General features: G+C 70.6%; 56 protein-coding genes and 1 pseudogene (2 of these 57 cut by a window edge). 34 read left to right on the plus strand and 23 right to left on the minus strand.

The window, feature by feature from the left end; all coding sequences use genetic code 11:
- The 3 genes in view from DPQ23_RS06585 to lptF are tightly spaced (each overlapping or abutting the next) and all read right to left on the minus strand, a layout consistent with a single transcriptional unit that may run on beyond the window.
- A protein-coding gene (locus DPQ23_RS06585) for an LPS-assembly protein LptD (protein WP_112873908.1) crosses the window boundary here: on the minus strand, positions 1-1,311 show its 5' portion. The gene continues 1,179 nt to the left of window position 1, outside the view; 1,311 of the gene's 2,490 nt are visible here — the first part of the coding sequence; it begins with the start codon at positions 1,309-1,311; its stop codon lies off the left edge, out of view.
- Positions 1,311-2,474: an LPS export ABC transporter permease LptG gene (lptG, locus tag DPQ23_RS06590; RefSeq protein WP_112873909.1), complete on the minus strand. Its 1,164-nt coding sequence runs from the start codon at positions 2,472-2,474 to the stop codon at positions 1,311-1,313. The genes DPQ23_RS06585 and lptG overlap by 1 nt, the downstream gene beginning before the upstream one ends.
- Positions 2,471-3,619 carry an LPS export ABC transporter permease LptF gene (gene lptF, locus DPQ23_RS06595; protein ID WP_112873910.1) on the minus strand — a complete coding sequence of 383 codons (1,149 nt, stop codon included), beginning with the start codon at positions 3,617-3,619 and terminating at the stop codon, positions 2,471-2,473. Before lptF ends, lptG begins: the two co-directional genes overlap by 4 nt.
- Before the next feature lie 215 nt (positions 3,620-3,834).
- Here lptF and DPQ23_RS06600 point away from each other — a divergent pair, with 215 nt between their 5' ends.
- Together DPQ23_RS06600 and DPQ23_RS06605 are read left to right on the plus strand one after the other, a co-directional pair.
- Positions 3,835-5,457, plus strand: a complete 1,623-nt coding sequence (locus tag DPQ23_RS06600; RefSeq protein WP_112873911.1) for a leucyl aminopeptidase — start codon at positions 3,835-3,837, stop codon at positions 5,455-5,457.
- A gap of 6 nt (positions 5,458-5,463) precedes the next feature.
- Complete coding sequence (locus DPQ23_RS06605) at positions 5,464-5,907, plus strand: DNA polymerase III subunit chi (RefSeq protein WP_112873912.1); 444 nt, start codon at positions 5,464-5,466, stop codon at positions 5,905-5,907.
- Positions 5,908-5,911: 4 nt separating this feature from the next.
- Here DPQ23_RS06605 and DPQ23_RS06610 read toward each other — a convergent pair whose 3' ends face one another.
- A complete protein-coding gene (locus DPQ23_RS06610) occupies positions 5,912-6,487 on the minus strand; it encodes a retropepsin-like aspartic protease family protein (RefSeq protein WP_112873913.1) in 576 nt (191 codons plus the stop codon).
- Between the two features lie 392 nt (positions 6,488-6,879).
- Between DPQ23_RS06610 and DPQ23_RS16120 the strand changes: the two are divergent.
- The 5 genes and pseudogenes from DPQ23_RS16120 to DPQ23_RS06635 all read left to right on the plus strand — a co-directional run.
- Positions 6,880-7,059: pseudogene (locus tag DPQ23_RS16120) on the plus strand (twin-arginine translocase TatA/TatE family subunit); the annotation flags it as partial.
- Positions 7,060-7,239: 180 nt separating this feature from the next.
- On the plus strand, positions 7,240-7,806 hold the full coding sequence (gene tatB, locus DPQ23_RS06620; RefSeq protein ID WP_112873915.1) for a Sec-independent protein translocase protein TatB: 567 nt from the start codon (positions 7,240-7,242) through the stop codon (positions 7,804-7,806).
- 3 nt (positions 7,807-7,809) lie between these two features.
- Positions 7,810-8,658 (plus strand): twin-arginine translocase subunit TatC, encoded by an 849-nt coding sequence (gene tatC / locus DPQ23_RS06625; RefSeq protein ID WP_112873916.1) that lies wholly within the window; start codon positions 7,810-7,812, stop codon positions 8,656-8,658.
- Positions 8,648-9,514, plus strand: a complete 867-nt coding sequence (locus DPQ23_RS06630) for an ATP-binding protein (protein ID WP_112873917.1) — start codon at positions 8,648-8,650, stop codon at positions 9,512-9,514. The genes tatC and DPQ23_RS06630 overlap by 11 nt, the downstream gene beginning before the upstream one ends.
- Positions 9,515-9,773: 259 nt before the next feature.
- Positions 9,774-10,808, plus strand: a complete 1,035-nt coding sequence (locus tag DPQ23_RS06635; RefSeq protein WP_162630662.1) for a FliM/FliN family flagellar motor C-terminal domain-containing protein — start codon at positions 9,774-9,776, stop codon at positions 10,806-10,808.
- 519 nt (positions 10,809-11,327) lie between these two features.
- On the opposite strand, the gene dprA is transcribed toward DPQ23_RS06635, so the two are convergent.
- Both dprA and tldD read right to left on the minus strand, forming a co-directional pair.
- Positions 11,328-12,608: a DNA-processing protein DprA gene (gene dprA, locus DPQ23_RS06640; RefSeq protein ID WP_112873919.1), complete on the minus strand. Its 1,281-nt coding sequence runs from the start codon at positions 12,606-12,608 to the stop codon at positions 11,328-11,330.
- A 92-nt stretch (positions 12,609-12,700) separates the two neighbouring features.
- Positions 12,701-14,119 (minus strand): metalloprotease TldD, encoded by a 1,419-nt coding sequence (tldD, locus tag DPQ23_RS06645; protein WP_112873920.1) that lies wholly within the window; start codon positions 14,117-14,119, stop codon positions 12,701-12,703.
- A gap of 167 nt (positions 14,120-14,286) precedes the next feature.
- Between tldD and coxB the strand changes: the two genes are divergently transcribed.
- The 11 genes from coxB to DPQ23_RS06700 all read left to right on the plus strand — a co-directional run bounded on the left by coxB (position 14,287) and on the right by DPQ23_RS06700 (position 23,798).
- Positions 14,287-15,165 (plus strand): cytochrome c oxidase subunit II, encoded by an 879-nt coding sequence (gene coxB / locus DPQ23_RS06650; protein WP_112873921.1) that lies wholly within the window; start codon positions 14,287-14,289, stop codon positions 15,163-15,165.
- 5 nt (positions 15,166-15,170) lie between these two features.
- Positions 15,171-16,109, plus strand: coding sequence for a heme o synthase (cyoE, locus tag DPQ23_RS06655; RefSeq protein WP_420818568.1), 939 nt, complete (start codon positions 15,171-15,173; stop codon positions 16,107-16,109).
- A complete protein-coding gene (locus tag DPQ23_RS06660) occupies positions 16,109-16,366 on the plus strand; it encodes a hypothetical protein (protein WP_112873922.1) in 258 nt (85 codons plus the stop codon). Before cyoE ends, DPQ23_RS06660 begins: the two co-directional genes overlap by 1 nt.
- Positions 16,363-16,953: a cytochrome c oxidase assembly protein gene (locus DPQ23_RS06665; RefSeq protein ID WP_112873923.1), complete on the plus strand. Its 591-nt coding sequence runs from the start codon at positions 16,363-16,365 to the stop codon at positions 16,951-16,953. The genes DPQ23_RS06660 and DPQ23_RS06665 overlap by 4 nt, the downstream gene beginning before the upstream one ends.
- A gap of 27 nt (positions 16,954-16,980) precedes the next feature.
- Positions 16,981-17,781, plus strand: a complete 801-nt coding sequence (locus DPQ23_RS06670; RefSeq protein WP_112873924.1) for a cytochrome c oxidase subunit 3 — start codon at positions 16,981-16,983, stop codon at positions 17,779-17,781.
- A 93-nt stretch (positions 17,782-17,874) separates the two neighbouring features.
- The gene (locus DPQ23_RS06675; RefSeq protein ID WP_112873925.1) at positions 17,875-18,546 is read left to right on the plus strand and encodes an SURF1 family protein; all 672 of its coding nucleotides are present in this window, start codon (positions 17,875-17,877) and stop codon (positions 18,544-18,546) included.
- Positions 18,547-18,555: 9 nt separating this feature from the next.
- Positions 18,556-19,944: a threonine synthase gene (thrC, locus tag DPQ23_RS06680; RefSeq protein WP_112873926.1), complete on the plus strand. Its 1,389-nt coding sequence runs from the start codon at positions 18,556-18,558 to the stop codon at positions 19,942-19,944.
- Positions 19,941-21,206 carry a M16 family metallopeptidase gene (locus DPQ23_RS06685; RefSeq protein ID WP_112873927.1) on the plus strand — a complete coding sequence of 422 codons (1,266 nt, stop codon included), beginning with the start codon at positions 19,941-19,943 and terminating at the stop codon, positions 21,204-21,206. Before thrC ends, DPQ23_RS06685 begins: the two co-directional genes overlap by 4 nt.
- Positions 21,206-21,787: a GNAT family N-acetyltransferase gene (locus DPQ23_RS06690; protein WP_112873928.1), complete on the plus strand. Its 582-nt coding sequence runs from the start codon at positions 21,206-21,208 to the stop codon at positions 21,785-21,787. The genes DPQ23_RS06685 and DPQ23_RS06690 overlap by 1 nt, the downstream gene beginning before the upstream one ends.
- Positions 21,788-21,853: 66 nt before the next feature.
- Entirely contained in the window at positions 21,854-23,248 is a 1,395-nt protein-coding gene (locus tag DPQ23_RS06695; protein ID WP_112873929.1) for an FAD-binding oxidoreductase, read from the plus strand.
- A 97-nt stretch (positions 23,249-23,345) separates the two neighbouring features.
- On the plus strand, positions 23,346-23,798 hold the full coding sequence (locus DPQ23_RS06700; protein WP_112873930.1) for a PACE efflux transporter: 453 nt from the start codon (positions 23,346-23,348) through the stop codon (positions 23,796-23,798).
- On the opposite strand, the gene DPQ23_RS06705 is transcribed toward DPQ23_RS06700, so the two are convergent.
- Together DPQ23_RS06705 and DPQ23_RS06710 are read right to left on the minus strand one after the other, a co-directional pair.
- Entirely contained in the window at positions 23,768-24,310 is a 543-nt protein-coding gene (locus DPQ23_RS06705; protein ID WP_112873931.1) for an adenine phosphoribosyltransferase, read from the minus strand. The two genes, DPQ23_RS06700 and DPQ23_RS06705, sit on opposite strands and share 31 nt — an antisense overlap.
- On the minus strand, positions 24,307-24,903 hold the full coding sequence (locus tag DPQ23_RS06710; protein ID WP_112873932.1) for a flavin reductase family protein: 597 nt from the start codon (positions 24,901-24,903) through the stop codon (positions 24,307-24,309). The genes DPQ23_RS06705 and DPQ23_RS06710 overlap by 4 nt, the downstream gene beginning before the upstream one ends.
- A gap of 187 nt (positions 24,904-25,090) precedes the next feature.
- Between DPQ23_RS06710 and DPQ23_RS06715 the strand changes: the two genes are divergently transcribed.
- Positions 25,091-25,720, plus strand: coding sequence for a GNAT family N-acetyltransferase (locus tag DPQ23_RS06715; protein WP_112873933.1), 630 nt, complete (start codon positions 25,091-25,093; stop codon positions 25,718-25,720).
- On the plus strand, positions 25,668-26,483 hold the full coding sequence (locus DPQ23_RS06720; RefSeq protein WP_112873934.1) for an EcsC family protein: 816 nt from the start codon (positions 25,668-25,670) through the stop codon (positions 26,481-26,483). Before DPQ23_RS06715 ends, DPQ23_RS06720 begins: the two co-directional genes overlap by 53 nt.
- 103 nt (positions 26,484-26,586) lie before the next feature.
- Here DPQ23_RS06720 and DPQ23_RS06725 read toward each other — a convergent pair whose 3' ends face one another.
- Entirely contained in the window at positions 26,587-28,131 is a 1,545-nt protein-coding gene (locus tag DPQ23_RS06725; RefSeq protein ID WP_112873935.1) for an ATP-dependent DNA helicase, read from the minus strand.
- 156 nt (positions 28,132-28,287) lie between these two features.
- Between DPQ23_RS06725 and DPQ23_RS06730 the strand changes: the two genes are divergently transcribed.
- The gene (locus DPQ23_RS06730; protein ID WP_112873936.1) at positions 28,288-28,596 is read left to right on the plus strand and encodes a hypothetical protein; all 309 of its coding nucleotides are present in this window, start codon (positions 28,288-28,290) and stop codon (positions 28,594-28,596) included.
- Positions 28,597-29,066: 470 nt separating this feature from the next.
- On the opposite strand, the gene DPQ23_RS06735 is transcribed toward DPQ23_RS06730, so the two are convergent.
- From DPQ23_RS06735 to ccrA, 3 genes are all read right to left on the minus strand, one after another.
- On the minus strand, positions 29,067-29,339 hold the full coding sequence (locus DPQ23_RS06735) for a hypothetical protein (RefSeq protein WP_112873937.1): 273 nt from the start codon (positions 29,337-29,339) through the stop codon (positions 29,067-29,069).
- 24 nt (positions 29,340-29,363) lie between these two features.
- Positions 29,364-29,756, minus strand: a complete 393-nt coding sequence (locus DPQ23_RS06740; protein WP_112873938.1) for a hypothetical protein — start codon at positions 29,754-29,756, stop codon at positions 29,364-29,366.
- A 126-nt stretch (positions 29,757-29,882) separates the two neighbouring features.
- Positions 29,883-31,175 carry a crotonyl-CoA carboxylase/reductase gene (gene ccrA / locus DPQ23_RS06745; RefSeq protein WP_112873939.1) on the minus strand — a complete coding sequence of 431 codons (1,293 nt, stop codon included), beginning with the start codon at positions 31,173-31,175 and terminating at the stop codon, positions 29,883-29,885.
- 238 nt (positions 31,176-31,413) lie between these two features.
- Between ccrA and DPQ23_RS06750 the strand changes: the two genes are divergently transcribed.
- Positions 31,414-33,390, plus strand: coding sequence for a protein meaA (locus DPQ23_RS06750; protein WP_112873940.1), 1,977 nt, complete (start codon positions 31,414-31,416; stop codon positions 33,388-33,390).
- Between the two features lie 68 nt (positions 33,391-33,458).
- Here the strand turns inward: DPQ23_RS06750 and DPQ23_RS06755 are convergent, their stop codons facing one another.
- The 4 genes from DPQ23_RS06755 to DPQ23_RS06770 form a co-directional block, all read right to left on the minus strand.
- Positions 33,459-33,983: a fasciclin domain-containing protein gene (locus DPQ23_RS06755; RefSeq protein ID WP_112873941.1), complete on the minus strand. Its 525-nt coding sequence runs from the start codon at positions 33,981-33,983 to the stop codon at positions 33,459-33,461.
- A gap of 259 nt (positions 33,984-34,242) precedes the next feature.
- On the minus strand, positions 34,243-35,589 hold the full coding sequence (locus DPQ23_RS06760) for an FAD-dependent oxidoreductase (protein ID WP_112873942.1): 1,347 nt from the start codon (positions 35,587-35,589) through the stop codon (positions 34,243-34,245).
- Between the two features lie 111 nt (positions 35,590-35,700).
- Entirely contained in the window at positions 35,701-36,276 is a 576-nt protein-coding gene (locus DPQ23_RS06765) for a peroxidase-related enzyme (RefSeq protein WP_112873943.1), read from the minus strand.
- Between the two features lie 70 nt (positions 36,277-36,346).
- Positions 36,347-37,042 (minus strand): hypothetical protein, encoded by a 696-nt coding sequence (locus tag DPQ23_RS06770; protein ID WP_162630663.1) that lies wholly within the window; start codon positions 37,040-37,042, stop codon positions 36,347-36,349.
- Between the two features lie 268 nt (positions 37,043-37,310).
- On the opposite strand from DPQ23_RS06770, the gene ffh reads away from it, so the two are divergent.
- The 8 genes from ffh to rpmE all read left to right on the plus strand — a co-directional run bounded on the left by ffh (position 37,311) and on the right by rpmE (position 42,083).
- Positions 37,311-38,807: a signal recognition particle protein gene (gene ffh / locus DPQ23_RS06775; protein ID WP_112873945.1), complete on the plus strand. Its 1,497-nt coding sequence runs from the start codon at positions 37,311-37,313 to the stop codon at positions 38,805-38,807.
- A gap of 88 nt (positions 38,808-38,895) precedes the next feature.
- A complete protein-coding gene (locus tag DPQ23_RS06780; RefSeq protein WP_112873946.1) occupies positions 38,896-39,192 on the plus strand; it encodes a chorismate mutase in 297 nt (98 codons plus the stop codon).
- 48 nt (positions 39,193-39,240) lie between these two features.
- Positions 39,241-39,642 carry a 30S ribosomal protein S16 gene (rpsP, locus tag DPQ23_RS06785; RefSeq protein ID WP_112873947.1) on the plus strand — a complete coding sequence of 134 codons (402 nt, stop codon included), beginning with the start codon at positions 39,241-39,243 and terminating at the stop codon, positions 39,640-39,642.
- Positions 39,643-39,752: 110 nt separating this feature from the next.
- A complete protein-coding gene (rimM, locus tag DPQ23_RS06790) occupies positions 39,753-40,250 on the plus strand; it encodes a ribosome maturation factor RimM (protein WP_112873948.1) in 498 nt (165 codons plus the stop codon).
- Positions 40,243-40,596 (plus strand): hypothetical protein, encoded by a 354-nt coding sequence (locus DPQ23_RS06795; RefSeq protein ID WP_162630664.1) that lies wholly within the window; start codon positions 40,243-40,245, stop codon positions 40,594-40,596. Before rimM ends, DPQ23_RS06795 begins: the two co-directional genes overlap by 8 nt.
- The gene (gene trmD / locus DPQ23_RS06800; protein WP_112873950.1) at positions 40,589-41,461 is read left to right on the plus strand and encodes a tRNA (guanosine(37)-N1)-methyltransferase TrmD; all 873 of its coding nucleotides are present in this window, start codon (positions 40,589-40,591) and stop codon (positions 41,459-41,461) included. The genes DPQ23_RS06795 and trmD overlap by 8 nt, the downstream gene beginning before the upstream one ends.
- The gene (gene rplS, locus DPQ23_RS06805) at positions 41,458-41,850 is read left to right on the plus strand and encodes a 50S ribosomal protein L19 (protein WP_112873951.1); all 393 of its coding nucleotides are present in this window, start codon (positions 41,458-41,460) and stop codon (positions 41,848-41,850) included. Before trmD ends, rplS begins: the two co-directional genes overlap by 4 nt.
- An 11-nt stretch (positions 41,851-41,861) precedes the next feature.
- Positions 41,862-42,083, plus strand: a complete 222-nt coding sequence (gene rpmE / locus DPQ23_RS06810) for a 50S ribosomal protein L31 (RefSeq protein WP_112873952.1) — start codon at positions 41,862-41,864, stop codon at positions 42,081-42,083.
- Between the two features lie 63 nt (positions 42,084-42,146).
- On the opposite strand, the gene DPQ23_RS06815 is transcribed toward rpmE, so the two are convergent.
- Entirely contained in the window at positions 42,147-43,028 is an 882-nt protein-coding gene (locus DPQ23_RS06815) for an MBL fold metallo-hydrolase (protein WP_112873953.1), read from the minus strand.
- 161 nt (positions 43,029-43,189) lie between these two features.
- Here DPQ23_RS06815 and DPQ23_RS06820 point away from each other — a divergent pair, with 161 nt between their 5' ends.
- From DPQ23_RS06820 to DPQ23_RS06830, 3 genes are all read left to right on the plus strand, one after another.
- Complete coding sequence (locus tag DPQ23_RS06820; protein WP_112873954.1) at positions 43,190-43,972, plus strand: division plane positioning ATPase MipZ; 783 nt, start codon at positions 43,190-43,192, stop codon at positions 43,970-43,972.
- Between the two features lie 127 nt (positions 43,973-44,099).
- Positions 44,100-45,488 (plus strand): efflux RND transporter periplasmic adaptor subunit, encoded by a 1,389-nt coding sequence (locus tag DPQ23_RS06825; protein WP_205961422.1) that lies wholly within the window; start codon positions 44,100-44,102, stop codon positions 45,486-45,488.
- Positions 45,485-48,538, plus strand: coding sequence for an efflux RND transporter permease subunit (locus tag DPQ23_RS06830; protein ID WP_112873955.1), 3,054 nt, complete (start codon positions 45,485-45,487; stop codon positions 48,536-48,538). Before DPQ23_RS06825 ends, DPQ23_RS06830 begins: the two co-directional genes overlap by 4 nt.
- 82 nt (positions 48,539-48,620) lie before the next feature.
- Here the strand turns inward: DPQ23_RS06830 and DPQ23_RS06835 are convergent, their stop codons facing one another.
- From DPQ23_RS06835 to DPQ23_RS06860, 6 genes are all read right to left on the minus strand, one after another.
- Positions 48,621-49,130: a hypothetical protein gene (locus DPQ23_RS06835; RefSeq protein WP_112873956.1), complete on the minus strand. Its 510-nt coding sequence runs from the start codon at positions 49,128-49,130 to the stop codon at positions 48,621-48,623.
- The gene (locus tag DPQ23_RS06840; protein ID WP_112873957.1) at positions 49,127-50,527 is read right to left on the minus strand and encodes a pyruvate dehydrogenase complex dihydrolipoamide acetyltransferase; all 1,401 of its coding nucleotides are present in this window, start codon (positions 50,525-50,527) and stop codon (positions 49,127-49,129) included. The genes DPQ23_RS06835 and DPQ23_RS06840 overlap by 4 nt, the downstream gene beginning before the upstream one ends.
- A 12-nt stretch (positions 50,528-50,539) precedes the next feature.
- Positions 50,540-51,946, minus strand: a complete 1,407-nt coding sequence (locus DPQ23_RS06845) for a pyruvate dehydrogenase complex E1 component subunit beta (protein ID WP_112873958.1) — start codon at positions 51,944-51,946, stop codon at positions 50,540-50,542.
- A 12-nt stretch (positions 51,947-51,958) separates the two neighbouring features.
- The gene (gene pdhA / locus DPQ23_RS06850) at positions 51,959-52,981 is read right to left on the minus strand and encodes a pyruvate dehydrogenase (acetyl-transferring) E1 component subunit alpha (protein WP_112873959.1); all 1,023 of its coding nucleotides are present in this window, start codon (positions 52,979-52,981) and stop codon (positions 51,959-51,961) included.
- Positions 52,982-53,057: 76 nt separating this feature from the next.
- Positions 53,058-53,351, minus strand: a complete 294-nt coding sequence (locus DPQ23_RS06855; protein ID WP_112873960.1) for an FtsB family cell division protein — start codon at positions 53,349-53,351, stop codon at positions 53,058-53,060.
- Positions 53,352-53,377: 26 nt separating this feature from the next.
- Positions 53,378-54,694 (minus strand): acetylornithine deacetylase/succinyl-diaminopimelate desuccinylase family protein, encoded by a 1,317-nt coding sequence (locus tag DPQ23_RS06860; RefSeq protein ID WP_112873961.1) that lies wholly within the window; start codon positions 54,692-54,694, stop codon positions 53,378-53,380.
- Between the two features lie 118 nt (positions 54,695-54,812).
- Between DPQ23_RS06860 and DPQ23_RS06865 the strand changes: the two genes are divergently transcribed.
- Positions 54,813-54,904 carry the start of a coiled-coil domain-containing protein gene (locus DPQ23_RS06865; RefSeq protein WP_112873962.1) on the plus strand. The gene runs 988 nt beyond the window's last position, so only the first 92 of its 1,080 coding nucleotides appear in the window; the start codon lies at positions 54,813-54,815; the stop codon falls past the right edge of the window.

A 54,904-nucleotide genomic window follows, 5' to 3' on the forward strand; every position in this document is an offset into this window, starting at 1 on the left:
GGCCACGCGCTCCAGCGTCACGCCGCTCCACAGCCGGTCGGCGTCGGTGATGTCATAGTCCAGCAGATAGGCGCGGTCGGACGCGGTCTGGACCTGCACGCCCAGCCGGTAATCCCGCGGCAGGGCGAACGCGGCCGCGCCGAAGACATAGCCGCGCGTCTCGCCCGGCAGGATGTCGTCGCGGCTGATCGCGCCCGTCAGTTCCATCGCGCCGGCGGTGAAGGCCTGGCGATAGCGCAGCTCCATCGTGGCGGTCCGGCTGGCCGAGACATAGGGCGTCACGGTCAGGTCCGCGCTGTCGCCCAGCGTCTGGAAATACGGCAGCTTGACCCCGAATCCCAGCCGCGAGGTGGTGCGGAACTGCGGCGTCAGGAACCCCGACATCCGGTCCACCGTGGGATCGGGCGCGCTGAACGCGGGCAGCGTGGCGATGGGCAGGCCGAAGGCGCGGAACTGCGCGCGCTCGAAGCTCAGCCGGCGGGTCTCGGCGTCATGGGTGATCCGCCGGGCCCGGATTTCCCACAGCGGCACCGGGTCGGACGCGCACACCTGGCAGGACGAGGCCACGACATGGGTCAGCGTCGTCATCCGCCCCTCGCCGGTGCGCCGGACCTCGGCCGCGGCCAGCTGCATCTCGCGCGCAAGGACCAGCCTCGCCCCCTGCAGCAGCCCGTCGCGCAACCCTTCGTCCAGCTGCGCGGCATCGGCCACCAGCACGGTCTCGTCCGGGGTGCCGGCCTTGTCGGGCTCGGACAGATGGATCGGTCCCTCGATCGCCAGCGTGCCTGCAACGCTGTCATAGACGACACGCTCGGCCACCAGCCGCGCGCCCTGGAACCAGACCACCACCCCGCCCGAGGCGGTCAGCACCCGGTCGCCGGACAGATCGACGCGGTCGGCCAGCAGGGTGGCGGCGTCCGCCTCCTCGGGGGAGGTGTCGGGCAGGACGATGCGCGCGGGCGGCGGCTCGGCCGCGGGGGGCAGGGCCGCAGGGGCGGTGCCGTCGGCCAGCGGCGCGTCGCGCGACCCGGACTCGGTGGGCGCCAGGGCGGGCGCGCCCCGCGACCAGGGCAGGGGGATGGGCAGCCACGAACGGGCCGCGGTCTGCGCCGCGGCGGGCAGCGATCCGGCCAGCAGGGCGGCGAGTGCGCCCGCGGCCAGCCGGGCGGGACGGACGCGGACAGCACGGCACTGTCCCGCGGCGGGCGCGGCCGGGCGGCGCCGGGCCGCGTCGGCCGGGGTCGGGCCGGGCGCTGCGGGGCCGGTCCCGGCAGGGGGCGCGGGCCGGAGCGGGGGAACAGGGTCGCGCATCATCCGTCCTCCAGCCTCAGCAGCGCGGCCAGCGCCAGCAGCGCCGCGGCGCTGGGCGGCGCAAAGGCCGCGGCGGCGGCGGGCACCTGCCCGGCCTCGCCCATCACCTGCGCCAGATTGCGCAGGAAGAACAGCCCCACGCCGGCGGCGAAGGCCCCCAGCACCAGCACCCCGGTGCGCCGACCGCGCGGCGGGCGCATGGTGAACACCGCCGCCAGCAACACCATCGCGGCCATCAGCGCGGGGCGGGCCAGTTCCTGCATCAGCCAGACCCGGTGCCGCAGCCCGGAAAATCCGGCGCGCTCGAGCCCGGCGATGAAATCGGGCAGCTGCCAGACCGGCACCGCCTGGGGCGCGCCGAAGCCGTCGCGGATGCGTGCGGCGGTCAGTTCGGTGGGCAGGGTCAGCTGCTCGCCTGTGCGCGCGGCGCGTTCGGGGTTGGGGGCATCCAGCGGCCATTCCTTGACGCCGCTCAGCGTCCAGCGGCCGTCGCCGAGGCGGGCCGAGCGCGCCTCGATCCGCCGGACGGGGCCAAGGTCGGCGTCGAAGATCAGGAAGGTCGCGTCAAACAGCGCCGTCGCATCGGGGCTGGCGCGGGCGGCGCGGATCACGATCTGCCCGCCCTGGGCCACCACGCGGCGCGCGTCGTCCGCCCCGACCGACCGGTCCCGTCGCGCGCCGTCTGCCGCGCCCCGCGTGCCCTGGCGCATCCAGACCGCGCCCCGGCCGACCGACACGGCCTGCCCGACGCCCGCCCCCGCGTTGGCCGAGGCCGCGTCGTACCGCTTGGAGGTGGCGGCCACGATCGGGTTCAGGACCATCACCGCCAGCACGCCCGCCAGTGCCGCCGCGACCGCCGGCGCGGCGACGATCCGCAGGCCCGACCGGCCCGCGGCCCGCATGGCGATCAGTTCGGACGTGCGCGACAGGGCGACGAACAGCGCGATCGCGGCTAGAAGGGTGATCAGCGGCAGGATGCCATAGACCGACCCCGCGATGTTCAGCGCGGCCAGAAAGGCCACGCGGCCAAGGCCCAGCCCCTCGTCCCCGAAGCGGCGGATCTGCTCGATCACATCGATCAGGAACAGGATGGCCACGAAGACCGCCGTGATCAGCAGCAGCATCCGCAGGAACCGCCGGGCGAGATAGCGCGACAGGATCATGCCGCCGTCCCCGGCAGGCGCCCCGGCGCGGGTCGGCGGGCACGGCGGGGACTGGCGGCCAGCGCCAGCGCCGCCGCGGCGCCAAGGCCCCCCGCGACCGCCGGCCCATAGAGCAGCGGCCACAGCGACGGGTCCGCCGCCGAGCGGCTGGCCGCGGCCGTGCCCAGCGCCTGCACCACCAGCAGCGCCACCACCGCCGCGATCACCTGCCGCCAGACGCCGAAGCGGGAATACCCCCCTGTCAGCAGCAGCGCAAACCCCAGCATCGCCGCGACCGGCGCGTCCAGCGGCTGGGCCAGACGCTCATGCGCCTCGGCGCGGGCGCGCGGCGCGCTGGCGCCCGTGGCCTCCAGCAGGGCAGGGTCGGGCGACAGCAGGCGCGCGGTCGAATAGTCGCGCAGGTCGCGCCCCTTGCTGCCGGCCGAGGCGAATGCGCTGCCCACGTCCCAGGTCAGGTCGGCAAAGCGCGTCACCGACAGCCGCGACGGCTGGCCCGGCTGCGATTCCAGCGTCTGGGACATGCCGCGGATCATCAGCAGCCGCGGCCCGGTGTCGGCGCGCACGACCAGCGCCTCCTCGGCGGTGTGGATGGTCTGGCGGGCGGGGTCGCGCGCGTCCTCGATGAACAGGTCGAGCAGGCGCCCGTCGGGCGCGATTTCGCGGATGAACAGCGTCACGCCGTCGCCGGGATACTGGAAGACGCCCGGGCGCAGAAAGCGCGCGGTGACGTTTTCCGCGATCTCGGCCTGCCGGTCGGCCAGCCGGGCCCGCGCCATGGGCACCATGCCGTGCACCAGCGCCGCGACCATCAGCCCGACCATCACGCCAAAGATCAGCACCGGCCGCGCCAGCCGCCATGGCGACAGCCCCGCGGCCTGCATCGCCACCAGTTCGGATTCCCCGGCCAGCCGGTTGGTGCCGTAGGCCGTGGCCGCGAACGCCGCGACCGGCAGCACCAGCGAGATCACCAGCGGCAGCGTCAGGGCGGTGAATTCCAGCACGACCAGCGCCGACTGGCCGTCCTGGATCAACTGCTCGAACAGCTGCACCGCGCGGTTGATCCAGTAGACGGACACCAGCACCAGCGCAAAGAACCCGAACAGCGTCAGGAACTGCGTCAGCATGTAACGGTCGATCCGGGCCATGGGCTACCTTTCGCGGCGTTCCCTGATTAGCCGCACCCGGCCGACCGCGAAAGCCCCGTGACGCCGGGCGGGTCTGCGGGCGCGCCCGGCCATCCTGCGCGCGGGTCATGGTCGCGCGGGGGCTGCACCCGGCGGGCGGCCGGCGCAGGTTGCGCCCACTGGCCTTGGCGGCAGCGGGCCGCTAGGGTCTGGCGCGCAGCGAGGAAAGGCTTGCCATGACCCACCCTGTCGAGATCCGTTTCGAACCCTCGGCCGACGCCGATCTGGCCGGCCGCACCGGCCGCCTTGCGCTGATCGTGGGGGCAGAAAACCGCCTGCCGCGCGGATTGCCGCGCGTCGCGCAGCAGGCGCTGGGGCGCGCGCTGGCGTCGAAATCCTGGGCCGCGATCAAGCCCGGCGCGGCGATGGAGGTGGCGTTCCCCGCGGGCCTGGCCGTGGACGCGGTGCAGCTGGTTCGCCTGCCCCTGCGCGCGACCGTGGCCGAGGCGCGCAAGGCCGGGGCCGCCATCGGCGCGCGCATGGGCAAGGGGGCGGTCACGGTCGTCGCGGGCAACCACAGGTCGGCCGCGGACATCGCCCTGGGCCTCGCGCTGCGCGGCTATGACTTCGGCGTCTACAAGTCCGCGGACAAGGACGGCGCGGGCGCCCCCGAGGCGGACGAGTCCCCGGCCATGCCGCCGCAGTCGGTGTCGGCCACCGGGGCCGCCGCGGACGCGGTGATCGCCGACGCCGCCGCCACCCCCGATGCGGCGCCCGACGAAACGCCCGGCGCGGACAGCATCGAGCCGCCGCAGCCCGACAAGGCCAGCGTCACCCTGCTCTGCGCCGACCCCGAGGCCGTGGCCCGCGCAGCCCGCGACGGCGCGGCGCGCGCCGAGGGGATCTTCTTCACCCGTGACCTGGTGAACGAACCGGCGAACGTCCTGACCACCGCCGATTTCGCCGACCGTCTGCTGGCAATGCGCGAACTGGGGCTGGAGGTCGAGGTGCTGGACGAGGACGAGCTGGCCCGCCTGGGCATGCGCGCCCTGCTGGCCGTGGGGCAGGGCTCGGAAAGCCCATCCAAGGTCGTGGTCATGCGCTGGCAGGGCGGCGGCGACGAGCCGCCGTTCGCGCTGGTGGGCAAGGGCGTCGTCTTCGACACCGGCGGGATTTCCATCAAGCCCGCCGCGGGCATGGAGGAGATGACGATGGACATGGGCGGCGCGGGCGTCGTCGCGGGCGTCATGCGGACGCTGGCGCTGCGCCGCGCACGCGCCAATGTCGTGGGGCTGGTCGGGCTGGTCGAGAACATGCCCGACGGCCGCGCGCAGCGTCCGGGCGACATCGTGCGGTCGATGAAGGGCGACACGATCGAGGTCATCAACACGGACGCCGAGGGGCGCATGGTTCTGGCGGACGTGCTGTGGTACGCCCAAGGTCGCTTCAACCCCGCGGCGGTGGTGAACCTGGCCACGCTGACCGGGGCGATCATCGTGGCGCTGGGCCACGACAAGGCGGGGCTGTTTGCCAACGACGACGCGCTGGCCGCGGACCTGCTGAAGGCCGCCGAGGCCGAGGGCGAGGGACTGTGGCGGATGCCGCTGGCGCCCGCCTATGACGATCTGATCAAGTCGCGGCTGGCGGACGTCAAGAACTCGGGCGGACGCGCGGCGGGGTCGATCACGGCCGCGCAGTTCCTGCAACGCTTTGTCCGCAAGGGCACGCCCTGGGCGCACCTGGACATCGCGGGCGTCACCCTGCCGCCGGGCGAGACGACGCTGGCGCCCAAGGGCGCGACCGGCTGGGGCGTGCTGACGCTGGACCGCCTGATCCGCAACCGGTTCGAACAGGGCTGATCGCCCTTGGGCGCGGCGATGTTCTATCACCTGACGCGCTCGCCGGCCGAGGCGCTGGTGCCGTCGCTGATCGGCAAGTCCCGCGCGGCCGGCTGGCGGGTCGAGCTGCGCGGCACCGACGCCGCCCGGATGGCGCGGCTGGACGAGCTGCTGTGGCAGGCCGAGGGGTTCCTGCCCCACGGCCTGGCCGGCGGCCCGCACGACGCCTGGCAGCCGGTGCTGCTGACGACCGGCGGCACGGGCATCGGGGCAGACTGCGTGATCACGCTGGACGGGGCCGCCGTCGATCCGGCGGAATGCGCCCCCGCCCAGCGGGTCTGCATCGTGTTCGACGGCAACGACCCCGCGGCGGTCGAGGCTGCCCGCGCGCAGTGGCGGGCCCTGTCGGCCGCAGGCGTCGGTGCAGAATACTGGTCCGAGGCGGACGGGACATGGGACCGCAAGGCCTGATCCGTCAGCGTTCCAGAACCAGCACGTCCCCCTCGAACCCCACGCGCGCAAAGCGGCGCAGGTAATCCATTCCCATCAGCGACCGGTGCAGGTCGCCGCGGATGACCACAGCGGGCACGCCGGTATCCTCGATCTCGCCGACGGCGATGCGGTCCAGTCGCACCGCGGCGGTCTCGACCACGCCGTTCGCGGTGCGCGCCTGCCCGGCAAAGGCCAGCGCGTCCAGGTCGATCCCGACCCGTTCGGCGTCACGCTCGCGCAGCGCCAGCAGGCTGGCGCCGGTGTCCACGACGAATCGCACCGGAACCCCGTTGACCTCGGCCACCAGGTGAAAATGCCCGTCCCGGCCCAGCGGCACGTCGATGCGCGTGGCGCTCACGACCTGTTGATGGGGAAGAACCTCGCGGCGCAGGTCGTCCCACAGGCCAGCGCCCGCGATCAGCGCGATGAAGATCAGCACCCAAGCCAGCACGCCCCGCAGGGTGCTGCCCGGGCTGCGGCGGAACTCGACGATCAGAAATCCGCCCAGCGCCAGCACCAGGACCACAAGATAGACCAGCCGCGCCCAGTCATGGCTCATTCGACCCGCTTCCCTGTTGCAGGCCCGGCCGGGACGCCCGGCGCGGGTCTTCGGTGATCCCGAAAGGCGGGCTTGCCCCCGTCCTCCGCCTGGTGGCAACGGATCTGCCGGACGGTGCGGTTCCCTGCTGCCAGCCTCGGCCCGGCCTTCCTGTGATCCTCCAATGCGCCGGTTGCGCCGACGTTCCATCGGCAGGCCGGCGCACCCTTGCCGCGAAGGGGGAACCCGCACCCGGTTCGCCCGCCGGCAGGGCGGCAGCGCGCCGCCGGCTGCGGCGTTCGGCGCCGCGTTTGGGTCTTTCGGACAGGGCTGTCAGGCCCTATATGCAGGGGGCGGCAACACGGCCGCAAGGGGCCGCCCGTCATGCGCGCCCCAGGGATACGGAGAGACAGATGCACGCACCTTCACCCATGGCGCTCCTGCTCATCGCCATCGTGGTTCTGGTCCTGTTCGGCCGGGGCAAGGTTTCGTCCCTGATGGGCGAGGTCGGCAAGGGGATCACCGCCTTCAAGCGCGGCGTCAAGGATGGCGCCGACGAGATCGAACGGGCCGCCGACACCCCGGCCGCTGACCGCGCGACCATCGCCGCCGTCCGCACCACCGAGGATCTGGACGCCGCCGCCGCACGCGCCCGCGCCGAGGCCGATCGCGTCCAGGCCGAGGCCGACCGCGCCCGCGCCCGCGCCGCCGAGGGGCTGCGCGACGTCACGCCCCGCGACGACGCCCGCCTGTAACGCCGGAACGGACGCGCAATGCTGGATGTCGGCTGGACCGAGCTGTTGCTGATCGGCGTCGTGGCGCTGATCGTGATCGGTCCAAAGGACCTGCCGATGATGTTCCACACGCTGGGCCGCATCATGGCCCGCGCGCGCGGAATGGCGCGCGAGTTCAGTTCGGCCATGGAAGACGCGGCCAAGGCGTCCGGCCTGGACGAGACCCGCAAGGAACTGCGCGACCTGCAGAAGTTGACCAGTCCCCGCGCGATGGGCCTCGATGCGCTGGGCCGCGCCGCCGACAAGTTCGAGAAATGGGACCCGTTGCAGCCGATGCGCGACCAGACCGGCGCCGTGCCCGACCCCGACGCCGCCCCGCCCGCGGGGGCCGCCGGGTCCACGCCCATGACGCCGCCGGCCGCCGCAATGCCCGTGGCGTCGCCCGCCGCGGCATCATCCGCTGCCGCATCGGCTGCGCCTTTTGTCCCGCCATCCCCCCCGCCTGCGACGCTGGCCCAGGCGTCCGCCGCCTCGGGCGCGCCCGTGCCGGCCGATGCGCCGGGCGCGCGCCGGCTGCACGCGGTGCGCCGCAGCGAGCGAGGCTGAGCGGTGGCCAAGACGACCGAAGACATCGACGACAGCTCGGCCCCGCTGATCGAGCATCTGGCCGAGCTGCGCAACCGCCTGATCTGGTCGGTGCTGGCCTTCGTGATCGCGGCGGTCCTGTGCTATTTCGTCTGGCAGCCGGTCTTCAACGTCCTGACGCATCCGATCTGTGGCGCCCTGGCCAAGCGCGGGCAGGAATGCGGCCTGATCATGCTGAAGGTGCAGGAAGGGTTCTTCCTGGCCATGCAGATCGCGATGTTCGGCGGCTTCATCCTGGCCTTCCCGGTGATCGCCTATCAGCTGTGGCGCTTTGTCGCGCCGGGGCTGTACCGGTCGGAACGACAGGCGTTCCTGCCGTTCCTGGTCGCATCCCCCGTGATGTTCATGCTGGGCGGCGCTTTCGCCTATTTCGTGATCCTGCCTTGGGCCTTCGACTTTTTCCTGGGCTTTCAAAGCGGCCCGCTGCAACTGCCCGACGACCCCAAGGCCCCGGTTGTGACCGAGCCGCAGATGGCGGGGATCGTGTTCCAGGGCTCGATCAGCGAATACCTGTCGCTGACGACCAAGTTCATCCTGGCCTTCGGCCTGTCGTTCCAGCTGCCCGTGGCGCTGACGCTGATGGGCAAGGCGGGGCTTGTGTCGGCGGCGGGGCTGTCGTCGATGCGGCGCTATGCGGTGGTCATCATCCTGGTGCTGGCCGCCATGGTGACGCCGCCCGACGTGATCAGCCAGGTCGTGCTGTTCATCGTGATCTACGGCCTCTACGAGGTCGCGATCCAGCTGGTCAAACGCATCGAGACCAAGCGCGAGGCCCAGTTGCGGGCCGAGGGCCTGTGGGTCGATGACGACTGACCTTGCGCCCGCCGGCACCACCGGCCACGCCCTGAACCGCATCGCCGACGCGCTGGACAGGCTGGCCCCGCCGCCCGCGCCCGCGCCCAGCTTTGCCGAGGCTGACGCCTATGCCTGGCATACCGCGCCCGACCGGCTGGAGCCGGTCCCCCGCGTCGCGCGCGTGCCGCTGGCGCAACTGCTGGGCATCGACCGGGCGCGCGACACGCTGCTGGCCAACACGCTGCAATTCGCGCGCGGGCACGCCGCCAACAACGCCCTGCTGTGGGGTGCGCGCGGGATGGGGAAATCCAGCCTGGTCAAGGCTGTCCACGCCGAGGCGGTGGCACGGGGCCTGCCGCTGGTGCTGGTGGAAATCGCCCGTGAGGATCTGGACTCGGTGGCGCGGCTGCTGGCCATGCTGGCGCAATCCGAGCGCCGCTTTGTCCTGTTCGCGGACGATCTGTCGTTTTCGCACGACGACACCCAGTACAAGTCGCTGAAGGCGGTGCTGGACGGCGGCCTGGCCGGGCGGCCGGACAACGTGGTGCTGTATGCCACGTCGAACCGCCGGCACCTGATGCCCCGCGACATGATCGACAACGAACGGGCCAGCGCCATCCATCCCGGCGAGGCGGTCGAGGAAAAGGTGTCGCTGTCGGACCGCTTCGGCCTGTGGCTGGGGTTCCACCCCTGCGCGCAGGACGAATACCTGGCGATGATCCGGGGCTATTGCGCGGCCCATGGGCTGGCGCCGGACCCCGAGATCCTGCGGGCCGAGGCGATCGAGTGGCAGGCAACGCGCGGCGCCCGGTCCGGCCGGGTCGCCTGGCAGTTCTTCACCGACCTTGCGGGTCGCCACGGCCTGTCTGTCTGAGCCGTCCGCTTGCGGCGCCGGGGGCCCGTAAACCCTTTCGCAAGCATTCGCTGCCAGTCTGCCGGGAACGGACGGGCGATTCGGGCGGACACCGATGCAGGCGGCAGGACAAGCGGCAGATGACGGCCGGGCCGGGGCTTCGGCCCTGTGGCGCGCGGTCCGACGGGCGCAGTCGGCAGCGCCCGCCGCGGCTCCGGCGGCCCCGCCGCGGTCTGCCGACCGCGCGATTGCCGCGGCGATCGGGCGGGCCGCCGATCGCGTGCACGGCTTGCCGCTGTTCTTCGACCGCATCGCCACGGGTCACGCGCTGGTCGCAGAACTGGCCGAGGTGATCCCCGACCGTGCGCTGATCCTGGTGGTGCAGGGTGCGGGCGACGCGCTGGGGGTCGTGGCGATCTGCCCCGGGCTGCTGACCTCGCTGATCGAGACGCAGGCGATGGGGCGGATCTCGGCGCGCGCGGCCCCCGACCGGCGGCCCACGCGCACCGATGCGGTGATCTGCGGCGATTTCACCGACGCCTGCCTGGCGGAGCTTGCGGACGAACTGGCCGGGCTGGCGGGGTTTCAGGACCTGGGCCGCTTTCGCGTGGCAAGCCATCTTGACGATCCCCGCCCGCTGGCACTGCTGCTGGACGACGTCCCGCTGCGCCGCATCGACGCGCATCTGCGCGCAGGACCGGCGGGCGAACGCGACGGCATGATATTTCTGGCGCTGCCCGTGCCCGCGGTCGTTCCCGCGCTGGCCGCCCCTGCCTGCGACGCGCCGCGCGGGGACCCCGGGGACGCGGCGACGACCCCGCCCTCTGGCGGCCTTGCCGAAACGGTGCGGACCGCGCCCCTGACGCTGCACGCGGTGCTGTGTCGCCGCCGGATGTCCCTGGGCGAGCTTCGCGCGCTGGCGCCCGGCGACCGCATCGCATTGCCGCAGGACGTGCTGGACATGGCGGCGCTGGAAACCACCGCCGGACAGCCGCTGCTGCGCGGACGCCTGGGCGAGCTTTCAGGCCGCCATGCCCTGCGCCTGTTCCCGGCAGGCGCGCGCCCGCACGGTGCGGCCGCGGCCCCCGACGACCACGACCCCCGCGCGGGCGGCCTGACCCCGCGTGCGCCGGCAGGACCCGCCAACGCGGCCGCGCGGCCCGCAGGCGCAACCGCCGCGACCCTGTCCGCGCAGGGGGCCTTTGCCGCCGAACCGCCGATGGAGGACCTGGCCCAGGGCGATCCGTTTCGCGACCTGTCCGCCCCCGCAGGGCGCGCCGACGGACCCGCACAGATCATCCCGGTCGCGCCCTAGGCCAAGGGGGTGCTCATGGCAGCCGTCGGAGCGGCGTGACCGATGCCCCGGGGCGCCACCCCCGTGGCGTTCCGGAAGGCTGCGGCCCAGACGCAGCGCACAGGCCGCCCGGACACGGTGCACGGACGGGCTGCGGGGGTCTGCCGCAAGGCGGAGCGCGGCCAACGGCGTTGATCCTGCGGCAGGCTGTGCATCGAAATGTTCGGGCCTACGCCTTCGGACCCGCGCGATTGTCGAACCGTTTGGAAGGGTATGTGATCTTGCAGAGGGGGCCGCGCGCGATGCCGCCTGCGGCGTTGGTCGCCGCGGCCTGACCCGGGCGGCAGGCCGGGCACCTCCGGGTCGCGTGGCAGCCTGATCCTGCGCCGCTTGCAGGCGGACGGCGTCGCGGACGGCCAAGGCCCCAAGGACGGGCGCCGTTCCGTCAACCCCGACGAGTCCCCGCGCCCATCAGGGTCGGGCCGGCTTTCGGGCCGACCCACGGGCCGTCCGTCTGTGCCTTGCGCCCGCCGGGGGGGATCAGACGGCCAGTGCGATCCGGCCGCCCGCCAGGCGCGTGATGCGGCCGTCGAGTTCCAGCGACAGGATCACCGGGGCAACGACCGCGGCGGCGACGCCCAGCGTGCGGATCAGCACGTTCTCGTCCGTGGGCGAGGGGCCGAGCAGTCCCAGCAGGCGCTGTTCCAGCGCCACCGGGCCGCCCGCATCCCGCGGGGCTGCGCGTGCAGGCGGGACGGCCGTCTTGCGATCGGCGTCGTGCGGGCGAACCGGGACGGCGGCGTGGGCCTCGGCGCCCTGGTCACCCGACCGAGCGGTGCCTGCCCCCGCCGCAAGGCGCGGCCGCGACGCCGGTCGCGCGCCCCGCGCGGCGCTGTGGACGACAGACGAGGCGACAGCGGCGCGGTCGGCCGCGGGCTCCAGCCCCAGGGCTGCCATGACGTCCTCGGCGTTGCGGACCAGCGTCGCGCCGTCCCGGATCAGCGCGTTGCAGCCCGACGCCCGGGCATCGATGGGATGGCCCGGAACCGCCAGAACCTCTCGCCCCTGGTCCAGCGCCAGCCTTGCGGTGATCAGGCTGCCCGAGCGGTGCGCGGCCTCGATCACCACGACGCCGCGGCACAGGCCGGACACGATCCGGTTGCGGGCCGGGAAATGGCGGGCCACGGGCGCGGTTCCGGGCGGCTGTTCGGTGATCAGGCATCCCCGGTCGGTGATCGCGCGGGCCAGCCCCGCGTTTTCGGCCGGATAGATCACGTCGATGCCGCCGGCCATCACGGCCACGGTGCCCTGTGCCTGCGACGCCTCGTGCGCGGCGGTGTCGATGCCGCGCGCAAGGCCCGCGACGACGGTCACGCCGGCGTCGGCCAAGGCCCCGGCCAAGCCGCGTGCCATCCGCAGCCCCAGCGCGGACGCGCTGCGTGCGCCGATCACCGCGACCAGCGGCCGGGTCATGCAGGACAGGTCGCCCGCGACCCACAGCACCGGCGGCGCATCGTCGATCCGCGCCAGGTCGGCCGGGTAATCGGGATCGTCCCAGCGCAGCAGCCGCGCGCCCGCGCGCTGCCCGGCGGCCAGTTCGGCCTGGGCTGCGCCGGGGGGGCAGGGGGCATAGTCGGCCAGTCCGGCCGCCGCCCCCAGCGCGGGCAGGGTCTGCAGCGCGGCCGAGGCCGTGCCGTGTTCCGCAATCAGCCGGTGAAAGGTCGCCGGCCCGACCCGCCGGGAACGGATGAGGCGAAGGACGGCAAGATCGTCTTCCCTCGTGGTGGGGGGGGAATGGAAAGAAAACAATCCGTCTTTCATCGCCCGGCCCTGTCTCATCCGCAGGGCCTGTGTGCACCGGCAATGGTTAAGAAGACGTTAGCGCAGGTCCCGAAAGCGCAGGGCCGCCCCGGTCAGGCGGCCGAGCCGCCCACCGTCAGGCCGCCGATCAGCAGCGTGGGCTGGCCCACGCCCACGGGCACCCACTGTCCCTGCTTGCCGCAGTTGCCGATGCCGGGGTCAAGGTGCAGGTCGTTGCCGATCGCGCCGATCCGCTGCAGCGCCGTCGCCCCGTCGCCGATCAGCGTCGCACCGCGAATCGGCTCCTCGGCCTGGCCGTTGCGGACGCGGTAAGCCTCGGTGCAGGAAAACACGAACTTGCCGTTCGTGATGTCCACCTGACCGCCGCCGAAGCCGACCGCGTGGATGCCGTCGCGCAGGCCCGACAGGATCGCCTGCGGATCGTCGGCGCCCGGCTCCATCAGCGTGTTGGTCATCCGCGGCATCGGCGCATGGGCAAAGCTTTCGCGGCGGCCGTTTCCGGTGGGGGCCACCCCCATCAGGCGCGCGTTCTGGCGGTCCTGCATGTAGCCGACCAGAATCCCGTCCTGGATCAGCACGTTGCGCGCAGGGGGCGTGCCCTCGTCATCGACGTTCAGCGAGCCGCGGCGATCGGGCAGGGTGCCGTCGTCCACCACGGTGACGCCCGGCGCGGCGATCCGCTGACCCATCAGCCCGGAAAAGGCCGAGGCCTTCTTGCGGTTGAAATCCCCCTCCAGCCCGTGGCCCACGGCCTCGTGCAGCAGGATGCCGGGCCAGCCGGGGCCCAGGACGACGTCCATCACCCCGGCCGGCGCGGGAACGGATCGCAGGTTCACCAGCGCGATGCGCAGCGCCTCGGCGACAAGGGCCTGCCAGTGGCCGGGGTCTATCAGCGCCGACAGCCCGAAGCGCCCGCCGCCGCCGGCCGTGCCCGTTTCACGCCGCGCGTTCGATTCCACGATGACCGAGACGTTCAGCCGCGCCATCGGACGGACGTCGGCGAAGACGTCGCCCTCGGGGCGCAGGATCACGACCTCCTGCAGGGACGAGGCGAGCGAGGCGCTTACCTGCACGACCCGCGGGTCCAGGGCGCGGGCATGGGCGTCGATCTCGCGCAGCGTGGCGATTCGGCGGGCCATGTCGATCCCCTCGACCGGATCGCCGTCGCCGTAAAGCTGCGGGCCGGGGCCGGCGGGCGGGGGGGCCATCACGCCGCCGCCGCAGCCCACCGCCAGCCGCGCCATCGCGGCCGCGTCGTCCAGCGCGTCCGCCGTGATCCGGGTGGAATGGGCGTATCCCGTGGCCGCGCCGCGCACGGCACGCAGGCCGAAGCCCTGCGCCGCGTCATAGCTGGCGTTGCGCAGCCGGCCGTCGTCGAAGGCCAGCACCTCGCTGCGGGCGCGTTCCAGGAACAGTTCGCCGTCGTCGGCGCCGGCCGTGGCGTCGCGCAGCACGGACAAGGCCCGGTCGGGGTCGATCAGGCGAGAAAACGGGTCGAATGGATCATGCATGCTGGGTCCCGGCCCTACGGCTTTTTTCCGGTCAAGTCGATAGCAGGCTTGTCCGGCTGGGCGAGATGTGGTTCTGGATCAGGGACCGAAAGGGGGGGCGGGAGGACCGCCTGTGGCCGCGTGCGAGTCGCACCCCCAGGCGATGACAGGATACGGGAAGGCGACGAATGGCAAACTGGGCAACGCGCGCTGCGGCAGGGCTGATCGGGACAATGGCGGCCGCCCCGGTCATGGCACAAGACATTCTGGGCGATCTGCCGGTCATCGGCCGCCCCGTGAACGGCGAGACGGGCTTTCAGCCGGCGGCCAGCCCTCTGGCGGTGGAACAGCAGTGGCTGGACAATTTCGTCCTGTACATCATCACCGCCGTGACGATCTTCGTGTGCCTGCTGCTGCTGTGGTGCATCGCGCGGTTCAACCGCCGCAGCAACCCGGTGCCCGCGCGCTTTACCCACAACACCCCGGTCGAGGTCCTGTGGACCGTCGTGCCGGTGATGATCCTGCTGGTCATCGGGGTGTTTTCGCTGCCCGCGCTGTTCCGGTCGCAGGAGATGCCCGAGAACCCCGACCTGGTCATCAAGGCCATCGGCCATCAGTGGTACTGGTCCTATGAATACCCCAACGACGGCATCGCCTTCGACGCGCTGATGCTGGCGAAGGAGGAGCTGGCGGACGCCGGCTACGAGGAGCAGGACTATCTGCTGGCGACAGACAACGCCGTCGTCGTGCCGGTGGGTGCGACGGTGCTGCTGCAGGTGACGGCGACGGACGTGATCCATTCCTGGGCGATGCCCGCGTTCGCGGTCAAGCAGGACGGCGTTCCGGGGCGGATCGCCCAGCTGTGGTTCCAGGCCACGCAGGAGGGCGTGTACTTCGGCCAGTGCAGCGAACTGTGCGGGATCAACCACGCCTACATGCCGATCACCGTCAAGGCCGTCAGCCAGGAGAAGTATGACGCCTGGCTGGCCGAGGCCAAGACGACCCTGGCCGCCGACGCGGGCGACGTCCTGCCCAAGCCGTCGGTGCGGCTGGCACTGGCCGACTGACCGGCGTGACGGACATCCGCTCATACGAACACGGCTCGGCCGCACAGTCCTGTGCCGCCGAGCCGCAGTTCGGCGACTATGTCTCGCTGCTCAAGCCCCGGGTCATGTCGCTGGTGGTGTTCACCGCCTTCGTGGGGCTGTTCGTGGCCCCGGTGCCGGTGGACCCCTTCGTCGGGTTCTGCGCGATCCTGTTCATCGCCCTGGGGGGCGGCGCGTCCGGCGCACTGAACATGTGGTACGACGCCGACATCGACGCGGTCATGCACCGCACCCGGCGCCGCCCGATCCCTGCCGGCCGCGTGGCCCCCGACGAGGCGCTGGGCGTCGGCCTGTTCCTGTCCGGGCTGGCCGTGGTCATGCTGGGGCTGGCCGCCAACTGGTTCGCCGCGGCGTTCCTGGCCTTCACCATCTTCTTCTACGCGGTCGTCTACACGATCTGGCTGAAACGCTGGACGCCGCAGAACATCGTGATCGGCGGGGCGGCGGGCGCCTTTCCCCCCATGGTCGGATGGGCCTGCGCCACCGGCGGCATCGGCATCGAATCGATGCTGATGTTCGCGCTGATCTTCTTCTGGACGCCGCCGCATTTCTGGGCGCTGGCCCTGTTCATGAAGGAAGACTACCACAGCGCGGGCGTGCCCATGCTGACGGTGACCCATGGCCGGGCGGTGACGCGGCGCCATATCTTCGCCTATACCCTGGTTCTGGCGCCCTTCGCGCTGTGGCTGGGGCTGACCTCGATCGGGGGGCCGCTGTATCTGGCGGTGGCGCTGGTGCTGAACGCGCTGTTCATCGCGGGCGGGTGGCGTATCCTGCGCCGGGACGAAACGGCGGCGCAGGCGGATGGCTACCGCGTGGAAAAGGCGTTCTTCCGCCTGTCGCTGATCTATCTGGCGGCGCATTTCGCCGCGCTGGCGATCCAGCATGTGATGGGGGGCCTGTGATGGGCATCGCGCATGAACACGACCTGCACCGTCGCCGGGGCAGCCGCAACGTCGGCCTGGCACTGGTCCTGGTGGCCTTCGTGGCGCTGGTCTTCGGCCTGTCGGTCGCCAAGATCCGCAACGGCGACCTGATGCAGGCGTTCGACCACCAGCCCCGCGTCTCGGTCCTGCCGGCCGACCCTGCTGCGCCTGCGCGCCAGCCTGCGTCGGTCCCGGTCATCTCGCCCGGTGTTCCGGCCCCACGGGTGACGCCATGACCGCCCCGGCAGCGCACAACGCGCGGCTGGTGCGCCGGCTGGTCGGCGTCGTCGTGCTGATGGGGGCGCTGGCCTGGGCGGCGGTGCCGTTCTATTCGTGGTTCTGCCGCGTCACCGGCTTTGCGGGCACGCCGCAGGTCGCCACTGCGTCACCGGACGCGGGGGACGTGCTGGACGAAACCGTCCGCATCCGCTTTGACGCCAACGTGATGCCGAACCTCGGCTGGACGTTCCGTCCCGTGCAGCGCGAGATGACGCTGCGCATCGGGGAAACCGGCCTCGCCTTTTACGAGGCGATCAACACCACCGGCGAGACGCTGACCGGCACCGCCAGCTACAACGTGTCGCCGGACGCGGCCGGCTATTTCTTCGACAAGATCGAGTGCTTCTGCTTCACCGAGCAGACCCTGGCGCCGGGCGAGCGGGTCGAGATGCCGCTGACCTTCTTCGTGGACCCCGCGATCGTGGCCGACCGCGACGCCGGCCGCATCCGCGACATCACGATCAGCTATACCTTCTTCCGGTCCGAGCCGACGAAATCGGCCGAGGCCAAGCTCGACGGGGCCGCGCCCCCTGCCGTAAACTGACACGACGACCCCGAGGAGACTGCCGACATGGCCCATGCCAAGAACCATGACTATCACATCTTGCAGCCCTCGCTGTGGCCGTTCATCTGCGCGATCAGCGTCTTTGCCATGCTGACGGGCGCCGTCCTGTGGATGAAGGCGGGGACGCCCTGGCTGTTCCTGATCGGCCTTGCGGGCGTGCTGTATGTCATGTGGGGCTGGTGGGCCGACGTGGTGCACGAGGGGCAGACGGGCGATCACACCCCGGTCGTCCAAATCGGCCTGCGCTATGGCGTGATCCTGTTCATCATGTCCGAGGTGATGTTCTTCGCCGCGTGGTTCTGGGCGTTCTTCAAGAATGCGCTGTACCCGATGGGCGAGATGTCCCCGATCAAGGACGGCGTCTGGCCGCCCGAGGGGATCGAGACGTTCGATCCCTGGCACCTGCCGCTGATCAACACCCTGATCCTGCTGCTGTCGGGCGTCGCCGTGACCTGGGCGCACCATGCGCTGGTCCACGAGAACGACCGCAAGACCGTGATCCGGGGCCTGATCGTGGCGGTGATCCTGGGGGTCTGCTTCACCATCCTGCAGGCCTATGAATACAGCCACGCCGCGTTCGGGCTGTCGGACACCGTGTACGGCGGCGTCTTCTACATGGCGACGGGGTTCCACGGGTTCCACGTCATCATCGGGACCATCTTCCTGCTGGTCTGCCTGGTGCGGTTCATGCGCGGGCAGATGACGCAGACCCAGCATGTCGGGTTCGAGGCGGCCGCCTGGTACTGGCACTTCGTGGACGTGGTGTGGCTGTTCCTGTTCGCCGCCATCTACATCTGGGGCCGCTGACCGGCCCTGGTCCGGTGCGGGCGCGCGGGGCGATGCCTGCGCGCCTTTTTGCGTGGCGGGGGCTTTCGCCGATCCATGGGGCAGGGGGCTAGGATGCGCCGCTATCTGGGGCCGCTGCTGTTCGGGATCGTCGGCTGCGCCATCCTGGTCGCCCTGGGCGTCTGGCAGTTGCAACGCGCCGAGTGGAAGGCGGGGCTGCTGGCCGACATCCAGCGCGGCATCGACGCCCCGCCCGGCCCGCTGCCCGCCGCCGTCGATCCGTCCCTGAAGTACCATCCCGTCACGGTGTCCGGCACGACCACGGGGGACGAGCTGCTGGTGCTGGGCGGAACCCGCGAATCCGGGGGCGGCTATCGCATCCTGTCCGGCTTTGTCACCGACGAGGGCCGCCGGATCATGCTCGATCGCGGCTTCGTGCCCGAGGATGCGCGCCACGCCCCCCGCCCGCCCACCGCGCTGCGGGTCGAGGGGAACCTGCACTGGCCGGACGAGACGGGCAGCGCGACCCCCGCGCCCAACCGGGCCGAGAACATCTGGTTTGCCCGCGACGTGCCCGCCATGGCCGCGGCGCTGGGCGCCGAGCCGGTGCTGGTCGTGGCCAGCCGCGTCACGGGCGACGCCCAGGGCGTGTCGCCGATCCCGGTTGGGATCGAGGGTATCCCCAACAACCATCTGGGCTATGCGGTCCAGTGGTTCGGCCTAGCCGTGGTCTGGGCAGGGATGACAGCGGCGCTGATCTGGCGTATCAGGCAACGCCGGTTCTAGGATCATTCGATGCGTTACATTTCGACCCGCGGGGCCGCCCCCGTCCTGCCCTTTGCCGAAACGATGCTGACGGGCCTTGCGCGCGACGGCGGGCTGTATGTGCCCGAGACGGTCCCGACGCTGTCGCCCGACCAGATCGCCGCGTTCGAGGGGATCAGCTACGAGGATGCGGCGTTCCGGGTGATGCAGCCCTTCGTCGCGGAAAGCTTTTCCGAAACCGAGCTGCGCGAGGCGATCCGCCGCGCCTATCAGGGGTTCGGCCATGCCGCCCGCGCGCCGCTGGTGCAGCTGGCCCCGGGGCATTTCCTGCTGGAGCTGTTCCACGGCCCGACGCTGGCCTTCAAGGACTTTGCCATGCAGCTGATCGGCCAGCTGTTCCAGATCGCGCTGGCGCGCGAGGGGCGGCGCGTCACCATCGTCGGCGCGACGAGCGGAGACACCGGATCGGCGGCGATCGAGGCGTTCCGGGGCCTGCCGAATGTGGACGTCTTCATCCTGTATCCGCACGGCCGGGTCAGCGAGGTGCAGCGGCGGCAGATGACGACGCCCGACGACGCCAACGTCCACGCGCTGGCCATTTCCGGCACCTTCGACGACGCGCAGGCACGCGTTAAGGACCTGTTCAACGACCACGCGTTCCGCGACGGCGTGGGCCTGGCGGGCGTGAACTCGATCAACTGGGCGCGCGTGCTGGCGCAGGTGGTCTATTACGTCACGGCTGCCGTCAGCCTGGGCGCGCCGCGGCGCGCCGTCAGCTTCACCGTGCCCACCGGCAACTTCGGCGACATCTTCGCGGGCTCGATCGCCCGCCAGATGGGCCTGCCGGTCGAGCGGCTGGTGATCGCCACGAACCAGAACGACATCCTGGACCGGGCGTTGCGGACCGGCACCTACACCGTCGGCCGGGTCGAGCCGTCGGTCTCGCCCAGCATGGACATCCAGGTCAGCTCGAACTTTGAACGCGCGCTGTTCCAGGCCTATGACGGCGACGGGCGTGCCGTGGCCCAGTTGATGGAGGCGCTGAAGTCGGGCGCCTTCACCATCAGCCAGGGGGCGCTGGACCGCCTGCGCGAGCAGTTCCTGTCGGGCCGCGTGTCCGAGGCCGAGACGCTGGCCGCCATCGCCCGCGTCCGCGCCCAGACCGGTCAGGTCGTCTGCCCCCACACCGCGGTGGGGATCGAGGTGGCCGACCGCACCCGCGTCGCCGGCACGCCGATGATCACGCTGGCGACGGCGCACCCGGCCAAGTTCCCCGACGCGGTCCACCAGGCCATTGGCATCCGCCCCGCGCTGCCCCCCCACATGGCGCGGCTGACTGAGTTGCCCGAGCGCGTGACGCGGGTTGAAAACGACGCCGAGGCGCTTAAGTCACTGATCTTTGAACGGAGAGCGGCTTGAGCGACGTCCAGATCACCACCCTTGCGAACGGCCTACGGGTCGCCACCCGGCTGATGCCCGGCCTGCATTCCGCGTCTGTCGGCGTCTGGGTCGAGGCCGGCGGGCGCGACGAGCGCGTCGAGCAGAACGGCATCGCCCATTTCCTGGAGCACATGGCGTTCAAGGGGACGGCGCGGCGCAGCGCATTGCAGATCGCCGAGGCGATCGAGGACGTGGGCGGCTACATCAACGCCTATACCTCGCGCGACGTGACGGCCTATTACGCGCGCGTGCTGGCGGGTGACGTGGGGCTGGCACTGGACGTGATCGGCGACATCGTGCTGAATCCGTCCTTCGACGGGCGCGAGATCGAGGTCGAACGCGGCGTCATCCTGCAAGAGATCGGGCAGGCGATGGACACGCCCGACGACGTGATCTTCGACTGGCTGCAAGAGGCCGCCTATCCCGATCAGGCGATGGGCCGCACCATCCTGGGCCCCGTGGAACGGGTGTCGGGGTTTTCCCGCGACGACCTGTCGGGCTTTGTCGCCGAGCATTACGGCCCCGGCCAGATGATCGTCGCAGCCGCCGGCGCGGTCGATCATGACGCGCTGGTGCGGCAGGCGGACACCATCTTCGGCCATCTGTCGCCGGTCATCGGCGCGCAGCGTGAGCCGGCCCGCTGGCAGGGCACCGAGCAGCGGCGGGTCAAGCGGCTGGAGCAGGCGCATTTCGCGCTGGCCTTCGAGGGGCCGGGCTATCTGGCGCCGGATTTCTATGCCGCGCAGATCTGGACGGCGGCGCTGGGCGGCGGCATGTCGTCGCGCCTGTTCCAGAAGATCCGCGAGGACCGGGGCCTGTGCTATTCGATCTTTGCCCAGTCGGGCTTTCATGACGACACGGGCATGGTCACGATCTATGCCGGCACCTCGGGCGACCAGCTGGCCGACCTGGCGCACCTGACCATCGACGAGATCCGGCGGTCCGCCGACGACCTGACCGAGGCCGAGGTGGCGCGGGCGCGCGCGCAGCTCAAGGCCGGGTTGCTGATGGGGCTGGAAAGCCCGTCCAACCAGGCCGAGCGCATCGCCCGCACGCTGGCGATCTGGGGGCGCGTGCCGGACGTGACCGAGGTGGCGGGCCGCATCGACGCCGTGACCGCGGCCGAGGTGCGCGACCATGCGGCCCGTCTGATCGGGCGCGCGCAGCCGGCGCTGGCGCTCTACGGGCCGGTCAGAAAGGCCCCCACGCGCGAGGCACTGGCCCAGAGGCTGGCCGCCTGATGTTTGCCCGGCGCCGTTCGCCCCGGTTGGAAACCGAGCGAATGGTGCTGCGCCTGCCCACGCACGGCGATTTTTCGGCCTGGACCACGCTGCGCGCGGACAGCCGCGCCTTCCTGACCCCGTGGGAGCCGGTCTGGCACGCCGACCACCTGTCGCGGCGCGCGTTCACCAACCGCGTCTACTGGGCGGGCCGCGCCAGCCGGGGCGGCACCGCCCTGCCGCTGTTCATGGTGCGGCGCGACGGCGTCCTGCTGGGGGCGATCACGCTGGACAACATCCGCCGCGGCCCGGCCCAGATGGGCACGCTGGGCTACTGGATCGGGGCGCCTTTTGCCCGGCAGGGATTCATGGGCGAGGCGATCGGCGCGGTCGTGGCCCATGCCTTCGGCCCGCTTGACCTGAGCCGGATCGAGGCGGCCTGCCTGCCCGAGAACGCCGCCAGCCGCGGCGTCCTGGAAAAGGCGGGCTTCAAGTACGAGGGGGTCGCGCAAAGCTTTCTGCAGATCAACGGGCGGTGGCGCAACCATGTGCTGTATGCCAGCCTGCGCGGCGACCGGCGCGGCCGGACCGATGCGCGCTAGGCCGCGCCGGGGGCTTCGCGCCCCCGGAACCCCCGCGGGATATTTTTGCAAGAAAGAAGGGGCACGATGCTGAACCCCGCCGACGACCGGCTGGCCGCGGCCTTGCCTGCGGGCGTGCTGCGCCCGGTCGAGGACCGCTATCTGGACGAGCCGCGCGGCCGCCATCGCGGTCAGGGCGGCCTTGTCGCCGCGCCGCGCAGCGTGGACGAGGTGGCGGCCATCGTGCGCGCCTGCGCGGCGGCCCGTGTCGCCATCGTGCCGCGTGGCGGCGGGACCGGGCTGGTCGCCGGATCGGTGATGCCGGACGGGCCTGCGCCGCTGATCCTGTCGCTGGAACGCATGGCCGCCATCCGCGCCGTCTGGCCGGACGAGGATGTGCTGGTGGCCGAGGCGGGCGCGACCCTGGCGGCGGTGCAGGACGCCGCCCGTGCGGCCGGGCGGATGTTCCCGCTGGCGCTGGCCAGCCAGGGCACCGCGCAGATCGGCGGCGTGCTGGCGGTGAACGCCGGCGGCACGGCGGTGCTGCGCTGGGGCAACGCCCGCGCCCTGTGCCTGGGGGTCGAGGCGGTCATGCCCGACGGCTCGGTGATCTACGACCTGAAGCGGCTGCGCAAGGACAACACCGGCTACGCCATCCGCGACCTGCTGATCGGGGCCGAGGGCACGCTGGGCATCATCACCGCGGCCAGCCTGCGGATGGCCCCGCCGCCCGCGGGCGTGGCGACCGCGATGCTGGCGGTGCCCGGCCCCGCCGCGGCGCTGTCGCTGCTGGGGCTGGCGCAGGCCCGCTTTGCAGGCTGCGTCACCGCGTTCGAGCTGATCGCGGGGCAGGGCCTGGCGTTCCTGGCCGAGGTGCTGCCCCACATCCGCCAGCCGTTGCCGGGGGCGGCGTGGTCCGTCCTGCTGGAACTGTCCCTGCCGCAGGGGCTGCCCCCCGACGAGGCGCTGGCGGGCCTGCTGGAGCAGGCGGTGGCCGCCGGGCTGGTCAGTGACGGGGCGCTGGCCCAGTCCGGCGCGCAGGCGGCGGCGTTCTGGTCGCTGCGCGAGCATCTGCCGGAGGCGAACCGCCGCATCGGCGCGATCTCGTCCCACGACGTCAGCCTGCCGCTGTCCGAGATCCCGCGCTTCATCGACGACGCGGGGGCGATGCTGGCGCAGATGGGGGACATGCGGGTGAACTGCTTTGGCCATCTGGGCGACGGCAACCTGCATTACAACGTCTTTCCCGCCGCCGGCCGCCCGCGCGAGGCCTATGACGCCCTGCGGCCGCAGGTGCAGCACGCCGTCCACCAGATGGTCGTGGACCGGGGCGGCTCGTTCGCCGCAGAACACGGGGTCGGCCGGCTGAAGGCGGCCGATCTGGGGCGCTGGGGCGATCCCGCGCGGCTGGCGGCGATGCGGGCGATCAAGGGGGCGCTGGACCCGCTGGGGATCATGAACCCGGGCGCGGTTCTGGGCTGAGTTGATTAGCGCCGTCGCCCGGCTTACATTGGCCGGTGAAGGACGACCTTCCCCGTCAAGGGCGGCATTCGGGACGGCCCGCAAACGAGCCTGTCCCATGCGCACGACCCTTGACCGCATCCGCCATGCCATCCTGTTCGAGCTGGTCGGCCTTGTGCTGCTGATCGGCGGGGGCGCGATCCTGACCGGCTTCGATGTCCATGCGCTGGGGGTGATCGGGGTCGTGTCGTCGCTGGTGGCGACGGCGTGGAACTATGTCTACAACCTGGCCTTCGACCGCGCGATGCTGCGGCTGCGGGGCAGCGTCATCAAGACCCACCCGATTCGCGCCCTGCACGCCCTGCTGTTCGAGGGCGGGCTGCTGGTCCTGCTGCTGCCCTTCGTCGCGTGGATGCTGGGCGTCTCGCTGTGGCAGGCCCTGCTGTTCGACCTGTCCATCGCGGCCTTCTACATCGTTTACGGCTACGCCTATAACTGGGCCTATGACCGGGTCTTTCCGGTGCCCGAGGCGCGCCGCCCCTACACGCCCTCGAACTCGCAAAGGGCGTGAACCTCGACGCCCAGCGCCTCGATCAGGGGGCGCCCGCCGAGGTCGGGCAGGTCGATGACAAAGGCCGCGCCCACGACCTCGGCGCCCAGGCGCCGGCAGAGGCCGATCGCCGCGCTGGCGGTGCCGCCGGTCGCCAGCAGGTCGTCCACGATCAGCACCCGCTCGCCCGGTCGGATGGCGTCGTCGTGGATCTCCATCACCGCCTCGCCGTATTCCAGCGCATAGGCTTGGCTGATGACGGTGCCGGGCAGCTTGCCCTTCTTGCGGATGGGCACGAATCCGGTGGACAGCTGGTGCGCCACCGCGCCCCCCAGGATGAAGCCGCGCGCCTCAAGGCCCACGACCTTGTCGATGTCCACGCCCGCATAGGGCGACAGCAGCTGATCCACCGCCATGCGGAACCCGCGCGCGTCGGCAAACAGCGTCGTCACGTCGCGGAACACGATCCCCTCGTGCGGGAAATCGACGATGCTGCGGATATAGTCCCGGACGGTCTTGTGCGGCCGCGTCATGGGCGGATCATCTCGAACGTGTCGGTCACGATGCAATAGTCGCGATAACCCATCCGTGCCAGCCAGCCGCCCTGCGACAGGTCGAACCGTCCGTCCCGCACGCAGTCGTCGCGCAGGTGGATGCCGGTGACGACGCCCAGGACGATGTGGTTGGCTTCGCCCGCCTGGCGGATGATGCGGGTCATGCGGCATTCCAGCGAGGCGGCGGCCTCGGCCACGCGCAGGCAGTCGATCGTCTCGCAGGGCACGGCAGTCACGCCGGCGGCCTCGAACTCGGACGTGCCGGCGGGCAGGGCGGCCGAGCTGGCGTTCACCGCGTCCTTCAGCGGGCCGTCCGCGATGTTGACGCAGAAGACCCGGCTTTCCGCGATCTGCGCCACGCTGTCCTTGGTGCCGGGACGGTCCGGCTTGACCCCGGTCGAGGCGAACATCACCTGCGGGGGCACATACGCCGTGGCGTTGAAGAAGGAATAGGGGGCCAGGTTGTCCCCCAGCCGCCCGCGGGTCGAGATCCAGCCGATCGGGCGGGGCGCGACGATGGCGTTCCAGGGATTGTGGGGCAGGCCGTGGCCGTTTTCGGGACGATAGAACATGGGGCCTCCGGCGGGTTCGCGGCATCCTGCCCGTGCGGGCGCCGCGCTGCAACCAGTCCGCCGCCGCAGGGCCCGGCAGGGGGGCACCAATCGGCGGGTCACGCGGTTTTGCCGTTCAATCCCCCCCGGCGCGATGCTAACCCGCGCCTGACTGCCCCCCCCCCGCTTGGCTGCGTTGCGAGGCCCGATGTACCAGCTTTGCCCCGAAACCGACGCCGACACGGCCGAGGTCGAGACCCTGCTGGACACGTGTTTCGGGCAGGGGCGCACGGCGCTGTCGTCCTATCGGCTGCGCGACGGGGTGCCGCCGGTGCCGGAACTGTGCCTGACCCTGCGCGGCGACGGCAACGCGATGGTCGCGGCGATCCGGTTCTGGCCGGTGCGCGTGGGCGACCGTTCGGCCCTGCTGCTGGGGCCTGTGGCGGTTCACCCGACCGCCCAGGGCGAGGGGCTGGGCGGGCTGCTGATGCGCGAAAGCCTGTCGCGCGCCGCGGCGATGGGCTGGTCGCGGGTCATGCTGGTGGGCGACGCGCCCTATTACGGCCGCTTCGGCTTTGCTCGGCTGGACGGGGTCGAGATGCCGCCGCCCACCAACCCCGACCGCGTGCTGGGTCTGGAACTTCGTCCCGGCGCGTGGGTTGGTCTGCGGGGCGCGGTGACGCGCGAGACCCGGCCCGAAGTGCTGGCCGGACTGGCCGAGATCGAGGACAGCCCCGACCTGCGCTCGGCCTGCACCGAGGTCGGCGTGACAAAGGACGATGCCCATGCCTGCACCGCGGATCACGCCCCGCCAAGCCATTCTGCCGCCCATCGATGACCCCGGCGTCCATGTCCAGATCGACAAGCTGGCGCGCCGCTATGTCGCGGCCGGGGGCCTTGGGATGGACGTGCTGGCCAGCATCGGCGGCAGTGCGCAGGGACTGATCGCGCGGCTGCCCGGCTTTGTCCGCAGCCGGCTGGACGACATCACGCTGGCCGGGCTGAACCGCGCCTTCGGGGCCGCCACCCGGTCGCGGCGGCTGGTGCGCGACCGCGGCGACTGGTTCAACCGGCTGGCGTCCACGGTGTCGGGGGCCGCGGGGGGCGTGGCGGGCCTGCCCGGCGCAGTGATCGAGCTGCCGCTGATGATCACCATGCTGCTGCGCGCCATCCTGGACATCGCGGCCGAACACGGGCTGGACCCCGAAAGCGAGGAGGTCAGGGCCGAGGCGCTGCGCGTCTTTGCCGCCGCGGGTCCGATGGCCGAGGATGACGGCACCGACCTGGGCCTGCTGGCCGCCAAGCTGTCGATCACCGGCCAGACCGTGCAGGGGCTGATCGCCCGCATCGCGCCGCGCCTGTCGGCGGTGCTGGGGCAAAAGCTGGCCGCGCAGGCGACGCCGCTGTTCGGGGCGGTGGCGGGGGCGTCGATCAACTATACCTTTGCCCGGTACTATCAGGAAATCGCCCGCGTGCATTTCGGGCTGCTGCGGCTGGCCAACGAGACGGGCCTGACGCGCGAGGCGCTGACCGAGGCGCTGACCGACCGGATCGAGCAGTTGCAGGACGAGCGGGCCGTCCGGCGCGCGCGGCGGGCCTAGGACCGCGCCGCGCCTGACGGGCGCATCCTGTCACGCGCGCCTGCCCCACGCGCCCGCCCCACGCGCGCGCCCCACCCACGCGCCCGGTCGTCCGGCTGCGGGCCTAGTCCTCGGTCATGGCCTCCAGCGCCAGGGGGGCGGTTTCGACCGTCAGGTCCTCGGTGCCCAGGCCGCGCTGCGGCCGCGCCAGGCGCGCGCGCGTCACCCACAGCAGCCGGTCCTGCGCGCGGGTGATGGCCACATAGGCCAGGCGCTTCCACAGCGGCAGTCCGGCCTCGACCCGGTTCGCCCAGGCGGCGGCCGAGATGTCGGGCGCAAAGACCTGCACGTCGGGCCACTGCGACCCCTGCGCCTTGTGGATCGTGACCGCCGCGCCGTGCAGGAAGGCCGCGCCCATGCGCGCGGCATAGGGGATGAACGGCTCGTCCACCTCGGGCGTCTCGATCTTGATGATGCTGGCGGCCGACAGCCGCGGCTCGTCGGCGCCGATCACGTGCAGGCGCGAAAAGCCGGGTTTCTTCCCCGGCCCCAGATAGATGACCTGCGCGCCCTTGATCAGGCCCCGCGCCTCCAGGTCGATGCGCTTCTTGCGATGCTTCAGCGGCAGTTCGATCCCGTCGCAGATCAGCGGCTCGCCGGGCAGCAGCGCATCGCCCGGCGCGCCATGTGCGGCGCGGAACGCCGTGATCAGGCGCACCCGCGTGGCGTTGCGCCAGACCAGCACGGGCGAGCGCGCCATCAGGTCGCTTTCCACCCGTTCCGCCCAGACCACGCGCGGGTCGCGCGCGGCTGCGTCGCGCACCAGCCGCTCGAACGCCGCGAAATCGACGTCCGGGTCGCCCAGCGCGTGGGCCAGGTCCAGGATCGGGCTGTCGTCGGCCTGCCGATGGACGCGGTGCAGCGTCAGTTTCTGCGGGGCGGCCAGCCGGTCGAACACCATTTCCCCCGACTGGCCCACGGGGGCGAGCTGCGCGGGATCGCCAAACAGGATCAGCACCGGGAAGATCTCGCGCAGGTCGTCGAACTGGCGTTCGTCCAGCATCGAGGATTCGTCGATCAGCCCGATGTCCAGCGGATCGTCGCGCCGTTTCCAGCCCTGAATGAAATCCGACCCCCGCAGCCCCGCCGCGGCCAGCGCGCCCGGGATCGAGCCGTGCTGGTCGTAAAACAGCTTGGCCCGGTCCATGGCGTCGTCCGCCATCCCCTCGATCACCGGGCGGGTGCCGGTGCCGGCCAGCCAGTCGGCCAGCTTTTCATACTCGGGGTCATAGACCGGCGTGTACAGGATGCGGTGGATGGTGGTCGCGGGAACGCCCCGCATCCGCAGAACGAAGGCCGCCTTGTTCGTCGGCGCAAGCACCGCCAGCGTGCGCGTGTCCTTGCGGCGGCGGGATTCGTAATCGCCGCCCACCACCTGCACCCCCGCGGCGCGCAGGGCGCGGGTCAGTTCGGCCAGCAACAGCGTCTTGCCCGACCCCGCCTTGCCCAGCACCGCCATGACGCGGCCCTTGCCGGGCTGGGCGGGGGCGATCTCCTCGGACAGCAGGTCGACGCCCGCGGCAGCCAGAACCTCGGCCAGGGCGTCCCACGCCTCGGCCTGGTCGGGGGAAAGGGCGGGCGGACCGGGACGGGTGGGGGCGGGCTGCATGCCGCATCCTAGCCGCCGGGACGCCAGCGGCAAGCAGGCCCGCAGGCGTGCGCGCCACCATCCCCGTGTCGATGCGGCGAAACCCCCGCGCCCGCACGGCGTTCCGTTTCGCATCAGACCCGGCCCCCGGCCCGCCAACGCAAGGAAAGACACACCATGAGAGACCGATACCGCCGCCCCGACTCGACCCTGCCCCTGCTGGCCCTTGCGGGGCTTGCCGCGCTGGTCGTGTCGTTCCTGCGCGACAGCCCGCCCCGCCGCCACGGTTCGGCACCGCGCCGCATCCCGGACGGGCTTGCCGCCATCGACCCCCGCGTCGCCGAGGGCACCGAGGCGCTGTCCACCCCCGGGTTCGTGCGCCCCGCCGGCGCCGAGGCGATGCGCGACCGGCCCCGCCGCTGGAGCAAGCTGGACGAGGAGATCGACGAATCCTTCCCGGCCAGCGATCCGCCCGGCAACTACTGAAGGCGCCCCTGCACCGGCCCCGCCGCGCCCTGCCGCAACGGCCGGCGCGGCCCCCTGCCAAGGCGCGCGCGCCGTGGCGTGCGGGGCAAGCGGGACCTGAACGGTGGCCGGGGACCAAAGCGCCGGGCCGTGGCGGGACACGGGTTCACGGCCCGACGGCGAAGGGAAACTAAGAAGCAGCCCCGACGATCACCGACCCGCCCATCGCCCGCACCGGCTGGACCCGCCACGACATTAACGGAAGGCCGAGCCTGTCGGGACCCACTGCCGGCGCAGGCATCCTGTTCCTGCCGACCGACGCGGGGATCGGCGGCCTCTGGCCGCCATTCGTCAGGGCGATCCTGACCGGACCCTTGACGTTTCAGTCGCACCGCTGTCGCGGGTCGTCTTGTCGTCCCGTTGCCCCGGCAGCGGCATCCCCGTCGTGATCCTGCCCCGATGCCGCCCGTGGGGGTCAGCGGGGCAGGGGATCAGCGGTGGATCCCGTGTTCCTTCAGCATCCGCCCAAGGTCGCGCACGATGATGCCGTTGATCAGCCAGTCGCCCACGATCTTGCCCTTGCCGATCGGCTCGACAACCATGCCGCCGGCCAGGTCGAACCGCGCGAGTTCGGTCAGAACCGCCGTCCGCATCGTGGATTCCAGTCGGGCGACCTGATCGTCGCTCAGGTCCAGCCCCTCGAGCGACACCTCCAGTTTGCGGGCGCCGCGTTCGGGTTTCCGGTCTTCGCCTGGGGGGTGCATGTCGTCTCCTCCTGTTGCTGTGGGTCACGGGAATGTCGGCGACGCTGCGGGCGGTTCCCGCTCGACGGCGACGTTGGTGATGACGGCGGGGCAGCGCAGGCACACCTGCTGCCCGTGCTGGGCGTGCCAGCGACAGGTGGCGCGGATGCCGCAGGCCGGGGGCTCTGCGACCCGGGCCGCGTGTTCCATCAGCGAGGCGCCGAAGCGGCAGTGGCCGTCCCAGTTCTCGCAGCCCGATTCGGCGCAGGGTCCGGCGAACCGGAAGCGGGCCTCGGGCGGGCCGCGTTCCGCGGCAGCGGCGATGAAGGCGTCATCGATCAGCAATGGCTCGGCCAGGATCGAAACCCCGCCCGAGCCATCCACCATGCCGATGAAAAGCGCACCCGGACGGGCGCGCGCACTGGGACAATGGCGCATGGCAATACCGCAAGAAGGTTGCATCTGTCGGTGCCGTCGAGTCTGAAGACTACCGCAACGCGAGGACTTGTCAACCATGCGGCGAGGCCGGGGCGCCCGGCCCCGGCCTAAACTGGGCTGCGGCCCTCAGGCCTTGCGGCCGGCCTCCAGCGCATCCTCGAACGTCCGCAGGCCAGTCGTCGGCGCCTGGACCAGCACCGCCATGTTGCCGGGCTTGTGCTCGTTGCGCATCATCTTGACATGGGCCTGCGGGATCTCGGCCCACGGGAAGACCTCGGACATGCAGGGGTCCAGCCGGCGTTCCAGCATCAGCCGGTTGGCCGAGGCGGCCTGCTTGAGATGCGCAAAGTGCGACCCCTGCAGGCGCTTCTGGTGCATCCACATGTAGCGGACGTCGAAGGTGCAGTTGAAGCCGGTGGTGCCGGCGCAGATCACCACCATCCCGCCCTTCTTGCAGACGAAGACCGACACCGGGAAGGTCGATTCGCCCGGGTGTTCAAAGACGATGTCGACGTTCTGGCCCTTGCCGGTGATGTCCCAGATGGCCTTGCCGAACTTGCGGACCTCGTTGAACCAGGTCTTGTATTCCTCGCTGCCGACCTTGGGCAGCTGGCCCCAGCAGTTGAAGTCCTTGCGGTTCAGCACGCCCTTGGCGCCCAGGCCCATGACGAACTCGCGCTTGTCCTCGTCCGAGATCACGCCGATGGCGTTGGCGCCCGCCGCGTTGATCAGCTGGATCGCATAGGACCCCAGGCCGCCCGAGGCGCCCCAGACCAGCACGTTCATGCCGGGCTTCAGCTCATGCGGCTCGTGCCCGAACAGCATCCGATAGGCGGTGGCCAGCGTCAGGGTATAGCAGGCCGCTTCCTCCCAGGTCAGGTGCTTGGGGCGGGGCATCAGCTGCTGGGCCTGAGCGCGGGTGAACTGGGCGAAGCTGCCGTCCGGCGTCTCGTAGCCCCAGATGCGCTGCGAGGGCGAATACATCGGATCGCCGCCGTTGCATTCCTCGTCGTTGCCGTCGTCCTGGTTGCAATGGATCACGACCTCGTCGCCGACCTTCCAGTTGCGGACCTTGTCGCCGACCTTCCAGACGATCCCCGAGGCGTCCGAGCCCGCGATGTGATAGGGCTGCTTGTGGACGTCGAACATGCTGATCGGCACGCCCAGTCCCGCCCAGATGCCGTTGTAGTTGACGCCCGCCGCCATCACGAGGACCAGCACCTCGTTGCTGTCGATCTCCCAGGTGTCCACGACCTCGACCTGCATCGCCTGGTCGGGTTCGCCCTGGCGGTCGCGGCGGATCGCCCAGGCATACATCTGCTTGGGCACATGGCCGAGGGGCGGCATCTCGCCGATTTCATACAGATCCTTGACCGGCGCGTCATACGGGGCGATCGAAGTCGGGGCATCCAGGGCCATCGGCATGTTCCTTGCAATCGTGCCGCGACGCAGAATCGCGGGCGTTCCAACGGCAGGGCTAATCTGCGGCACGCAACATTGCAATAGGTGCGGCGGGTCAAGACGCAACAATATGTCGGTTCCTTGATGATCCTGTCTGCCTCATCTTCTCAGCCGCGCCGCAGCGCAGCGAATTGACGGTGAAGCATCCTGTCCTTTAACTGGCCCGGACCGTAACAATCTTGCGAAGGCGCGCCCCATGGCCCAGACCACCGCCCAGCCCACCCGCGACAAGCCCTGGCTGTTCCGCACCTACGCCGGCCATTCCACCGCCGCGAAGTCGAACGAACTCTACCGCACCAACCTGTCCAAGGGCCAGACCGGCCTGTCGGTCGCCTTCGACCTGCCCACGCAGACCGGCTATGACAGCGATCATGTGCTGGCGCGCGGCGAGGTGGGCAAGGTCGGCGTCCCTGTCTGCCACCTGGGCGACATGCGGACGCTGTTCGACGCGATCCCGCTGGAACAGATGAACACCTCGATGACGATCAACGCGACGGCGCCGTGGCTGCTGTCGCTGTATGTGGCGGTCGCCGAGGAGCAGGGGGCGGATGTCGCAGCCCTTCAGGGCACGGTGCAGAACGACATCATCAAGGAATACCTGTCGCGCGGCACCTATATCTGCCCGCCCAAGCCCAGCCTGCGGATGATCACGGATGTCGCGGCCTATACGGCGCAGCACCTGCCCAAGTGGAACCCGATGAACGTGTGTTCCTATCACCTGCAGGAGGCGGGGGCGACGCCGGAGCAGGAACTGGCCTATGCGCTGGCGACCGGCATCGCGGTGCTGGACGACCTCAAGGGCAAGATCGCGCCCGAGGAGTTCCCGGCGATGGTCGGGCGCATCAGCTTCTTCGTGAACGCGGGCATCCGCTTTGTGACCGAGCTGTGCAAGATGCGCGCCTTTACCGAACTGTGGGACGAGATCTGCCGCGACCGCTACGGCATCGAGGACGAGAAATACCGCCGCTTCCGCTATGGGGTGCAGGTGAACAGCCTCGGCCTGACCGAGCAGCAGCCCGAGAACAACGTCTATCGCATCCTGATCGAGATGCTGGCCGTCACGCTGTCGAAGAACGCCCGCGCCCGCGCCGTGCAGTTGCCCGCCTGGAACGAGGCGCTGGGCCTGCCACGCCCCTGGGACCAGCAGTGGTCGCTGCGGATGCAGCAGATCATGGCCTATGAGACCGACCTGCTGAAGTTCGGCGACCTGTTCGACGGCAACCCCGTGGTCGCCGCCAAGGTCGAGGCGCTGAAGGACGGCGCGCGGGCGGAACTGGCGCTGCTGGACGGAATGGGCGGCGCGATCGCGGCCATCGACTACATGAAGTCGCGGCTGGTCGAATCGAACGCGGCGCGGCTGAACCGGGTCGAGGACGGCGAGACGATCGTGGTCGGCGTGAACCGCTGGCAGCAGGGCGAGCCTTCGCCGCTGACAGCGGGCGACGGCGGCATCATGGTGGTCGATCCGGCGGTCGAGGCCGACCAGATCGGCCGGCTGAACGACTGGCGCGCGTCGCGCGACGCGGGCGCGGTGCAGGATGCGCTCGACCGGCTGCGCGCGGATGCCCAGGCCGGGCGCAACATCATGCCGGCGTCCATCGCCGCGGCGAAAGCGGGCGCGACCACCGGCGAATGGGCGGGGGTGATGCGGCAGGTCCACGGCGAATACCGCGGCCCCACGGGCGTGTCCCCCAACCCGTCGAACCGCACCGAGGGGCTGGAGCCGATCCGCGAGGCGGTGGATGCGGTCAGCAGCCGGCTGGGGCGGCGGATGAAGTTCGTGGTGGGCAAGCCCGGCCTTGACGGCCATTCCAACGGGGCCGAGCAGATCGCCTTCCGCGCGCGCGACTGCGGCATCGACATCACCTATGACGGCATCCGCCTGACCCCCGAGGAGATCGTGGCCGCGGCCCGCGACCAGCAGGCCCATGTCGTCGGCCTGTCGATCCTGTCGGGCAGCCACCTGCCGCTGGTCCGCGATGTGATGGACCGGATGCGCGAGGCGGGCCTGGGCGGCACGCCCGTGATCGTGGGCGGCATCATCCCCGAGGACGATGCGGTGCAACTGCGGGCGATGGGCGTGGCGCGGGTCTATACGCCCAAGGATTTCGAGCTGAACCGGATCATGATGGACCTGGTGGCGCTGGTGGACCCCGAGGCGCAGGCGGCCTGACCGCCCCGTCGCGCATGAAAAAGGGGCGCTTGGGGCGCCCCTTTCCCTGTCGTGCCGTGCGCCCCGGCTTACGAGGCCGGCAGCAGGACCCCGTCGATGACGTGGACCACACCGTTCTTGGCCTCGAGGTCGGCGGCCGTCACCGTGATCGGCGTGCCGCCTGCGCCCCCGATCATCACCTTGCCGTCGGCCGTGGTGGCGGTCAGGCGGCACTTGCCCAGCGTCGTGATCTCGGCCGTGCCGCCGCCGTCGGTGATCATCTTGGCCACGTCGGCGGCCATCGCCTTGGCCTCGACGACGTGGCAGCCAAGAACCGCCACCAGCTTGTCCTTGTTCTCGGGCTTCAGCAGGTCGGCCAGCGCGCCCTCGGGCAGGGCCGCGAAGGCCGCGTTGGTGGGGGCGAAGACGGTGAAGGGACCGGCGCCCTGCAGCGTCTCGGCCAGCCCGCCCGCGGTGACGGCCTGGACCAGCGTCGTATGGTCGGGCGAGCCGGCCGCGATGTCCACGACGGTCGCGGGCATGTCCTGGGCCGAGGCTGCGCCCACCCCGACTGCAAGAAGGGCGGCGGCGCCGAGGGTCTTGGCGAAAAGCATGAAGTCCTCCTGTTGGTTATCGTGGTCCGTGTGTCAGAGGATATGGGGACCCTCTGCCGCTTGTGACAGGATGTCGCTATCACGTTCTCGTGACCACGGGATGACGGTCCCGGACTGGTCGGGATGATTGCGGGCGCGCAGCGCCGCCCTGGTCATGCGGGGATTGTGCCGTTTCGCGCCGGACGGGGGGCGCACAGCCCGGATGGCCGCGCGCCCCGGGCTTTGGAACGGCCGGGCAGCGACGCCCGGCCGCAGGGACTCAGGCGAGGAAATCGCCGGTGGTGCGCGCGTACCACTCGTAATCCTGGGCCAGATGCTCGGGCGTGCGGTCGTTCACGTCGATCAGCGTCTGGATCACCTTGCCGGTCGGATCGAGGTCATAGGTGAACTTGACCGCCACGGATTCGAGCGGTGCCGCGTTCACCAGAAGAAAGCACAGGTTGTCGGGCAGGACGGCCACGACCTCCTCTCCGCGCACGCGCTCGCCGATGTTGCGGGCCACGATCCTGCCCAGCGCGTTCGCGACATGAGCGCTTTTCGGGTAATACCCGAACTGGTCCGAGATGAAGCCGACCGCGTCCCCCACCACATAGACGTCATCGTCGCCGGGCGCGGTGAACAGCCGCGGGTGGGTGTCGGCCCAGCCGCGCGAGGTGCCGTCCGCCGCCACCGGCACCAGGTCGGCCATCCAGGCGATGTCGGCGGCCTGGTGAGGGGGCATCAGGATCGCGTCGTCGAACTCGAACTCGCCCGCATAGGTCAGGATGCGCTTGTTGAAGGGGTCCACCTCCTCGACGGCCGCATTGGGAACATAGGTGATGATGTCGGGATACAGTTCCTGGAACGCAGCGGTGAAGCCCCCGGTGATCGGCGCGATGCCCGGCTTGGGGTCCAGGAGGGTGATCTTGCCCGGGATGTTGTTCGTCTTGATGTGCCAGGCGATGAGGCAGGCCCGCTCATAGGGCGAGGGCGGGCAGCGGTGCGGCGGCGGCGGCAGCGTCATCACGAGATGACCGCCCTTGAAGTCGCGCAGCTTGCGCTTGAGCGCGAAATGCTCGGCATTGGGGATGTAGGCCGAGGGGAAATGCGTGCGCGTGTATTCGGCCGCCCGCAGGTCGTTGCCGAACCACTTGTCATAGGCGTTGCGGATACCGCCCGCGATCACCAGCAGGTCGTAGTCGACCGCGCCCCAAGCGGTGTGAACCACCTTGGCCGCGCGGTCGATGGCGCTGATTTCCGAATGCAGCAGCGTATAGCCGTAGGTGCGCGCCGGGATCGTCATGTCGTGGATCAGGAAATCCGTGTCCACCACGTCGATCAGCCACTTGTTGCTGAACGGGCAGGTGAAGAACACCGGGTTGCGCTCGATCAGGATCACCTCGGCGTCGGGCAGTTCCTGGCGCAGGTGGCGGGCGGTGGTCATCCCGCCCCAGCCGCCACCCGCGACGACGATGCGCGGTCCCTTGCCCTGCCGCGCGATCAGGCTGCGCGCGGGGGCGACGGCCGGGGCGGCCGCGGGGCTGGGCTGGGCTGCGGCGCGGCCCGCGCCAGTCAGCGCGGCGGCAAGGGCGGCCTGTCCGGCCAGAAAGCGGCGGCGGTCGATCATCTGCGGCCTCGTTGTCGGGTCATGGCAATCATCCTGTGGCGGGCGGAATGCCCCCGGCATCTATCCCGCGACAGGGGCCGATGTCTGCCCCGGTCGGATGCGGTCCAGGGATCAGCGGGGCACCCGGCCCAGCAGATAGAATTCCTCGTTCGGGGGAATGTCGGCGGTGTTCACCAGCCTGTTCGACAGGCCGAAGAACGCGGCGATCGCGGCGATGTCCCACACCTCGTCGGCGCTGAACCCGGCCGCGGCCAGCGCGGCGTGATCGGCATCGTCGATGCGGTCGGCGGCCAGCGCGACCTTTTCGGCGAAGGTCAGCATCGCGCGCTGCCGGTCGCTCAGCGCGGCCTTGCGCCAGTTGACCGCGACCTGGTCGGCGATCAGCGGATTCTTCGCCCTGATCCGCAGGATCGCGCCGTGGGCCACGACGCAGTACTGGCAGCGGTTCAGCCCGCTGGTGGCGACCACGATCATCTCGCGCTCGGCGCGGCTCAGCCCCTCGTCCTTGTCCATCAGCGCGTCGTGATAGGCGAAAAAGGCCCTGAACTCGGCCGGGCGATGGGCCAGCGCCAGGAAGATGTTGGGCACGAAGCCCGATTTCTCCTGCACGGCCACGATCATGGCGCGCATGTCGTCGGGCAGCGTGGCGATGTCGGGAACGGCGAAGCGGCTGATCGGCTGGGTCATGGTCGGGTCCTCTGGTGGCCGCCCCCGCTTACCACGACGGCCACCCCTGGGCAAAAGCCGCAGACCGGCGTCAGGACCCGGGGTCCATGCGCCGGTGCCGCAGAAGCCCGCCCAGCAGGATCAGGACACCCAGCCCCTCGAACGCCTCCTCGGTGCCGCTGACCAGGGCATAGGCGAGGCTCTCCTCCATCCCGTCGTCCCACAGCTTGCCGCCGATCATCTCGATCCCGACCGCGCCCACGACAAAGACCACCGCGGCGGCGAACATCCAGCCACGCGTCGACCTGGGCAACCGGGCCAGGAACGGCAGGGCCAGCAACCCGCCGAGCGCGACGACCAGGATCGCCGGGACCACCCAGGCGAACCTGAGATAGCCGCCCCACTGGAAATGCTCATGCAGCCGCACGGCCACGCCTTCGTGGATCATCAGCATCTCGTCGGCCGACACGGCAAGCACCGCCAGCCCCACGCCGATCCAGCCCCAATGAAGGATGCGGTCCGATTTCGGGGTGCGAAACCCGATGTCCAGCATCAGAAGGCCCGCGATCCCCAGCATCAGCACCGAAAGCCAGGTGTAAATGCTGGTTTCCTCGTTGGGGTCCAGAAGCCGGGGCAGGGGCGCGGGCCAGGGGCCGGACAGCGTATGCAGCAGATGCAGGCAAAGAAGCACAGCCCAGGTCGCATAGGCGGCCGTCAGCAAGGGCGCCCGCAACTGCGACGGCTCCCGGTCTGCCCAACCATTCGCAGTCACCTTGTGCCAATCCATGTTCAACCCCGTCTGATCGTTGCCAGGATAGACACAGAACCGTTCATCGGGCGTCATGGTTCTGTTACATTTACATCAAGATGCGGCCGCATCGGCAAGGTGCCGCCGGGTGCTTTCATCCACGCCGGTTGACTCGGGCGCGTCCCTGTCGTAGCGACGGTCCATGCCCGGAAGGTCTTCCTTCCGGTCCCCGACCTTGCGCGGGGATCGCCCCCCGTCAGCGCGTTGCGCCCACGGGGGCCATACTTGTTTTGTGCGGAGGCCCGCGATGTTCGAGAACCTGTCAGACCGCCTGGGCGGGGTCTTCGACCGCCTGACCCGGCAGGGCGCCCTGACCGAGGAGGACGTCACCGCCGCCATGCGCGAGGTGCGCGCCGCGCTGCTGGATGCGGACGTCTCGCTGCCGGTGGTGCGCGACTTTATCCGCAAGGTCACGTCCAAGGCGACCGGCGCGGCCGTCACCAAGTCGATCACACCCGGCCAGCAGGTCGTCAAGATCGTCCATGACGAACTGATCGCCATGCTGCAGGGCGACGGGCCGGCCGACACGCTGCGCATCGACAGCCCGCCCGCGCCGATCCTGATGGTCGGGCTTCAGGGCTCGGGCAAGACCACCACGACCGCCAAGCTGGCCAAGCGCCTGAAGGACCGCGAGAAAAAGCGCGTGCTGATGGCCAGCCTCGACACCAACCGCCCCGCCGCGATGGAGCAGCTGGCGATCCTGGGCAGCCAAGTCGGCGTCGATACGCTGCCCATCGTCCCGGGCGAGAACGCGCTCCAGATCGCGCGCCGCGCGCGTCAGCAGGCGACGCTGGGCGGATACGACGTCTACATGCTGGACACCGCCGGCCGGCTGCACATCGACGACGTGCTGATGAACGAGGTGCAGGCCGTCCGCGACGTGGCGAACCCGCGCGAGACGCTGCTGGTCGTCGATGGCCTGACCGGGCAGGACGCCGTGAACGTGGCGACCGAGTTCGACGCCAAGGTCGGCGTGTCGGGCGTCGTCCTGACCCGGATGGACGGGGACGGGCGGGGTGGTGCCGCGCTGTCCATGCGCGCCGTGACCGGCAAGCCGATCCGCTTTGTCGGCCTTGGCGAAAAGATGGACGCGCTGGAGGGCTTTGACGCCGAGCGCGTGGCCGGCCGCATCCTGGGCATGGGCGATATCGTCGCCCTGGTCGAGAAGGCGCAGCAGACGCTGGAGATCGAGCAGGCCGAGCGCATGATGAAGCGCTTTGCCAAGGGCCTGTTCAACATGAACGACCTCAAGGGCCAGCTTGAGCAGATGCAGAAGATGGGGGGCATGCAGTCCATCATGGGCATGATGCCGGGCATGGGAAAGATGGCCAAGCAGGCCGAATCCGCGGGCATCGACGACCGGATGATCCGGCGCCAGATCGCGCTGATCAATTCCATGACGAAAAAGGAACGCGCCAATCCCGACCTGCTGCAGGCCAGCCGCAAGAAGCGGATCGCCGCCGGGGCGGGCATGGACGTGGCCGAGCTGAACAAGCTGCTGAAGATGCAGCGCCAGATGGCCGACACGATGAAGAAGGTCAGCAAGATGGGCAAGGGCGCCATGCTGAAGCAGGCGATGCGCGCCATGTCGGGCAAGGGCGGCGGCCTGCCGGACCTTGCCGATGTCGATCCGGCCAAGATGGCCGAGGCGACGAAGATGCTTCAGGACCAGAAGGGGCTGGGCGGCCAGCTGGGCGGGCTGAACCTGCCGGGCGGGCTGTCGGGGCTGTTCGGCAAGAAATGAGCGGTCCCCTGATCCTTTGCACCCGCGCGCCCGCAGCGCCGCGGCCCCTTGGTCGGCCCGCCGTTGCCGCGATCCGGGCGCTTGCGCCATGACCGACGCCGCCCGGCGCGCCGCCGCCCTGCTGGCCGAGCACCGCGCCAGCATCGACCGGCTGGACGCCGTGCTGGTCTTCACGCTGGCCGAGCGGTTCAAGCACACGCAGGCGGTCGGCCGACTGAAGGCCGATCACGATCTTCCCCCGTCCGATCCCACCCGCGAGGCCTGGCAGATCGAGCGGCTGGAACGCCTTGCGCGCGAGGCGGACCTGGACCCCGCGTTCGCGCGCAAGTTTCTGAATTTCGTGATCGCCGAGGTGATCCGCCATCACGAGAGCTTTCAAGCCTGAAGGCGGCCGCGGCTGCCGAACCCCTCGCTATTCTGAAGGAGATGACCAATGGCAATGAAGATCCGTCTGGCCCGTGGTGGGTCCAACAAGCGTCCCTACTACGCCATCGTGGCGTGCGATTCGCGCATGCCGCGCGACGGCCGCTTCCTGGAAAAGCTGGGCACCTATAACCCGCTGCTGCCCAAGGACAGCGAGGACCGCATCAAGATGGACGTCGAGCGCGTGCAGTACTGGCTGGGCCAGGGCGCGCAGCCGACCGACCGCGTCGCCCGCTTCCTGGAAGCCGCCGGCGTCAAGGACAAGACCGAGCGCGCCAACCTGAAGAAGGGCGAGCCGGGCAAGGCCGCCAAGGAACGCGCCGCCAAGCGCGCCGCGCGCGAGGCCGCGGCGGTCGAGGCCGCGAACGCCCCCGCCGCGGAACCCGCGGCCGAGGCCGGCGCCGAGGCATGAGGCTGCTGGCCCGCCCCCCGGGGCGGGCCGTCCTGCGACGGAGAGTGCGATGCGTGTCCTGACGATCGACGGTGGCCGCAGCGTTCGCCTTATCGCCCCGGCGGCCAGCCATGTCTGAGCGTGTCTGCGTGGGGGCGATCGCCGGCGCCTTTGGGGTGCGCGGCGAGGTGCGGCTGAAAAGCTTTTGCACCCGGGCCGAGGACATCGCCCGCTATGGCCCGCTTGCGTCCGAGGACGGGGCGCGGCGGTTCACCGTCACCCTGACCCGGCCCGTGGCCGGCGGGCTGGGCGCGCGGCTGTCGGGGGTGGACACCAAGGAACAGGCCGACGCGCTGAAGGGCGTGACGCTGTGGGCCGACCGCGGGGCGCTGCCTTCGCTGCCCGACGACGAATACTACCACGCCGACCTGATCGGGATGTCGGTGGCCGACACCGGGGGCGCGCCCCTGGGCCGGGTCCGGGCGATCTATGATCACGGCGCCGGCGACATCCTCGAGGTGGCGGGACCGGGCGGCCTGCTGCTGATCCCCTTTACCCGCGCGGCGGTGCCGACGGTCGATCTGGCCGCCGGGCGCATCGTCGCCGACCCGCCGGATTCGGATGAATAGGGTGCCGGCCCGGCGGCGGATCGGCCGGGCGCTGATCTTCCTGGGACCGGCGCTCGCCGGCCTTGGGCGGGCCGGGGGCTGGGCCGTGGGGCTGTTTGCCCTGCTAGCGGTTGCCGGCGTGGTGCTGGCAGCACCAGCCGAGGTCTGGCGTTCCCCCGTCCACCTGGCCGGCGGAACGGTGCTGGCGGCGGTCGCCTGCGTGGCCCTGCACGTCGGCGCCGACGCTCTCGGCCGCAGCCTGGGCTGGTCCGGCGACTGGGGCGCGCTTGGACCGCTCGCCGTCTCGACCGCCGGCGCGGTCATGGCGGGCACCGGCTGGTTTCGCGCAGGCGGGCGTGATGGCTGAGCCGCCCGCCCGCTCTCACGGCAGGATTGCGGTGCAGCCCTCGCTGCGCCCGCGCGACCTGATGGCCGAACCGCAGGTCGCGGGCGTCTGGACGGCGCAGGTCGTGACTCTGTTCCCCGAGGCGTTTCCCGGCACGCTGGGCCTGTCGCTGACCGGCAAGGCCCTGGCGCAGGGACTGTGGTCGCTGCGCACCATCCCGCTGCGCCCGTTCGGGATCGGGCGGCACCGCAATGTCGATGACACGCCCGCGGGCGGCGGCGCGGGGATGGTGATCCGCCCCGACGTGATGGCCGCCGCGCTGCGCGAGGCGCAGGGCGCGCGGCCCGGCCTGCCGGTCGTGTATCTGTCGCCGCGCGGCCGTCCCCTGACCCAGGCCATGGCGCGGCGGCTGGCCCAGGGCCCCGGCGTCACCCTGATCTGCGGCCGGTTCGAGGGGGTGGACCAACGCGTGCTGGACGCCTTTGAGGTCACGGAAATCAGCATCGGCGACTATGTCCTGACCGGAGGCGAGATCGCCGCTCAGGTCTTGATCGACGCGACGGTCCGTCTTATACCGCGCGTGCTGGGGAATCAGGACTCTCTGGCCGAGGAATCCTTTTCCAACGGCCTTCTGGAACATCCGCAGTACACGAAGCCCGCCGATTGGGAAGGCCGCGCGATCCCCGACGTTCTGCTGTCGGGAAACCACGCGGCCATTTCGCAATGGCGCGCCGACATGGCCGAAAGGCTGACCAAGGAACGCCGCCCCGACCTGTGGCGGGCCTGCCGCGACAGCGGTGCGGACCCGGCAAAGGACCGACAGCTCTCGGGCGCATCAGACCAAGCGCGGGACCACCGTGCGCATCAAAAGGATGAACCGCGATGAACCTGATCGCACAGATCGAGGCCGAGCAGATCGACGCGCTCGGCAAGACGATCCCGGACTTCAAGGCCGGGGATACCGTCCGCGTCGGCTATAAAGTGACCGAGGGCACGCGGACGCGCGTGCAGATGTACGAGGGCGTCGTGATCAGCCGCAAGGGCGGCGGGATCGGGGCCTCGTTCACGGTCCGCAAGATTTCCTTCGGCGAGGGCGTCGAGCGGGTGTTCCCGCTGTATTCGACCAACATCGATTCCATCGACGTCGTGCGCCGGGGCCGCGTCCGCCGCGCCAAGCTGTACTATCTGCGCGACCGCCGCGGCAAATCCGCCCGCATCGCCGAAGTGTCCAACTACAAGCCGAAGGCCGCCAAGGCCGACGCCAACAACGCCTGAGGTCGCACGCCATGAAAGCCGAGACGCATCCCGCCTATCACATGATCACCGTCAAGATGACGGATGGGACGACCTATCAGACGCGATCGACCTGGGGCAAGGAAGGCGACACGCTGTCGCTGGACATCGACCCGAACTCGCACCCGGCATGGACCGGCGGGTCGGCCAAGCTGATGGACACCGGGGGCCGGGTGTCCAAGTTCAAGAACAAGTATGCGGGCCTGGGGTTCTGATCCCTGCGCCCCGCGCCATTCCGACGCCGCCCCACCGGGGCGGCGTTTTCCGTTGGCGACAGCTCAGCCGTCTGCGCGGTCGAAGTAGTCGGCGGGAATCTTGAAATACCGGCGCCCGTCGCTTTCCGGGTCGGGCAGGCGGCCGCCGCGCAGGTTCACCTGCAGCGCGTGCAGCATCTGCGCGGGCAACGCCAGCGTCTTGTCGCGGCTGTTGCGCAGGGCCACGAACTCGGGCTTCTGCATGCCGTCCTTGACGTGATTGTTGGTCAGCCGGTGTTCGGCGACCGTGGCCATGAACCGGGGCGGATCGTCCTTGGAGGGATAGTCGTGGCCCACGAACAGCCGGGTGCCTTCGGGCAGGTCAAGGATCGCCCGGATCGAATCCCACAGCGCGCCCGCGTCCCCGCCGGGGAAATCGGCGCGACTGCTGCCCGAACCGGGCATCATCAGCGTGTCGTGGACAAAGGCCGCGTCGCCCGCGACATAGGTGATCGAGGCGAGCGTGTGCCCCGGCGACAGCATCACCCGGACCGGGATGGTCCCCACGGTGAACGTGTCGCCGTGCGCGAACAGCCGGTCCCAGGGGGCCGCGGTCTGCGGCAGGCTGTCGTCGTGATAGATGTCGCGCCAGAGCCGCTGCACCTCCAGCACCTTTTCCCCGATCGCCCGAGGCACCCCGCCAAGCTGGTCCGACAGATAGACTGCGGCGGTCAGGTGATCGGCATGGGGATGGGTGTCCAGGATCCAGTCCACCGTGATCGCCTGCTCGCGCACATAGGCCAGGATGCGGTCGGCGTCCGCGGTCCAGGTTCGCCCCGCCTTGGGACAGAAGTTCCAGACCGGATCGACGATGGCGCCCCGCATCGTGGCGGGGTCGTGAAAGACGTATTGCAGGCTGCCGGTAGGACGGTCGAAAAAGGCGCGGACGATCGGTCGGACGGACATGGTGGCCTCGTGACATATGCTATCAATTGAATATGACGCGGCGCGGCGGGTTTGGCAACGGCGGCCTGCCGCCCCCGGATGCGTGCCGCGCCCAAAAGTCGGACGGCCGCGGTGACTTGCGCGGCCCCCGCCGCTAGCCTGTGACCGGCAAGGAGCGAATCGTGGCGCACATCATCGTTGTCGGCAACGAAAAGGGGGGGTCGGGCAAGTCCACGACCTCGATGCACGTGGCGACGGCGCTGGTTCGTCAGGGCCTGCGGGTGGGCGCGCTGGACCTGGACGTGCGGCAGCGCAGCTTTGCGCGCTATCTGGAAAACCGCAGCGCCTTTCTGACGCGCGAGGGGCTGGACCTGCCGACGCCGATCCTGGCCGAATTGCCGCGCGGCGCGGCCGACGTGGACGACCCGCTGTCGGCGGCGGTGGCCGAACTGGACCGGCAGGCCGACTTTATCGTCATCGACTGCCCCGGTTCGCACACGCGGCTGTCGCAGATGGCCCATGCGCTGGCCGACACGCTGGTGACGCCGATGAACGACAGCTTCATCGACTTTGACCTGCTGGCGCGCCTGACCCCCGAGGGCAAGGTGATGGGACCGTCCATCTACGCCGAGATGGTCTGGGCCGCGCGGCAGATGCGGGGGCAGGCGGGCGCCGGGCCGATCGACTGGATCGTGCTGCGCAACCGCCTTGGCACGACCGAGATGCACAACAAGCGCAAGGTGGGCGCCGCGCTCGAGGCGCTGTCGAAGCGCATCGGGTTCCGCGTGGCGGCCGGATTTGCCGAGCGGGTGATCTTCCGCGAGCTGTTTCCGCGCGGGCTGACCCTGCTGGACCTGCGCGACGTGGGCACGACGCAGCTGTCCATGTCCAACATCGCCGCCCGCCAGGAACTGCGCGACCTGATGGCGGAATTGCGCCTGCCGGGGGTGCAGGGCACGGTCTGAGAGGGACAGTCTGAGGGGCACGGCTTGACGGGGGCGGTTGCAATGTCGTGATGGCCGCGCCGGTCCGGCCCATTGTTGCTGGCCCCCGCGCACCCTAGGTTCAGGCTGAACCCTTCGGAAGATCGCGATGTCCCTGTTCCTGCGCCTTGCTGCCGCGGCCGTGGCCCTTGCCGTCGCGGCGGGTCCCGTTGCGGCGGCCGACCCCGCCCCGCCCGCCGCCGCCGTGGCGCCGACCGTGACGGTCGTGGCCGCCACGCGGGCCGAGGTGCAGGCCCGTGTCCCCCTGTCGGGCACGCTGGTCGCGCGGCACGAGGTGCAGGTCTATCCCGAGGTCACGGGTTTTCAGATCACCGCCCTGCGGGCCGAGGCGGGCGACCGCGTCGCCAAGGGCCAGGAACTTGCCCGGCTGTCGGACGACACGCTGCGCGCGCAGCTGGCCCAGGCCGAGGCCGAATACCAGCGCGCCCAGGCCGGGGTCGGCCAGGCGCAAAGCCAGATCGCCAGCACCGAGGCCGCGCTGACGCAGGCGGTCACGGCGCTGGAGCGGGCGCAGCAGCTCAGGCGCGGGGGCAACACGTCGCAGGCGGCACTGGATCAGGCCGTCGTGGCCGAGGCGGCGGCGCGCGCGGCGGCGGCCTCGGCGAGCGACGGTCTGGCGGTCGCGCAGGCCGCGCAGGCGCAGGCCTCGGCGGCGCGCGACGTGGCGCAGCTGAACCTGGACCGCACGGTGATCGTGGCGCCGGTGGACGGGCGGGTGATGGCGCGCGCGGCCCAGCTGGGCGCGCTGTCGGCCGCCGGGGGCGAGCCGATGTTCACCCTGATCGCCGACGGCACGCTGGAGATGCAGGGCGAGGTGATCGAGACGGCCCTGCTGGACCTGCGCCCCGGGCAAGCCGTCGATCTGGATGTCGCAGGCGTGGGTCCTGTGACCGGCGAGGTGCGCCAGTTGCCCGCGCTGGTCGATGCCACGACGCGGCTGGGGGACGTGCGCATCGCGCTGCCCGCGGACGAGCGGCTGCGACCCGGCCTGTTTGCCAGCGGCACGATCACCACGGCGCGGCGCGTGGCGGTGACGGTGCCCGCGACCGCGGTGCTGGCCGACGCGGGCGGGGAACGGGTGCAGGTCGTGCGCGGCGGCGTGGTCGAAAGCCGCCCCGTGCGCGCGGGCCTGCTGTGGCAGGGCGCGCGCGAGATCGTCGACGGCCTGGCCGAGGGCGAGGTGGTGATGATGCGGGCCGGCGCGTTCTTTCGGACAGGCGACCCGGTTCGCCCGGTCGAGGCCCCGGCCGACCCCGGCGCCGCCGCGACCGTCCCCGCGGACGCCGCCGCACCCGCTCAGGCCGGGGCCGCCGCGGCGCCGGCCGGGGCGGGGGCCGGGACGATGGCCATCCCGCCCGGCAGGGACGACGGCCGGCAGGCGGCCGCAGGACCCACGTCGGGGGCAACCGGCCCGCAGGCCCCGGCGGGACGGACCACCGCCGCGGCGCGGCGCGCGTCCGATGGCGGCGCGCCATGAACCTGTCCACCTGGTCGATCCGCCACCCGGTCCCGCCCATCGCCATCTTTCTCGTGCTGGTCATCGTCGGCATCGTCAGCTTCATGCGACTGCCGGTCACGGCGATGCCGAACATCGACCTGCCCATCGTCACCGTCAGCATCGCCCAGCCCGGCGCCGCCCCGTCCGAGCTGATCACCCAGGTCGTCCGCCCCGTCGAGGACAGCATCGCCAGCGTCGTCGGCGTGCGCCACATCAGTTCCACTGCGCAGGACAGCGCGGCCACCATCACCGTCGAGTTCGAGCTTGAGACCGACAGCGACCGCGCCCTGAACGACGTCAAGGACGCCGTCGCCAGCGTGCGCGCCGAATTGCCCCAGTCGATCACCGAGCCGCTGGTCCGGCGGCTGGACGTGACCGGCATGCCGATCCTGACCTATGCGGTCAGCGACCCCACGCTGTCGATCGAGGCCCTGTCCAAGTTCGTGGACGACGTCATCGCGCGCGAGCTGTCCACCGTCGCGGGCGTGGGCCAGACCAGCCGGATCGGCGGCGCCGACCGGGAAATCTCGGTCGAGCTGGACCCCCAGCGCCTGCTGGCCCACGGGCTGACGGCGGCCGAGGTCTCGACGCAGCTGCGCGCCAAGAACATCGACATGGGCGGGGGACGGGGCGATCTGGCCGGCACCGAATACGCCATCCGCACCCTGGGGTCGGCCGACAGCGTGGCCCAGTTGGCCGCGACGCCGATCAGCATCGGGCAGGGCCGCACCCTGCGGCTGGACCAGTTGGGCGAGGTCATCGACGGCCCCAGCGAAGAGCGCAGCTTTGCCCTGCTGGACGGCCGGCCGGTGGTGGCCTTTGGCGTCTTTCGCGCAACCGGCGCGTCCGACCTGGCGGCGGGGGACGGCACCAAGGCCCGGCTGGCCGAGATCGCGGCCCGCTATCCCAACACCGCGATCAGCCTGATCGACGACGCGACCACCTATACCGAGCAGTCCTACCACTCGGCGATGGAGACGCTGTACGAGGGCGCGGCGCTGGCGGTGATCGTCGTGCTGCTGTTCCTGCGCAACTGGCGCGCAACGCTGATCGCCGCCGCCGCCCTGCCGCTGTCCATCATCCCCACGTTCTTCGTCATGGACTGGCTGGGGTTCACGCTGAACGGCATCAGCCTGCTGGGGATCACGCTCGTCACCGGCATCCTGGTGGACGACGCCATCGTCGAGATCGAGAACATCGTCCGCCACATCAACATGGGCACCCCCGCCTATGAGGCGTCCGAGGAGGCCGCGACCGAAATCGGGACCACGGTGATCGCGATCAGCCTGTCGATCGTGGCGGTGTTCGCGCCGGTCAGCTTCATGGGCGGGATCGCGGGGCAGTATTTCAAGCAGTTCGGCCTGACGGTCGCCGTCTCGGTGCTGTTCTCGCTGCTGGTCGCCCGCATCATCACGCCGATGATGGCGGCCTATTTCCTGCGCGGCCACGCCCACCCGCAGGAGGGCGCCGACGGCTTCACGATGCGGCGGCTGATGGCGGTGCTGGGCTGGACGATGCGCCACCGGCTGCTGACGCTGCTGTTCGGGCTGATGGTGTTCGCCGGATCGATCTATTCCGCGACGCTGCTGCCGACCGAGTTCATGGCCCCCTCGGACGTGGGCCGCAGCCAGATCGAGGTCGAGCTGCCGCCCGGATCGACCGTGGACCAGACCGACGCCGTGGCCCGCCGCCTGACCGCGCAGGTCGCGCGCATCCCCGAGGTGCAGTCGGTCTTTGTCGAGGGCGGCACCTCGGACGTGACCAAGGCGCGGCTGATGATCAACTATGGCAAGAAGGAAACGCGCGAGCGGTCGCAGTTCGAGATCGAGGAGCAGCTGAAGCGCGACCTGGCGGGGACGCCCGACGTGCGGCTGAACTTTCAGAACGAGCAGGGGGCGAACGATCTGACGATCAGCGTGCTGGCCGAAACCGAGCAGGCCGCAGCCCTGGGGGCCGAGCGTCTGGCCGCGGGGATGGGCGACATGGCCTCGCTGGAGGGGGTCACGTCTTCCTCGGCGCTCAAGCGCCCCGAAGTGCAGATCCGCCCCCGCCCCGAGGTTGCAGCCCAGCTGGGCGTGTCGGCCAGTTCGCTCGCGCAGACCCTGCTGGTGGCGACGCTGGGCGACAACGAGACGAACCTGCCCAAGTTCAACGCCGGCGACGAGCAGATCCCCATCGTGGTGCGGCTGAACGCGGCCGCGCGCGGCGACCTGATGCAGGTGCAGGCGCTGCGCGTCCCGTCCTCGGCCGGGCAGGTGCCGCTGGCGGCGGTGGCTGATGTCACGCTGTCGACGGGCGCCACGCAGATTTCCCGCTATGACCGGCAGTTCCGCACCACGGTGTCGGCCAACCTGGTGGACGGGGCGATCCTGGGCCCGGTCTCGGCCGAGGTGCAGGACTTGCAGACCCGGATCGACCTGCCGCCGGGGACCCGGATCGAGACCTCGGGCGATGCCGAGATCATGGGCGAGGTGTTCGGCGCCTTCGGCTTGGCGATGGGGTCGGGCGTGTTGCTGGTCTATGTCGTGCTGGTGCTGCTGTTTCACAACTTCGTCACGCCGATCAGCATCCTGCTGTCGCTGCCGCTGGCGATCGGCGGCGCCATGCTGGCGCTGTACATCACCGGCTATGCGATCGGCATGCCGGTGGTGATCGGGTTCCTGATGCTGATGGGGATCGTGACCAAGAACGCCATCATGCTGGTCGAGTTCGCGCTGTCGGCGATGGACGCGGGCGTGGCCAAGCGGGACGCGATCCTGGACGCCGTCCACAAGCGGGCGCGCCCCATCGTGATGACGACCATCGCCATGGCGGCGGGCATGCTGCCGTCGGCGCTGGGCACCAGCGAGGGGTCCGAGTTCCGCTCGCCCATGGCGGTCGCGGTGATCGGCGGGCTGCTGCTGTCCACCTTGCTGTCGCTGCTGTTCGTGCCGTCGCTGTTTTCCGTGATCCACGGGGCGCAGGGCCGCGTGGGCCGATGGATGCAGCGCCACGTCGGGTTGAACCGGCCCCGCGTTCCGGCCGAGTAGGGGTGGGGCGTCCCCCCTCCGCCCGTGTCAATGATGTTTGGACACGGACGACAGGGGCACGCAGGCGCGGCACGGCCGCTGGTCAGGGCAGGGGGCCGAGCAGCGCCACAAGCAGCGCGTCGATGCCGGCCAGCGGAACGAAGCGGCTTGCCGGGACGATCCGACGGCTGGTCCACTCGGCCTTGTGGCCGGTGGCATCGGCCTTGGCTTGCCGGGGGGTCCTGAAGTCGTCGAGGGTCAGTGGCTCGGTCGGCCCGTTTCCGAAAAAGCGATAGTCGTGGATTGTCAGGTCGTCCCCGACCACCATCCACACCACGCATCCCGCCGGTCTGGAGGTCAGGGCGGTGCTGATCTTTTGCGAGGCCGTCGTCCCGTCAGCGCGGCTCGCCTTCAACTGGATGTGCCGGATGATCCGGCCCCTCGTCAGAACCAGGTCATACCCGCCGGCATCGAAGGCTGAATGCAGGATCTCGACGTCGAAGACGCCGCGCTGCCACAGGCGTTGCAGCAGCGAGGCGGTCAGCTGGTGTTCCAGAATGACTTCGCGCAGGACAGACTGGCGCGCGTGGACCGCGCGCCAGTCAGGGGTCACGCCAGCATCCCGATCGGGTTTTCCAGGTGCTCCACGATGGCGGCCAGAAGCTGCGCCCCCAGCGCGCCGTCGATCACCCGGTGATCGACCGACAGCGTCATCGACATGACGTTGCGGACGACGACCTCGCCGCCTTCGACCACCGGGGTCTGGATGCCCGCGCCCACGGCCAGGATCGCGCCATGCGGCGGGTTGATGACCGCGTCGAAGTTCTCGATCCCGAACATCCCCAGGTTCGAGATCGCGAAGCTGCCGCCCTGGTATTCGTGGGGGGCCAGCTTCCTGGTCTTGGCGCGGGTGGCCAGGTCCTTCATTTCCGCCGACAGGGCCGACAGGGTCTTCTTGTCGGCGTCCTTCAGGACCGGGGTGAACAGCCCGCCTTCGATCGCGACGGCCACTGCCACGTCCGAGGGTTTCAGCTTGATGATCCGGTCGCCGGCCCAGACGGCATTGGCGTCGGGCACCTGCTGCAAGGCCAGCGCGCAGGCCTTGATGATGAAGTCGTTGACCGACAGCTTGACCCCGCGCCCGGACAGCTGCGCGTTCAGCGTGCCCCGGAACTCCATCAGCGCGTCCAGCCTGGCCGAGCGGCGCAGATAGAAATGCGGGATGGTCTGCTTGGCCTCGGACAGGCGCGCGGCGATGGTGCGGCGCATGCCGTCCAGCGCGACCTCCTCGGTTTCGCGGCCCTCCAGCAGCTTCTTCACCGTCTCGTAGCCCATGCCCTGCGGGGCGGCGGCGACTGCCGGGGCAGGGGCCGCGGGTTTGGGTGCGGCGTCCGCCGGGGCGGGGGCTGCGGCGGCGGCGGGCTTGCCTGCGCCGGGGCGGGCGGCCTCGACGTCGGTCTTGACGATCCGTCCGCGCGGGCCGGTGCCGGTGATCCCCGCAAGGTCGATCCCCCGTTCGGCGGCGATGCGCCGTGCCAGGGGCGAGGCGAAGACCCGGCCCTCCTTGCCACGCGCCTGCGCGGCAGCGACCGGCGCGGAGCCGCCGGGTGCCGCGCCGCCCGCGATCCCCGCATCGGCCTGGCCGTCCGCGGACAGCGGCCCGTCGTTCGGCCCGCCATAGCCCTTGTCGGGGGCCGCGTCCGTCTTGGCCGCAGCCGGCGCTGCGCCGGACGTGGACGCGCCTGCGCCCACGCTGGAGGCGTCCTCGCCTTCGTCCAGCAGCACGGCGATGGGGGTGTTGACCTTCACCCCCTGCGTGCCCTCGGCCACCATGATCTTGCCGACGGTGCCTTCGTCCACGGCCTCGAACTCCATCGTGGCCTTGTCGGTCTCGATCTCGGCCAGGATGTCGCCGGATTTCACCGTGTCGCCTTCCTTGACCAGCCACTTGGCCAGCGTCCCTTCCTCCATCGTGGGGGACAGGGCAGGCATCAGGATCTCGGTTGCCATTGTCGCGCCCCCTTACCGATAGGTCACTTTGCGGACCGCCTCGACCACCTCGGCCGCGGTGATCAGGGCCAGCTTTTCCAGGTTGGCCGCATAGGGCATCGGCACGTCCTTGCCGGTGCAGTTGATGACCGGCGCGTCCAGCCAGTCGAAGGCGTGTTCCATCAGATACGCGCTGATGTGGTTGCCGATGGACCCGACGGGGAAGCCCTCCTCGACGGTGACGCAGCGGTTGGTCTTCTGCACCGATTTCAGCACCGTCGCATAGTCCAGCGGGCGCAGGGTGCGCAGGTCGATCACCTCGGCCTCGATCCCGTCCTTCGCCAGCGCCTCGGCGGCCTCAAGCGCATGGGCCATGCCGATGCCGAAGCTGACGATGGTGACGTCGCGGCCCTTGCGGGCCACGCGGGCCTTGCCGAAGGGGATGGTGAAATCCTCCATCTGCGGCACGTCGAAGCTGCGGCCGTAGAGGATCTCGTTTTCCAGGAAGATCACCGGATTCGGGTCGCGGATCGCGGTCTTGAGCAGGCCCTTTGCGTCGGCGGCGGTATAGGGCATCACCACCTTCAGCCCCGGGATCGCCGCGTACCACGCGGCATAGTCCTGGCTGTGCTGGGCGCCCACGCGCGCCGCGGCGCCGTTCGGGCCGCGGAACACCATCGGCGCACCCATCTGGCCGCCCGACATGTACAGCGTCTTGGCCGCCGAGTTGATGATGTGGTCGATCGCCTGCATGGCGAAGTTGAAGGTCATGAACTCGACGATCGGGCGCAGGCCGCCGAAGGCCGCGCCGACGCCGATGCCGGCAAAGCCCATTTCGGAAATCGGCGTGTCCACCACCCGGCGGGGTCCGAAGCGGTCGAGCAACCCCTGGCTGATCTTGTAGGCGCCCTGGTATTCGCCGACCTCCTCGCCCATCAGGAAGACGGTCTCGTCGCGCTCCATCTCCTCGGCCATGGCCTCGCGCAGCGCCTCGCGCACGGTCATCGGCTTGACGGTCGTGCCCTCGGGCCAGTCGGGGGCTTCGTCGGGTTCGGGGGTGCTGACCGCCTCGACCGCGGATCTGGCGGCGGCGGGCGCGCGGTCGGGGGCCTCGCCCGTCTCGTCGCGGCTGGCCTCGCCCTTGCCGGGCTGGGCCGCGGGTTCCCGTGCGGCAGCAGGGGCGGCATCGGCGGACTCGCCGTCCTCGAGCAGGGTGGCGATGGGGGTGTTGACCTTCACGCCCTGCGTGCCCTCGGCCACCATCAGCCGGCCGATGGTGCCTTCGTCCACGGCCTCGAACTCCATCGTGGCCTTGTCGGTCTCGATCTCGGCCAGGATATCGCCGGATTTCACCGTGTCGCCTTCCTTGACCAGCCATTTGGCCAGCGTCCCTTCCTCCATCGTGGGGGACAGGGCAGGCATCAGGATCTCGGTTGCCATAGCGGTCCCCCCTCAGGCGTCGGCATAGATGTCGGTCCACAGCTCGTCGGGCTGCGGCTCGGGGCTTTGGCGCGCGAAATCGGCGCTGTCGTTGACGATGTCCTTGATGTCCTTGTCGATCGCCTTCAGGTCGTCCTCGGTCGCATGGCTGCCGGTCAGCAGCAGGGAACGCACGTTCTCGATCGGGTCGCGCTCGTCGCGCATCTTCTGGACCTCCTCGCGGGTGCGGTACTTGGCCGGGTCCGACATGGAATGGCCGCGATAGCGATAGGTCATCATCTCAAGGATATACGGACCCTTGCCCGCGCGGCAGTGGGCGACGGCCTTTTCGCCCGCGGCCTTGACGGCCAGCACGTCCATGCCGTCCACCTGCTCGCCGGGGATGCCGAAAGCCTCGCCCCGGCCATACAGCGTCGTCGATTTGGTGGACCGCTTCATGCTGGTGCCCATGGCGTACTGGTTGTTCTCGATCACGAAGATGACCGGCAGGTCCCACAGTTCGGCCATGTTGTAGGTCTCGTAGACCTGGCCCTGGTTGGAGGCGCCGTCCCCGAAATAGGTGAAGGTCACGCGGCCGTTGCCCAGGTACTTGTCGGCAAACGCCAGCCCGGCGCCCAGCGGCACCTGCGCGCCCACGATCCCATGGCCGCCATAGAAATGGCGCTCCTTGGAAAACATGTGCATCGAGCCGCCCTTGCCCCTGGAATAGCCCCCCTCGCGGCCGGTCAGCTCGGCCATGACGCCGCGCGCCTCCATCCCGCAGGCCAGCATGTGGCCGTGGTCGCGATAGCTGGTGATGCGCTTGTCGCCTTCCTCGGCGGCGGCTTCCAGGCCCACGACGACGGCCTCCTGCCCGATGTACAGGTGGCAGAAGCCGCCGATCAGGCCCATGCCGTAAAGCTGGCCGGCCTTTTCCTCGAACCGTCGAATCAGCAGCATGTCGCGGTAGAGTTTCAGCAGCTCGTCGCGGGACACGTTCGGCTGCGCGCCCCCGTCCGACGGGCTGTCGCCTGGGGCAGAAGGTTTCCTGGCCATGCAGTTCCTCCGGGTGGTGGGATAGTTCAACGTTGAACTAGTTCTAGGCACCGGATGTGCAGGGCGGCAAGCCGATTCAGCGCACGATCAGCTCGTCGGCGCGAACCAGCCCCAGGACGTCGCGCGCACGCTCGTCCAGCAGGTCGAGGTCGAGATAGTCGTCCGACAGGCGGCGGGTCAGGTTGCGCATCTGGTCCACCTCGGCCCGCAGGGCGTCGCGCTGGCGGATCAACTGCTCGGTCTCGGCCTGCAACTGGACGCGCCTCAGCAGGCCCGACGGTCCCTGAACGGCGGCAAAGGCGAAATACAGCCCCAGCAGCAGCATCACGAAGAAATAGACAAGCGCGCTGATCGGCAGGCTTCTGGTCATGGCATCCGTTCCGTCGGGTGGCCGCGTCATGCCACGCCTGCCGCGTGAAGGGAATCGGTCCTGGCGTGCGCCCCCGCGCCCAGCAGGTCGTCCAGCACCAGCGCCATGACCCCGGCGCTGTCGATCATGTCGCCGACGCCGATCCATTCGTCGGGCTGGTGCGCCAGATCCAGAACGCCCGGTCCATAGGCGATGCAGTTCTTCAGCTTGCCGATGCGGTCGATGTGCTTCTGGTCGTAGGTGCCGGGACTGACGACATACCCCGCCTTGCGCCCCAGCACGCGTTCGATGGCCGCGGCCGTGGTGCGCACGACCGGCGCGTCACGGTCGGTCATCGAGGGGACCACCTCGAACAGGTCGCGGATCTCGTAGGAAAAGCTGGGCCGTTCGGCCCGGACGCGCTCCATCATGTCGCGGACCTCGCGCTTGACCTCGGCCAGGTCCTCCTCGATCAGGAAACGGCGGTCGATCACGATCCGGCAGCGGTCGGGAACGCAGGGCGCGGGCAGGCCGGTATAGTCCGCCTGGGGTTCGCGCGCGCCCCCATGGATCGAGTTGATGTTCAGCGTGGACGACCGCGCGCCCGACGGGATCACCGGCATGGCCGTGTGCTTGCCCGCCAGCAGCGGGAACAGCGTGCGTTCCATCTCGTCGATCACGGCGCCCATGTGGCGCACGGCGCAGTCGCCCAGGAACGGCATCGAGCCGTGGGCGATGCGGCCGTGCGTCTCGATCTCGGCCCACCAGACGCCGCGGTGGCCCAGGCAGATGCGGTCCTTGTGCAGCGGCTCGGGGATGATGACGTGCTGCACGTCCGCGAACCGGCCCTGCCCGGCCAGGTACGCCACGCCGCCGAAGCCGCCCGATTCCTCGTCCGCGGTGGCGCTGATCTCGACCGTGCCGGCGTGGTCGGGAAAGGCCTCCACGAACGCCTCGGCGGCGATGATGCTGGCGGCCATCCCCCCCTTCATGTCGCAGGCGCCGCGGCCATAGATGCGGTCGGCGCCTTCGTCGTGTTCGGCGGCGAACGGGTCGCGGGTCCAGCCGTGGCCCACCTCGACCACGTCATGGTGGCTGTTGAAATGCACGCAGTCGCCCGGCCGCCCGCCGCGATGGCGCGCGATCATGTTCCAGCGGGGATGGGCCTCGCTGTCGCCGGGTGTGCCATGGGCGCGGATCAGCTCGACCGTCCAGCCCTGCGCCTGCATCCGCGCGGCAAGATAGTCGCAGATGACGCGATAGTCCCGGCCCGGCGGGTTCAGCGTGGGGATGCGGATCAGGTCCTGCGTCAGCGCGATCAGGTCGGCGCGCCGCGCGGCGATGGCAGAGGTCAGGATGTCCATGGCATCCATGCTAGGGGGCGCCAGCGGGCACTGCAATCGGGCGGATGCGGCCTGCGGAACCCCCCTTGATCGGCGGGGGTTTTCACCCCGACAACAGCGGTGCATAGCGGAGCATACCATGGCCAGCCTCGACCAGCAGATCACCGACAGCCAGAAGCAGGTGGCGGTCACGCAGGACAAGATCGCGCAGGTCGGGACCACGCTGGACCG

This window comes from Paracoccus endophyticus (genome assembly GCF_003286075.1).
In the GTDB taxonomy this organism is placed as follows: Bacteria; Pseudomonadota; Alphaproteobacteria; order Rhodobacterales; family Rhodobacteraceae; genus Paracoccus; species Paracoccus endophyticus.

Bases quoted from the DNA above. Each gene is read 5' to 3' on its own strand.
- lptG (WP_112873909.1), bottom strand. From the start codon at position 2,474: ATGATCCTGTCGCGCTATCTCGCCCGGCGGTTCCTGCGGATGCTGCTG.
- lptF (WP_112873910.1), bottom strand. From the start codon at position 3,619: ATGGCCCGGATCGACCGTTACATGCTGACGCAGTTCCTGACGCTGTTC.
- DPQ23_RS06600 (WP_112873911.1), top strand. From the start codon at position 3,835: ATGACCCACCCTGTCGAGATCCGTTTCGAACCCTCGGCCGACGCCGAT.
- DPQ23_RS06610 (WP_112873913.1), bottom strand. From the start codon at position 6,487: ATGAGCCATGACTGGGCGCGGCTGGTCTATCTTGTGGTCCTGGTGCTG.
- tatB (WP_112873915.1), top strand. From the start codon at position 7,240: ATGCTGGATGTCGGCTGGACCGAGCTGTTGCTGATCGGCGTCGTGGCG.
- DPQ23_RS06630 (WP_112873917.1), top strand. From the start codon at position 8,648: ATGACGACTGACCTTGCGCCCGCCGGCACCACCGGCCACGCCCTGAAC.
- dprA (WP_112873919.1), bottom strand. From the start codon at position 12,608: ATGAAAGACGGATTGTTTTCTTTCCATTCCCCCCCCACCACGAGGGAA.
- tldD (WP_112873920.1), bottom strand. From the start codon at position 14,119: ATGCATGATCCATTCGACCCGTTTTCTCGCCTGATCGACCCCGACCGG.
- coxB (WP_112873921.1), top strand. From the start codon at position 14,287: ATGGCAAACTGGGCAACGCGCGCTGCGGCAGGGCTGATCGGGACAATG.
- DPQ23_RS06660 (WP_112873922.1), top strand. From the start codon at position 16,109: ATGGGCATCGCGCATGAACACGACCTGCACCGTCGCCGGGGCAGCCGC.
- DPQ23_RS06665 (WP_112873923.1), top strand. From the start codon at position 16,363: ATGACCGCCCCGGCAGCGCACAACGCGCGGCTGGTGCGCCGGCTGGTC.
- DPQ23_RS06670 (WP_112873924.1), top strand. From the start codon at position 16,981: ATGGCCCATGCCAAGAACCATGACTATCACATCTTGCAGCCCTCGCTG.
- DPQ23_RS06675 (WP_112873925.1), top strand. From the start codon at position 17,875: ATGCGCCGCTATCTGGGGCCGCTGCTGTTCGGGATCGTCGGCTGCGCC.
- thrC (WP_112873926.1), top strand. From the start codon at position 18,556: ATGCGTTACATTTCGACCCGCGGGGCCGCCCCCGTCCTGCCCTTTGCC.
- DPQ23_RS06690 (WP_112873928.1), top strand. From the start codon at position 21,206: ATGTTTGCCCGGCGCCGTTCGCCCCGGTTGGAAACCGAGCGAATGGTG.
- DPQ23_RS06695 (WP_112873929.1), top strand. From the start codon at position 21,854: ATGCTGAACCCCGCCGACGACCGGCTGGCCGCGGCCTTGCCTGCGGGC.
- DPQ23_RS06700 (WP_112873930.1), top strand. From the start codon at position 23,346: ATGCGCACGACCCTTGACCGCATCCGCCATGCCATCCTGTTCGAGCTG.
- DPQ23_RS06705 (WP_112873931.1), bottom strand. From the start codon at position 24,310: ATGACGCGGCCGCACAAGACCGTCCGGGACTATATCCGCAGCATCGTC.
- DPQ23_RS06710 (WP_112873932.1), bottom strand. From the start codon at position 24,903: ATGTTCTATCGTCCCGAAAACGGCCACGGCCTGCCCCACAATCCCTGG.
- DPQ23_RS06715 (WP_112873933.1), top strand. From the start codon at position 25,091: ATGTACCAGCTTTGCCCCGAAACCGACGCCGACACGGCCGAGGTCGAG.
- DPQ23_RS06720 (WP_112873934.1), top strand. From the start codon at position 25,668: ATGCCTGCACCGCGGATCACGCCCCGCCAAGCCATTCTGCCGCCCATC.
- DPQ23_RS06725 (WP_112873935.1), bottom strand. From the start codon at position 28,131: ATGCAGCCCGCCCCCACCCGTCCCGGTCCGCCCGCCCTTTCCCCCGAC.
- DPQ23_RS06730 (WP_112873936.1), top strand. From the start codon at position 28,288: ATGAGAGACCGATACCGCCGCCCCGACTCGACCCTGCCCCTGCTGGCC.
- DPQ23_RS06735 (WP_112873937.1), bottom strand. From the start codon at position 29,339: ATGCACCCCCCAGGCGAAGACCGGAAACCCGAACGCGGCGCCCGCAAA.
- DPQ23_RS06740 (WP_112873938.1), bottom strand. From the start codon at position 29,756: ATGCGCCATTGTCCCAGTGCGCGCGCCCGTCCGGGTGCGCTTTTCATC.
- ccrA (WP_112873939.1), bottom strand. From the start codon at position 31,175: ATGGCCCTGGATGCCCCGACTTCGATCGCCCCGTATGACGCGCCGGTC.
- DPQ23_RS06750 (WP_112873940.1), top strand. From the start codon at position 31,414: ATGGCCCAGACCACCGCCCAGCCCACCCGCGACAAGCCCTGGCTGTTC.
- DPQ23_RS06755 (WP_112873941.1), bottom strand. From the start codon at position 33,983: ATGCTTTTCGCCAAGACCCTCGGCGCCGCCGCCCTTCTTGCAGTCGGG.
- DPQ23_RS06760 (WP_112873942.1), bottom strand. From the start codon at position 35,589: ATGATCGACCGCCGCCGCTTTCTGGCCGGACAGGCCGCCCTTGCCGCC.
- DPQ23_RS06765 (WP_112873943.1), bottom strand. From the start codon at position 36,276: ATGACCCAGCCGATCAGCCGCTTCGCCGTTCCCGACATCGCCACGCTG.
- DPQ23_RS06770 (WP_162630663.1), bottom strand. From the start codon at position 37,042: ATGGATTGGCACAAGGTGACTGCGAATGGTTGGGCAGACCGGGAGCCG.
- ffh (WP_112873945.1), top strand. From the start codon at position 37,311: ATGTTCGAGAACCTGTCAGACCGCCTGGGCGGGGTCTTCGACCGCCTG.
- DPQ23_RS06780 (WP_112873946.1), top strand. From the start codon at position 38,896: ATGACCGACGCCGCCCGGCGCGCCGCCGCCCTGCTGGCCGAGCACCGC.
- rpsP (WP_112873947.1), top strand. From the start codon at position 39,241: ATGGCAATGAAGATCCGTCTGGCCCGTGGTGGGTCCAACAAGCGTCCC.
- rimM (WP_112873948.1), top strand. From the start codon at position 39,753: ATGTCTGAGCGTGTCTGCGTGGGGGCGATCGCCGGCGCCTTTGGGGTG.
- DPQ23_RS06795 (WP_162630664.1), top strand. From the start codon at position 40,243: ATGAATAGGGTGCCGGCCCGGCGGCGGATCGGCCGGGCGCTGATCTTC.
- trmD (WP_112873950.1), top strand. From the start codon at position 40,589: ATGGCTGAGCCGCCCGCCCGCTCTCACGGCAGGATTGCGGTGCAGCCC.
- rplS (WP_112873951.1), top strand. From the start codon at position 41,458: ATGAACCTGATCGCACAGATCGAGGCCGAGCAGATCGACGCGCTCGGC.
- rpmE (WP_112873952.1), top strand. From the start codon at position 41,862: ATGAAAGCCGAGACGCATCCCGCCTATCACATGATCACCGTCAAGATG.
- DPQ23_RS06815 (WP_112873953.1), bottom strand. From the start codon at position 43,028: ATGTCCGTCCGACCGATCGTCCGCGCCTTTTTCGACCGTCCTACCGGC.
- DPQ23_RS06825 (WP_205961422.1), top strand. From the start codon at position 44,100: ATGTCCCTGTTCCTGCGCCTTGCTGCCGCGGCCGTGGCCCTTGCCGTC.
- DPQ23_RS06830 (WP_112873955.1), top strand. From the start codon at position 45,485: ATGAACCTGTCCACCTGGTCGATCCGCCACCCGGTCCCGCCCATCGCC.
- DPQ23_RS06840 (WP_112873957.1), bottom strand. From the start codon at position 50,527: ATGGCAACCGAGATCCTGATGCCTGCCCTGTCCCCCACGATGGAGGAA.
- DPQ23_RS06845 (WP_112873958.1), bottom strand. From the start codon at position 51,946: ATGGCAACCGAGATCCTGATGCCTGCCCTGTCCCCCACGATGGAGGAA.
- pdhA (WP_112873959.1), bottom strand. From the start codon at position 52,981: ATGGCCAGGAAACCTTCTGCCCCAGGCGACAGCCCGTCGGACGGGGGC.
- DPQ23_RS06855 (WP_112873960.1), bottom strand. From the start codon at position 53,351: ATGACCAGAAGCCTGCCGATCAGCGCGCTTGTCTATTTCTTCGTGATG.
- DPQ23_RS06860 (WP_112873961.1), bottom strand. From the start codon at position 54,694: ATGGACATCCTGACCTCTGCCATCGCCGCGCGGCGCGCCGACCTGATC.